This is a genomic window from Massilia niabensis, from assembly GCF_042655085.1.
GTDB lineage: Bacteria > Pseudomonadota > Gammaproteobacteria > Burkholderiales > Burkholderiaceae_D > Telluria > Telluria niabensis.
Window position 1 is genome coordinate 284,616 of record NZ_JBHSMU010000016.1, and the last position, 56,763, is coordinate 341,378.

Below are 56,763 nucleotides of genomic sequence, written 5' to 3' on the forward strand. Positions count from 1 at the left end.
CCTTCAGGGAACCCGCGCGCAGCACGCCGTGGTGGCCGAATACCTCGGCCTGGATCTTGAGCGTGTCTTCGACTTCGAATTCGCCCGAATTTGCACCACCTGCCGAGCGGATGCTGCCGTGGTCGCCGACCTGGCCGCCCGACTCGGCGTAGAACGGGGTCGTGTCGAGCACGACGATGCCTTCCTGGCCCGCTTTCAGTTCCTGCACCGAGACGCCTTCCGAGTACAGCGCCAGCACGTGGGTGTTGTGCACCAGGGATTCATAACCGACGAACTTGGTCTTTTCCCCGGCGTACTCCACCTTGGCGGCCATCTTGAACTTGCCGGCGGCGCGCGCGGTTTTCTTCTGCTGTTCCATCGCGGCGGTGAAGCCCGCTTCGTCGAGCGTCACGTTACGTTCACGGCAGATGTCGGCGGTCAGGTCGAGCGGGAAGCCGTAGGTGTCGTACAGGGTGAACGCGGTGGCGCCGTCGAGGTTCTTCGCATCCCGGGCCAGCTGCGCTTCCAGGATCTTCATGCCGTTTTCCAGCGTCTCGCCGAAACGCTCTTCCTCGGCCTTGAGTACCTGGGCGACACGGTCTTTCGCGTCCAGCAGTTCCGGGTAAGCGGTGCCCATCTCGCCGTTCAGGTCTTCCACCAGCTTGTAGAAGAATGGACGGGTCTGGCCCAGCTTGTGGCCGTGGCGCAGCGCGCGGCGGATGATGCGGCGCAGGACGTAGCCGTGGCCTTCGCTGCTCGGGATGATGCCGTCGACGATCATGAAGGAGGCGGCGCGGATGTGGTCCGCGATCACCTTCAGCGAGTTGTTGTTCAGGTCGGTGGCGCCGGTTTCGCGCGCGGCAGCCTTGATCAGTGCCTGGAACAGGTCGATCTCGTAGTTGCTGTGCACGTGCTGCAGCACCGCGGCCAGGCGCTCCATGCCCATGCCGGTGTCGATCGACGGCTTCGGCAGCGGGGTCAGGACGCCCGACTCGTCGCGGTTGAACTGCATGAACACGAGGTTCCAGATCTCGATGAAGCGGTCGCCGTCTTCGTCGGGCGAACCCGGAGGGCCGCCCCAGATATCGGCGCCGTGGTCGTAGAACACCTCGGTGCACGGGCCGCAGGGGCCGGTGTCGGCCATCTGCCAGAAATTGTCCGACGCGTAGCGCGCGCCCTTGTTGTCGCCGATGCGGATGATGCGCTCTTTCGGCACGCCGATTTCATTGGCCCAGATGTCGTAGGCTTCGTCGTCCTCGAAGTAGACGGTGACGGTCAGCTTCTCGGCCGGCAGCATGTAGACCTTGGTCAGCAGCTCCCAGCAGTAGTTGATCGCATCACGCTTGAAATAGTCGCCGAAGCTGAAGTTACCCAGCATCTCGAAGAAGGTGTGGTGGCGCGCGGTATAGCCGACGTTTTCCAGGTCGTTGTGCTTGCCGCCGGCGCGCACGCAGCGCTGCACGCTAGTCGCGCGCGAATACGGGCGCGAATCGAGGCCCAGGAACACGTCCTTGAACTGCACCATTCCGCTGTTGGTCAACAACATGGTCGGATCGTTGCCCGGTACGAGGGGGCTGGACCGTACGATCGTATGGTCCTTGGACTCAAAAAACTTGAGGAACTTTTCGCGGATTTCGGAAGATTTCATGTTGGCGGGTGCGGAATGAGCGCAGTACGGTAGCGCAGTTCGTAGATTGGGCAACGATTATATCAGTCACCTGTAACTTATTTACATGGTGTCGAGGTGCCGGCAATTTAGCTGAAATACGGCCCGATCAGGTCGATACGGTCGGTACAGAACGCCTCGACACCCCAGGACAGCAGTTCGCGCGCGCGGCGCGGGTCGTTGACGGTGTAGCAGAACAGGCCGAAGCCGGCCGCGCGCACGCTGGCCGCCAATTCTCGCGTCAGGTGCTTGTGGTTGGTGTGGATCGCGACCGCCTCGACCGAATGCGCGCGGCGCTCCCAGTCGGGCGGCAATTCGCTCATCAGGCAGGCGCGCGGCACCTGCGGCGCCACCTGGTGCGCCGCTTCGAGGGCGAGGTGGCTGAACGAGGACAAGAGCGGCACCGCGGCCATGTCCCCCGCCGCGATCTCGTCGGCGTACATGGCCGCTGCAATGCGCGCGACGGTGCCGCCGGTTTCGATGTCGAAGCCAGGCGCGGGTTTCAGTTCCATGTTCATCCAGATGCCGTGCGCCTTGCAAAATCCCGCGAACTCGACGAACAGCGGCACCGGTTCGCCCGCGTATTCACCGGCGAACCAGCCGCCCGCATCCATGCTGGCGAGTTCCGCAGCATCGTAATCGAACACATTGCCGGAACCAGGCACGGTGCGGCCGAGAAAAGGGTCGTGCATCACCACCGGCACGCCGTCGCGCGCCAGCATGATGTCGAATTCAATGGCGGCAAAGCCGCGCCGCATGCCCTCGCGCAGGCCGGCCAGCGTGTTTTCGGGCGCCAGCGTGCCACCACCACGGTGGGCCAGCACGCGCGGATAGCGCCAGGAGCCTGGTTGGGCGTTCATATCAACGTGGCGCCAGCTGCGAGGACAGGTAAAGGAAGCCGGCGACGTTCGCCACCACCGTGCACCAGAACAGCTGCTGGAACGGGCGCTTGGCCGTCTTATGGCGCAACCATTGCTGGGCCAGCAGGGCGCCGGGCCAGCCGCAGGCCAGGCCAAGCAGCAGCAAGGTGCGCTCCGGCGTGCGCCAGCCCTTATTGCGGGCGGCCGACTTGTCGATCGCATAGGCCACGAAACAGGTCAGGCTGATGATCAGATAGGCGCCCGCCACCAGCAGCGGCAGTTGCCAGGCAAAGCTGGCTGCGGCGTAGACCAGGGCGAAGGCGACAATCGGCAGGTAGATCATGGCGCCAGCTTAGCGCGACCGGCTGGCAATTGCTAGTCGGCACCGATGTGGCTGTTTACTTCCTTCTGCGTTCGATACCGTACCGAATCGGGCAATCGAACGCCCTACCCTCGTCGTTCACCTTGTCATCTTTGCAGGAGAACGTCATGGCTTTTGATTTAGGAAATCTGTTGCAGCAATACATGGGCGGCGCACAAGGCGCCAACCATACCCGTGCCGAAGCGGACTTCGACCGTGTCGCGCAGGAAGCGCCGCGCGAGCAGCTCGCGCAGGGCGTGACCCAGGCCTTGCGCTCGGACCAGACGCCGCCTTTCCCGCAGATGGTCGGGCAGATGTTTGGTCAAAGTAACCCGAACCAGCAAGCCGGGATGCTGAACCAGCTGATCGCCGCTGCAGGTCCTTCCCTGATCGGCATGCTTGCCGGGCGCGGCGGTGCAGGCGGACTCGGCGGTTTGGGCGGCGGGGGCGGGGGCGGGCTCGGTGGACTGGGCGGCATGGCCGGCGGCCTGGGCGGACTGGGCGGCATTCTCGGCGGCCTCCTGAACGGCGGCGGCAACAGCCAGCAGCCGCAGATCACGCCGGAGCAGGCTTCCCAGCTCTCGCCTGAGCAAGTGCAAGAGATCGCTGCAAAGGCGGAACAGGAAAACCCGGGCATCGTCGACCGCATGGGCGACTTCTATGCCGAGAATCCGAACCTCGTCAAGGGACTCGGCGGCGCGGCACTCGCCATCGCCCTCGCCCACATGGCCTCGAACATCCAGCGTCGTTAATTCGTTTCACTCACCCACCAACAACAAAGGAGCACTACATGGGCATTCTGAACAATATCTTCAACAAGATCTTCCCGAACTCGAACTCGGCCAAGGAAGCGCAGGCAAAAGCCCAAGCACAAGCACAAGCACAAGCGCAAGCCCAGGCACAAAGCGCGCCGCGTCCGACAACGACTGCAGCGCCGACCGCTCCGGCAGCGCCAACGGCGGCGCCCGCCCCGGCAGCGATGGACCAGGTCGACGTCGAAGCCATCCTCAACAGCAAGCTGCAAGCGTCGGGCCAGCAGCTTAACTGGCGCACCTCGATCGTCGACCTGCTGAAACTGCTCGACCTCGACAGCAGCCTGGCATCGCGCAAGGAACTGGCGGCCGAGCTCAACTACTCGGGCGACACCAGCGATTCGGCCACGATGAACATCTGGCTGCATCGCCAAGTCATGAACAAGCTGGCTGCCAACGGCGGTAAAGTGCCGGCCGACCTCAAGGACTGATCCAGGTCGTCCGTGCCTGAACCGGCCCCCAGCGGCGGGTTCAGGCTAATCCGCCAGGCTCGTGTTGGCGGCGGTGCCGCACGCGAAGCAAAAACGTCCAAAGGCATTCTTGCGGGTGCTGCAGCCGCCGCAGCGGTTGAACAGGCCGATGCCGCAATGCGGGCAAAAATCGGTGCTCGCGTCTTTCAGGTCGACGTGGCGCTCGCATCCCGGGCAGACACCCTTGCTCAGCCGTGTCAGGACCATGTCATAGCGCAGGGTCTGGCGACGCTGGACGTCCGGCAGCGCTTCGGCTTCCTTCTGGCGCGCGAGGTAGCGCTGCAGCGAAGCAATCGCATAGCGCCCCACCACCACCGTCACGACAATCCCCACCAGATAACGCACATAGCCGCCATAGCTGGGCAGGTAAGGCACGAGCTCGAAGAAGAACACGAACAGCGCGAAGATGATGAAGCCCCAGGCGAAGGGCCAGGAATTGCCCTTGCGCTTGTGCTTGAACAGCCAGCCGGCCGCCGCCAATAGCGGCAGGGTCAGCGCCAGCCGGTAGGCGAATATGCGCAGGGTCAATGCCTCGATGGCGGCGTCGCGCTTGCCCAGTGCGGGCAGCTCGAGGCCGGCCCGGCGCCGCGTTGCGCGCCCGGCCTGCTGGGTCGCATCAAGCAAGGCCTGGCGTTGCGCTTCCACTCTAGCTAAGGCGCGCCGTTCTTCCGCTTCGAGCGCCTCGATCGATTTGGTCCGGCTGATCAGTTCGTGGTCCTGGTCGGGCCGCGCCGTGACGCTGCGCGTCGCCAGCCAGTCATCGAAGGTGGCACGCGCGGACCGCGTGTTCGACTGCGCGACCCCGTGCTTCTCGACGGCCTGGTCATGGCGCTCGCGGGCCAGCGTCTGCAACTTCTCCGCCTCGCCCTCCTCCGCGTGAACGGCAGCGAGCTGTGCAGGTTCGATGAACTTTTCGACGGTGGGAGGCTCTTCCACGTCGGCCAGGTTCTCGACGAGTTTCCCGCCCAGGCCAATCAGGAAACTGGCAAACACCAGCGCCACCAGCCACAGCCCCCGGTGCAACCACTTCTCGGTCAGCCGCAATCCTTTGCTCATGATTTCCTCCCGTTAAGATCAACGGCGATCGTCAAGCAATGCCGCGGGACGGAGCTTGTCATGGCTCAAGGCGGGAAGCGAGCGTGGGATGGGGACGGAGCGTGGAGCGATACCGGGGGTAGCGCAAGGCGGTCCTGCGCAATGTGCAGCAGGACCCGAGAACTGCGCAACCGTCACGAAACGTGCACGTGACGGTTGCGCGAATAAAAATCAGAAGTAAGACAGCCCTAGTGCGCGGCGCACCTCGTCGACCGTGCCGGCCGCCACTTCGCGCGCCTTCATCGTGCCTTCCTTGAGCATCTGCATCACCTGCCCCTTGTCCTTGGCGAACTCCTCGCGCCGGGTGCGGATCGGTTCCAGCATCTCTTGCAGCACCAGGTCGAGGCGCTTCTTGACGATACTGTCGCCCAGGCCGCCGCGCGTGTAGTGCGCCTTCATCTCTTCCAGCGCCGCCTTGTCGGTATCGAAGGCATCCAGGTAGAGGAAGGCGACGTTGCCTTCCACGTGGCCCGGGTCCGACACCTTCAGGTGCAGCGGATCGGTATACACCTGCTTGACGGCGGCGCGGATCTGGTCGGCGCTGTCGCCCAGGTTGATCGTATTGCCGAGCGACTTGCTCATCTTGGCCTTGCCGTCGATGCCCGGCAGGCGGCCGATTTCCGGCACCAGGGCCTTGCACTCGACCAGGATGTCGCGCTTGGCGATGCGGTTGAAGCGGCGCACGATCTCGTTGCACTGCTCGATCATCGGGATCTGGTCTTCACCCACCGGCACCAGGGTTGCCTTGAAAGCGCTGATGTCGGAAGCCTGGCTGGCCGGATACGTCAGGAAGCCGGCCGGGATGTCGCGCTCGAAGCCGCGCAGCGCGATTTCCGTCTTGACGGTCGGGTTGCGCTCCAACCGGGCGACAGTAACGAGATTTAAATAATAGAATGTCAACTCCGCCAGCTCCGGCACCTGGGACTGGATGAAGATCGTCGAGCGCGTCGGATCGATGCCGACCGCGAGGTAATCGAGCGCCACTTCGACAACGTTCCGATGTACCTTTTCGGTGTCATCCATATTGTCGGTGAGCGCCTGGGCGTCGGCGAGCATGACGAACTGGCGGTACTCGTCCTGGTAGGCCACGCGGTTGCGCAGGCTGCCCACGAAGTGGCCGAGGTGCAGCGGGCCGGTCGGGCGGTCGCCGGTCAGGATGACGGGTGCGGGGGCGGGTGCAGATGCGGTGGTCGCGTTTTGGCTCATCGGGTTTCCTCGGGGTTTCTTTCATCTTGCCCCGATCCCGCCGCGCCAAACAAAACGCCGCCTGAATCGAGGCGGCGTTCATTGAGTCACATCTTCTCGTCAAGGCCGCGCGCTGTCAGCGGCGCCACCAGGTGCAGAACGAGGATTGTGGGTTGATAAATTTCATGGATGGCATGGTTGCAGGTTGATGGCCCGCTGTCAACCGGAAGTGCTAGTAGAAGTCCTTGGTACAAGGCGGACCGCGGGGAGCGGCACGCCACGCCAGAGGGCGACGCCCGGCGATCCAGGATGCCGGCGCAGTTGCCCGAGCGATATCCCAACGGTCATCCATCCGAACTTAATCTTTTCGGCGGCCGTCTAAAGCTTTTTGTTGCAAAAATTTTAATAAGTGGTGAAATTATGAATAACACGAGCCCGAACAGCCAACCCCGCCTACTCGAACTCTGGGGCGGCCTCGAATGCACCGTCAACCGCGTGCAGGACGAATACTTCAGCCAGCTCGACCGCAACGGCCATGCACTGCGCAACTGCGACATCGGCCGCTTTGCCTCGCTCGGCATCCGCGCCATCCGCTACCCCATCCTGTGGGAACGCACCGCCCCGGACGGCATCGACAAGGCTGACTGGACCTGGCCCGACGAGCGCCTCCCTGCCCTGCGCGATGCCGGCGTCACGCCGATCGCCGGCCTGATCCACCATGGCAGCGGCCCGCGCGACACCAGCCTGCTCGACCCGGCCTTTCCCGAGCGCCTGGCCGAATACGCCGGCGCCGTCGCCGCCCGTTATCCGTGGCTCGAGTACTACACCCCCGTCAACGAACCCTGCACCACTGCGCGCTTTGCCGGCCTGTACGGGGTCTGGTACCCGCACGCGCGCGACGACAAGAGCTTCATCCAGGCCTTGCTGATCCAGTCCCGCGCCACCGTGCTGTGCATGCGCGAAATCCGCAAGGTCAATCCGAATGCGAAGCTGGTCCAGACCGACGACCTCGGCAAGACCTACAGCACTCCGGAAATGGCCGTCGTCGCCGACTTCTACAACGAGCGTCGCTGGCTGGCCTGGGACCTGCTGTGCGGAATGGTCGGCCCCGAACACAAGCTGTGGAAGTACCTGGTGGGCACCGGCGTCGATATCGCCGACCTGCTCTGGTTCCGCGACAATACCTGCCCGCCGGACATCATCGGTGTCAATTATTATGTGACCAGCGAGCGCTGGCTCGACCATCGTCCGGAGCGCTACCCGCAGCACCACCGCGGCCTGGCCGACGGCATTCCCTGCGCCGACATCGAAGCCTCGCGCGTGCTCGCCACCCCGACGGCCGGCATCGGGCCGCTGCTGGCGGAAATCTGGGACCGCTACCGCCTGCCGCTGGCCATCACCGAAGCGCATATCGACGCCAACCGCGAAGACCAGCTGCGCTGGCTGCTCGAGATCTGGGAAGCGGCAAAGACGGCGCACGCCAACGGCATCGACGTGCGCGCGGTCACCGTCTGGTCGCTGCTCGGTTCCTTCGACTGGAACAGCCTGGTGACGCAGAACCGCGGCTATTACGAACCGGGCCCGTTCGACGTGCGCTCGCCAATGCCGCGCCCGACCGCGCTGGCGAAGATGATGAGAGAGCTGGCCGGCGGCCAGCCGCTGTCGCACCCGGTGCTGCGGGGCCAGGGCTGGTGGCGCCGCCCGGGCCGCTTCCTGTGCACCCCGGTCGCGACGCCCGCTGCCCTGACCTCGATCTCGGCCGATGGCCACCGCCTGGTTGGCACGACGGCCGCGCCGATCCTGATCACGGGCGCCACTGGCACCCTGGGCCGCGCCTTTGCGCGCGTCTGCCAGAAGCGCAACCTCCACTACAAGCTGCTGTCGCGCCGCGACATGGACATCGCCGACCCGGCCTCGGTCGAGCGTACCCTTGCCCAGTACAAGCCCTGGGCGCTGATCAACACCAGCGGCTACGTGCGCGTGGACGATGCGGAAGCCGACATCGAGCGCTGCATGCGCGACAACGCGCACGGCACAGCCATCCTGGCCGAAACCTGCGCCCGCCATGGCGTGCACCTGACCACCTTCTCGAGCGACCTCGTGTTCGACGGCAGCAAGGGAAGCCCGTATGTCGAGAGCGATCCGGTCACGCCGCTCAACGTCTACGGCCGCAGCAAGGCCGAGTCGGAAACGGCGGTGCTCGCCCACCACCCGGGCGCACTGGTCGTGCGCACCAGCGCCTTCTTCGGCCCGTGGGACAGGCACAACTTCGTCAAGCTGGCGCTCGACGCCCTCGAGCGCGGCGAACGCTTCGTGGCCTCCACCGACATGACCGTCTCGCCGACCTACGTGCCCGACCTCGTGCACGCCTGCCTCGACCTGGCGGTGGACCGCGAAAGCGGCGTCTGGCACCTGAACAATGGCGGCGAGGTCACCTGGTTCGAGCTGGCACGCATGGCGGCCGACAAAGCCGGCATCGATGCGGGCGGCCTGGTCGGGCAGCTCTCCAGCGAGATGGGCATGGCGGCGGCGCGCCCAAGCTACAGCGTGCTGCACAGCGAACGCGCGATTCTGCTGCCGAGGCTCGAGAACGCGCTGGAGCGTTTCATTGAACTGCGCAACGTGATCGATCCGGAGTACGAAGAACTGGTACGCACCGCCGAATCGCGCCAGCAGGTGGCCAGCGGCCATCGCCAGCAGGAGGAAACGGCGCCGGAGGCGCTGGCCGGGCATTTCTGACCGGCGTCGCAGGGTGGACGGCTCGTAATTCAGGCCCCTGGCCTGAATTACTCTACGCGTTCACGCGCAAGCCGCACCCCGGCGGCTTCGCAATCCTGTCCCCAACGCTCAGCCCCAGACCGGCAACAATGCCGCCACGTACAGGCCCAGTGCCAGCAGGATGCCGCGAAACGGCGTACTGAACCAGTAACGCTGCGCCAGCACCGCATAGCCGCACAACAGCAGCAATCCCAGCACCAGCAGGAACCGCGATCCGAACAGGAAGGCCTCGTGCAGCAGCGCCAGGTAACCATACACGGCGCCGAACAGGATGGCGCCGAAACTGTGGCTGGCGTTGAAGCCGACCCACGCCTTCCACATCGTCGTCTCGCGGCTGATGACCGGTGCAGCCTCCTCCATGCGCGCCCTCAGCGCCCGGTCGCGCGGCATGAAGGCCGGGCCGCGGAAGGTGAACAGCAGATGGGCCAGTCCCAGCACCAGGATCATCCCGGCGCCAGCGCCCATCAGGATCGCAGGCAAGGTCGGCAATGCAGCTTCCTTTCAATCGAGGCGCGGTTCACGGACGCGCAGCGGCAGCCTGCGCCGGATAGGTATTCTTGTACGCCTGCGGCACCTCGTACGGGTACAACTTGCCCATCAGCGCCGCCAGCACCAGGCCCGAGAATACCACGCCCGCGGACAGCGGCAAGCCCGCGGCCAGCGCGCGCATCCGCGGCGCCGGTCCCGCACGGCGTGCCAGCGCACAGCCGAGATGGGCGAACACGGCCACCACCGCCAGGAAATAATACGGAACGAAGAACAGTTGATACGGCCAGACCTGCAGCCCGGCGGCGGCGAAGTGGACATTGGTGTCCAGATCGAGCACCGTGCGCCCGGCCAGCACCGCCGCCACATGGATCAGCAGGAACAGCGCGAGATACATACCGGACACCGCCTGCAGCCAGGCGAGCCATCCCGAACGCCGCTTCCAGCCGGACCGGACCAGCCACAGGCCGCTGCCGGCCTGTCCGGCCGCGCACAGCAGCAGCACGGCCTCCGCAAGCGGCTGCCGGTACACCAGGCGCGCCACGTCCATGAAGCGCAGGTGCGCCGCAATGCCGCCAAGGGCGGCCAGGTGGTTGACCACATGCGCCAGTACGAACAAAGCCACGACCGCCGCGCAGGTCCGGTGCAGCTTGCGCACGGTCCTCATGCAGCGCGGCGCACCAGCAACAGGTGCAGCGCTCCGCGCGGGCGCAGCGAGATGTTGAAGACAGGTTCCGGCGGCGCCATCCCTTCCGGCGCGCTGACCGAAAAACGCTGCAGGAACATCGCCGCGATGGTCGTCATCTCGGCCAGCGCCAGGTGCTGGCCGACGCACACGCGCGGACCGGTACCGAAAGGGATGAAGGCGCCGCGCTCGATGTCGGGCGCATCGGCGGCAAAGCGCTCCGGGCGAAACGCCTGCGGATCCGGAAACCAGCACGCGTCGCGGTGTATCACGCCGGGCGGTACCATGAACATGGTCCGCGCCGGGAATTGCCAGCCGCCGAGCACGACCGGACGGTGCGAACGACGCGACAGGAGCACCGGCGCGGCAGGGTACAGACGCAGGGTTTCCTGCAGCGTGCAGGCCAGGCTAGAGAGCGCCGGCAGGTCGTGTGCTTGCGGGGCCCGGCCCTGCAGGACGGCATCGACTTCGCGGCGCACGGCGTCCTGCGCAGCGGGATGGGCGGCCATGCACCAGGCCCACCAGGTCAGGGTGGCTGCCGCCGTTTCATGGCCGGCCAGGAAGGCCGTCATGCACTCGTCGCGCACGGCCTGCAACGGCCAGGCTGCGGGGTTAATAAGGTGCAGGGTCAACAGCCGGGTCAGCAGGTCCTGAGGCCAGGCGCCCTGCTCGATTGCCAGGCGCGCCTGCAGATGGCGTTCGATCAGCGCGCGCAGCACCGCCATGGCCTTGCGCTTGGTGCGCTTCCAGGGCATCGCATCGGGCCAGCTCGCCGGCCAGAACATCTCCCTGTTGCCGGCGACCGAGACCGTGTGCACGGCGCCTTCCGCCTCGCGCGCATTGGCGTCGACTTCGCTCGAAAACATCATGCGCAGGATGACGTCCATCCCGAGCGAGGTGAAGGCGCTCTCGATCGGCCAGGGCGCCGCATCCGGCCGCCATTGCGTAAAAGCCCTGTCCGCCGCGGCGCTGATCGCCGGCACGAAGGCATGCACCGTTTTTGGCGCGAAGCCAGGCTGCAGGGCCTGGCGCTTCGATCGCCAGGCTTCCCCTTCGGCCGTCAGCACGCTGTGGCCGTGCAGCTGCGCCAGCACCTGGACGCCGCGCTCCCAGCGTCTAATGGCGTCATGCTGCGTGACCAGCAGCTCGCGCACCAGGCGCGGTTCGGTGACCACGACCTGGTGCTCGGGCCAGATCCGCAAGTGCACGATGCCGCCGTAGCGCTGGCGCCATTCCTCGAGCGTGCCGAGCAGGTCGCGCGACATGCGGCGCAGGAGACCCCACCCGCTCAGGCCGGACGACGGGCCGGGGGGCCAGCTGCCGGGCGGCTGCAGAGGGAGCGGCGCGACCGGGTCGGGGGCGCCGGCGTGGGGGCAAGTAGCTGTCGTGGTCGGGTTCATGCTGCCCAGTCTGCGCCGCTCCGTGATGCGGGTATTGTACGAAAACGACATGACAATTTGGCAGCATTTCCTTGCTATACTCGGCATCCATGGATTCCGGACTTCCCACATCCCTGGCCGCGCCCTCGCCGCTGGCGCGTGCACCCTGTGCCGTCCGCAGGCCGGGCGCTTCGCATGAATGGCTGCGCCTGCCGCCGGCGTCCTTGCAGGGCGCCCTCGTGGCCCTGGTCGGACGCGACAACCGCGACCTGGACCTGGATAGTGCGCAGCGCCTCTCGCACTTCCCCGCTTCGCCCCTGGTGACAATTTCCTGGTTCCGCGACGCCGACGTCGGCTTGGTGACCCAGGGCCCGGACGGTCCGTGCTGGCAACCGTTCAGCGCGCGCGTGGTCGTCTCCGGCACCTGGTCCCACCCGTCCGTCAGCTGGGCGCCATCGGCCGGATGCGGTTATACGGCCTGCTTCAACGCCGATGCGGCGCAGGCGTTGTTCGGCCTGGACCTCGCCGCGCTCCAGGAGCGCTTCGTTCCCGCCGACGTGGCGGCGGGCGCGCAATTCCGGGCCCTGTGGGATGCGCTGCCTGACGCCGGCGACGCCGACATCCTGCCGCTCCTGGAGAGCCACCTCGCACCGCGCTGGCAAGCCCGGCAAGGCCGTGCTTCCGGGCACGCATCGCTGCAACAGATGGGCCGGCACATGGTCGAGCGCCTGGCCTGGCAAGCCGGCCAGTGGGCGCGCGTGCACAGTCCGCGCCATGTGGAGCGCCGCATCAAATCCTTCAGCGGCCGCTCGCTGCGCGAATGGAACAGCCTGGTGCGCACCGAAGGCCTGTTCTTTGCGGCGCGCGAGCGCCACGAGGCCGGGCTGCCCTTCGACTGGGCCACGCTGGCCCTGGACGAAGGCTTCACCGACCAGGCCCACATGATCCGCAGCGTGAAGCGGATCACCGGTTTTTCGCCCACCGAGTTCGCGGCGCGCTTCCTCGAAGACGAATCGTTCTGGATGTACCGGCTCTGGGTCTGACGGCTGTCATTGCGCGGCGTTATAGAATGCCCACGTCTCATCACAACCGCAAAGGCGCTCACACGTGCAAGAGCAACACGCCTTCCCGTTTCTCCGGGAAATCATCCTGTTCCTGATCCTCGCCGGTATCCTCATTCCCACGCTGCAGCGGCTGCGCATCAACCAGGTGCTGGGTTTCCTGGTCGCCGGCACCCTGCTCGGCCCCTTCGGCCTGGGCCTGCTCGCGGCGCGCTTCCCCGAGGTGACCTGGCTCACCTTCCCCAGCGGCCAGGGCGTGTCGATGCTGGCCGAAGTCGGCGTGCTGTTCCTGATGTTCATGATCGGCCTGGAACTGTCCGCGGCGCGCCTGTGGGCGATGCGGGCCTGGGTGTTTGGCGCCGGCTCGATCCAGGTGGCGGCCTGCACGCTCCTGATCGGCGGCGCGGCCTACCTGGCGGGCCAGCCGCTCGCCACCGCGGCCATCCTCGGCGTCGTGCTGTCGCTCTCGTCCACCGCCGTCGTCATGCAACTCATGACCGAGCAGAACACCACCAGCACCCGCCTCGGCCAGGCGGCATTTGCCGTGCTGATGCTGCAGGACCTTGCCGTGGTGCCGATCCTGGTGCTGATCGGCGTGCTGGCGCGCGGCGGCGGCGACGATGCGGCCACGCTGGCGCTGGTCGCCCTGGCGAAAGCCGGCGGTGCGATTGCGCTCATTTACCTGGTCGGCCGGCGCGTTATCCACCCGCTGTTCAAGGCCTTTGCGCGGCACCGCCAGCCGGACGTCTTCATGGCGCTAATCCTGCTCAGCACCTTCGGCATCGCCGGCTTGTCCGCCGCGGCCGGGCTGTCGATGGCGCTCGGCGCCCTGATCGCCGGCTTGCTGCTGGCCGAAACGGAATTCAAGCACGAAGTCGAACTGATGGTCGAGCCGTTCAAGGGCCTGCTCATGGGCCTGTTCTTCATGTCGGTCGGCATGAGCATGGACATGCGCCATGTCGTCGAGGCGCCGCTGTGGCTGGCCGGCGCGGTGCTGGGCCTCGTGCTGATCAAGGCAAGCGTGGTGACGCTGCTGTTTCGCGCCGGGCGCCTGCCCTGGTGCCGCGCGGTCGAGGGCGGCCTGCTGCTGTCGCAAGGCGGCGAGTTCGCCTTCATCGTGCTCGGCTACGCCATGACATCGAAACTGCTCGACCCGACGCTCGGCGCCCGCGTCATGCTGGCGGTCGGCCTGTCGATGTTCATCACACCGATGCTGGCGCGCCTGGGGCGGGCGATCGGCGAGCGCGGCGAGCGTGCGGCCAGCGAACGCGCGGCGCACAAGGACGAGGAGGCGCTGGCGGCGGCGCGCGGGCAGATCATCATCGCCGGCTTCGGGCGCGTCGGCCAGCAGCTGGCCAAGCTCCTCACCGCCCAGGGCATCCCGTTCATCGCTTTCGAAAACGACGCGCGGCTGGTCTCGAAACTGCATGCGCAAGGCGTTCCGGTCTTCTTCGGCAACGCCTCGCGCCCCGAGCTGCTGCGCCTCGTGCATGCCGAGAAGGCGCCGGCAATCGTCCTGACGATGGACAATCCGGCGTTGGCGTTGCAGACCGTGCACGCGATCCGGCGCGACTTCCCGGATGCGCCCCTGTTCGTGCGCTCGCGCGACGAAAGGCATGCGCGGGCCCTGACACGCGCGGGGGCCACGGTGGTCGTGCCCGAAACGCTCGAAGCGAGCCTGCAGCTGTCGGCCTTCGTCCTCGAATCGATGGGGCTCGACGAGCGCACCGTGGACGACATCGTCGACAACGAGCGCGACCTGTTCGCCGCCCAGCTCAACGACGCCGGCCTGCGCGAGGCAGGGTCGCACCGGACCTGACGCCGCGCGCCCGGCCCGGGAATCGAACGCGGCGCTATAATCGCCTTCGTTCGAACTTGTCAAAGAGACCAGCAATGACACAATCCGGTTCCACCCCGAAGGCGCTCGGGCATATCCGCGTGCTCGACCTGTCGCGCGTCCTCGCCGGGCCGTGGTGCTCGCAAAACCTGGCCGACCTCGGCGCCGACGTGATCAAGATCGAGCGCCCCGGCAGCGGCGACGACACCCGTGCCTGGGGTCCGCCCTACGCAAAGGACGCCGCAGGCCAGGACACGGGCGAAGCGGCCTATTACTTGTCCGCCAACCGCGGCAAGCGCTCGGTCACGGTCGATATCGCCAGCCCCGAGGGCCAGGCCCTGGTCCGCGAACTGGCGCGCCACTCGGACGTCGTGCTCGAGAACTTCAAGGTCGGGCACCTGAAGCGCTACGGGCTCGATTACGACTCGCTGCAGGCGATCAAGCCGGACCTCGTCTACTGCTCGATCACAGGCTTCGGCCAGGACGGACCGTACGCACACCGCGCCGGCTATGACTTCCTGATCCAGGGCATGGGCGGCCTGATGTCCGTGACCGGCGAACGCGACGACCTGCCGGGCGGCGGCCCGCAAAAGGCCGGTGTCGCACTGACTGACCTGATGACCGGCATGTACGCCACAATCGCCGTGCTGGCCGCGCTCACGCACCGCGACCGCACCGGCGTTGGCCAGTACATCGACATGGCGCTGCTCGACACGCAGGTGGCGATGCTGGCCAACGTCGGCAGCAATTACCTCAACAGCGGCAAGGCGCCCAAGCGCTGGGGCAACGCCCACGCCAACATCGTGCCCTACCAGACTTTCGCCTGCCTCGACGGCCACATCATCGTCGCTGCCGGCAACGACGGGCAGTACCAGAAATTTGTGGAAGCCGGCGGCCGGCCGGACTTGGCGAGCGACCCGCGCTTCGCCACCAATCCGCTGCGCGTACAAAACCGCGACGTGCTGGTGCCGCTGCTGGCCGAGATGGTGGCCACGCGCAGACGCGACGAATGGATCGCCATGCTGGAAGCGGTCGGCGTGCCCTGCGGACCGATCAACGATGTCGGCGAAGTCTTCGCCAACGAACAGGTGCAGGCGCGCGCCATGGCGGTGGAACTGCCGCACCCGGCAGCCGGCAAGGTCACGCTGGTGCGCAATCCGATGAAGATGTCGGCGACACCCGCGACGAGCGGGATTGCGCCGCCGCTCCTCGGCCAGCACACCGAGGAAGTGCTGCGCGATGTGCTGGGCAAGAGCGGGGACGAGGTAAAGGCACTGCGCGAGCGCGGGGTGGTATGAACGGTACTTCTGCCGTGTGGTACGTCGGGTAGCACGGCCGCCCGACGCACGTGTTCAGAATTGAATACGCCGGCCCAGCGTCCTGCCGGGCCGGCGTCGGTACAAGTACAGCGCTTAATGCAGCTTGTGCTTGAAGTCGGACAGCTCGGCATGCACGCGGGTGACGACCGCCTCCAGATGCGCCGGCATCTGCGGCATCGACCGGCTGATGCGCTTGGCTTCGTCGCCCATGTCTTCCAGGCTGTCCACGCATTGCACGATGCGCGCCTCGTCGTTCGACTGCATCACATCCTGCGCCTGTTGCACCTCACGCGAAATGCGCTCAATGCAAGCGCGCATCTCAGGCGGCGTATCCTGTGACGCCTTGCAGGCCTGCTCGGCTTCGCCGATGGTCTGCTGCAGGTGGCTGTAGCGTTGCTGAATTTCGTTTGCTTGCAGCATGATGACCTCCTCAAAGAGAGAGCGAACAATTTTAGCGCTGACGGGAAATGCGTGCGCTGTGCACACTGTAGCTTTCTAGAAATAGCGTCCCTTAAGTCTGACTACGATCCCACCGTCCGATTTCGATACCGCAGGAGGTCTCGACATTAAGCATCACTGCGCGTTCCTGAAAAATTCGGCGAAAGTCTGTACAAGTAGGCGTAAAGTGGCAACCAGTCTTTCGGCACCCATCCCCTGCAATGGTGCGGCTCATCGTCCTATTGCGTTCCTGCGCCCGGCTAATCTACGTGCTCCACCAGATACCAAACGCAGGGCCGCTCCTCGAAGATAGGCTGCTCATCGTATTTCTCTCCAGTTGTCGGTTCCAGCAAATCCTGATGGCCGACGAGCGCCCTTGCAACCGGTGCTACGGCATAATTGGTGCTGAGAAACTGAGCACAACTCTGCGGTACGTTAGAGACATAGATCCCGCTCGTTTCCGTTTTCTTGCCTGACTCCACCTTGACACTTTGACTGATCCGATAGGCAGGCCATTGCGGTGGCTTAGTGATAGGCACAACGCCGCCCATGTAGGGCGACAATGGCAACTCGTCCCAATACGCTCCCTCAGTCAAGACAATATTGTGCGCAATTTCGACACATTTGTTCAAATATCCGCCGTAGCGATTTTCGTCCGCCCTCGACATCCACCCTGACCAGTAATCCATCTGGCTGAGCGCAAAGCGGAAAACTGTTCCCCATACTGGAAATAGCGGCATGAATTCGTGCTCGCGGGTGAAAAGTAAAATCCCTCTTTCAATAAAATTTCACCTACCTCGAAGCACAATGCTTCCGGTCCTGCCAACGCTGACTTTCCTGTGCTGTCCAAGGTGGAAGCGCTAATAGTTGTCCGTTGACCAGGACTTGCCGCTGCCGATAATGCAATCAGCTACTGCTCTTGGTTTGCATCCCATTGCCAATAAGTCTTCCCGTAAGATGAGCTCAGATTCGGCGCAGTCTCAGCAATAGCGAAATAGCGTCGCGTTCCAGGCATTGATGGCGTGAAATAATATCCCTCTTTCGTGCATAGCTCTCCACCTGCAATGCGATTGTGCACTTCAGACTGTACAACTTCCGGCTCATGGAATAAATCCGGGCCCTCGAATTCGCCTGGAACAATATCGACCAACGCCCATTGGCATGGCCGTGATTTGAACGCGGAACGTGCCACCGCCGCTGGCGCGAGCGACGGGTAGGGTTCTCCGTAGAGAAAGACTGAATCACGGAAACGCTCCGCGTACGGTTTTGCAGTCGCGAACTCGAACATTTTCGCTTCATCGAACCACAGCGACTGACGCCCCACAAAGGAAAGTGCAGCAAGGCCAATTTCATTAAATGTGTTAGACGTCCGAATTTTCGGGCCAGCAGGTTCGCTCCAAACGAACTGCAATGACGCATGCGGATCGTCAACGGACATATAAACGCCGGTCTGCGGTGGCACCTCACCGGAGAAGCCACTAACCTCTGCGCGCACTTGGAACTTAGGAACTTTCAACATGAGTCGGGCAAACGCTCGATAAACGTAGGCGAAACGGTAGTCGTTCCACTTGTTTTGGTATATTTCCACCGATTTATCGTGAGGCGCAGCATATTCGCTGATAGTGGCAAGTGCCAGGTTCAAGAGCCGCTCTTCACCTGGCGTTGTCCAATCAGTAGAGTACTCTGCTACTCCCCTCAGCGATTCGTTAACAGCCGTCACACTGAACTGTTTTGCCTGGCGCCGTGCGATGCTTGTAGCAATTGATATCTGGAGGTCTCTCAGAAACGGCCAAGCATTATTCTCCCAATTACTCGAAAAATTTCTTTCGCCCCAAGTCTCGCTAAACAATACGTTATCTCGCCCCTGAGCTTTCGCTGCTTCCAGCAGAGGATCCACGAAGCCGTTAAGCAGGTCTCCTACCATTTTGTGTAGACCAATCAGGTACTCGGCCGACGTAAAATGATACAGCATTGCGGCCTGAGCTTTCTGCCATGAGGTCAGGTGAGTCGGCATATCATTCTTCGTGATAAAAGTCATCGTCTATCGTCCCGTTGATGTTATTTGTCCAGGCAAATCGGGAAGACCAATTTTTGATGCCATCCCGGCTCCATCAAATTCAGTGTACCCCCATCCCGTTTCAAAGGGACCACTGATGTTGGGGTGAGCTATTTTTTCTCGAACAGACAGGTGTGAATCAAAGAAAGCCTTCCGCTGAGATGCATTCATTGTTGCGGTTATTGAAGAGACTTCGCTCTGCGTCATCGGCTTCCCCAATCTTGGATTGTTCCCGCCACCCACCTTGTAGTACAGCATGCGATCATTGCGTGGATCGGTTCGCTCTACCTTAAAAACAATTTGCTCGTACCCGCCTTCCAGCTGGTAGCCGGGCAAACTGCTTTTCGTCTGGCTTGATGCTGTACCCCGCCAAACGTTAAGAGACTCTCCTGCCTTGATGTCGTAGATCACAAATTGGCCGTCAACATTCCAGTCCGGCCAGACAGCAAGGAACTGACGCCAGGCTGACTTCGGATCGGCGGCACTCTGAAGCTTTTTAAAAACTTCCTCGCTTACCCAGCAATCGCTCATTCCCCGACTATTCGGTGCGAGAATTCGGTATAGACGAGCTGGCCCTTTGATTGCCGCAGCCGTTAACGTGTGAAACGAGCGGATATTCTCGTCTGTTAAAGCGGGAAATATATCCTTACGATCTTTAGGTTTTCCACTGGCGGTTTTGCTCGAAGCTTTAGCATCGACGTCAAAGCGTACGTCATCGGGTTCAATCTCAGGATGAACAGCACCAGCTTTTTTTGTGAGCCATTTTGGTTTCCGCTTACGCATCAATGCTACTGCTGCCGCCTCCGGTAGCGCCCCCCTGTAATGGATGTTCTTCACGTCGACGATTCCGTTCCGACTCTGCAGCGCTTCCCGTTCCAGTCGTAATATCGCGGTGTCGACTATGTCTTGCACGGGCTTCAATGCCCGGGCGAAGTGCTTGTCTGCCGCTAACCGAATCTTCTTAATCTCCACCAAAGCTTGCTTTGCTTTGCCGCCGAGTACGGGAACAAGCTGAACTTTGCCGCTCATTACCTCTACGACTTTAATCGTTCTGTCAAACGCTGCTGTCAACTCGCTTACCTTGATCTTTGCCCGAACACCCTTGATTTCAGTGGCCAACCATTTCAATATCTCGTCGACTTTGTGAGCCTTCAAATACTCCTGTACCCGACGACGACGGAGAAATGAGATGGTCCAGCTCATTGCGGCATCGACCGCATCCGATATTTTGTCCGCGCCATACTTCCAGACAAATCCGAAGAATATTTTGAGGACGCCTTTTACTAGCGACCCCAAAGCGGGAAAAAGTCCAATAAGCGTCAACACTAGTGCGACCCAGTTCCAGAGGTCCGTCTGGTCTTTCGAGAGCTTTCTGCAGTTTGCGATAAGGTCGCGTAGATCGCATACCTGATCAACAAGGGGGATCATTGAGATGCCCGCATCGATGAGAATCTGCGAGGTCGACCTGTTCTCATTGAAGTCTCCTTCGATCGCTTCCCAAAACCATACGAACGGGTTCGTACTCAGCGCGTGTGCTTCTTCTTCGTCTGTCGCCCAGGCTAGCGCGTCGCGCAATTGTGTCGCATTTACCTCTGCCATCAAGTACTCCCTGGGGTGAAGCAGGATTTGAAAGAAGCGGTGTGATTAGCCAATCAACTTTTCTAGCGGATCATGTGATGGCTCTTTAGTCGGCTTGCGTGGCACATACACGACCTTCTTGACCGGCTTATTCAGAACGTTCTCGTGCATTGCCTGGCCATCCTTGTCGAGTGTTCCGGACAATACTGATCCTTCTTCAAAATGGATCTGGTAGTCGACGTCGGGTATCCCTTCTGCCAGTTCAGGGTCGAGATAGTGCAAGGCAATCCAGTGCTTGGCTTCCTCGCTCAGTTCACCAGGCAGATTGGGTGAATTAGCGGCTTTGCGTGCGCCGCCATCGAACAAATGCTTCCCCCCCTTCACCGAAAACTTCCCCGGGCAAGCAAACGTAATATCTCCCCCCTCCAGCGTGATCGCCGACTGCCCCGCCTGCAGCACGATCTTTTCCTTGGCCTTGATCTCGATGCAGTCGTTCACCGACATCACCGTGATCTCCTTGTCCGCCAAAATTTCCAGCCCATCGGTATGCGCCTGCAGCGATACCGGGCCATTCCCCGCAATCGCCTGGATGCCGCCCGCGTGGGTGAACAGGCTGGCGGCTCTCCCGGCCACGGACGAGACCGTATGCGCCGCAGTCATGTGCAGGTCCGATTGGGTCGTCCATTGCAGCTGCTGCCCGGCGTAGATCACGGTCGATCCCAGCGTGGCCCAGTTGATGCTGGCCGCCGAGTCCATCAGCACGATCGCTGCGCCGAATTTTTCTACCGGTTGCGAAGCGTCGAGATCGCGCGCGCCGGGCTGTGCCCTCAATGCGGTGTGCCCGTTGACGGCGCCGGCGTGCTTTCCTTTGGCCTTGGGATCGATTTGCGCGATCAAGGCGGCCTGCGCCTTCGCCCCATCCTTGCTGAACAGCGCCTGCTGCTGCGCGGCCGCGTCGCCCAGCGTCTGGCCGAGCGCGGCAGCGCCCTTCAGCAGCGACAGCGCCTCCATCGCATCCATCTGCGTCGAGCTCACGCCGCTACCCTGGCGCGAGCGCGCGCTGGTCGACAGCAGCACGCCCTCGCCTCCGCGCAGCACGGCCCACGCATCGGTGCGCAGCTCGAAGCCGCTGCCGCGCCAGGCGCCGCGCTGTGCGGAGCCCGGCACTTGATGGATCAGGTAGCCGAGGTTGAGTTGGGTCGCGCCGGTGCTGGTGGCCAGCCGGGTGCGCAGCTGGCCGGTGGCATCGTCGAGCTGCCACTGGTTGAATCCGCCGCCGTCGAAGTTGTGGGTGTGGATGCCGGACAGGACGCCGGCATGGTTCGCGCCCGAGTCGACGCCGGCGGCAAAGGGCGGCGCATCCGCGCCGTTGTAGAGCTGGGCGACTATCACGGGACGGTCGATGTCGCCTTCAATAAAATCGACCAGCACTTCGGTGCCGATTCTCGGCACAAACTGGGTTCCCCAATTGGGGCCGGCCAGGGCTTCGGCCACGCGCACCCAGGCGCCCGAGGTGTCGTTACCGGGTGCGCAGCCCTTGTCGTCGGTGTCGTGCGCCATGCCGCCGGGGTTGGCGGCGCGTCCGCGCTGCCATGCGAACTGCACCCGGACCTGATGGTCGCGGTTCGTGGTGGCGACCGAATCGCTCAGCCCAACCACCAGTGCGCACTGCGGCCCGGGCGCGGTGGCGTTGTGCGGCGCGCTTGTCAGCGCCGGGACGATCGCCACGGCGTCGCGCACGCAGCCAAAAGTGTTGCGATAGGTGCCGTTTTCCACCCCGTCCGCCCTGCCCGCGATCCCGGTGTGAAAGTTGTTGCGCGCGTCGTGCCGCACCCACAGCACCGTAAAGGCGTTCTCACCGATTGGATAGCGCTCATGCTGGGTCAGGGTGAACGTGTGGCCGGCCGCAAGCCGCCGGACCGCGCCGGCGCCCTCGAATACCTTGTTGTCCATCTCGAGCGCCTGCAGCATGCCGCTGCTGTGCGTGTCCGCCGTGCGGCGGTCGCTGGCGATGCGTTCGCCGCTGCCGTCGTAGACCGCCAGCTGCGGCAGGTCGCCCGCGTCGAGGTTCGATTGCTGCTCGGCGCCCGGGGCGAGCAATTGCGCGGGATCCCAGCTGCTGATGCTCACGCTATTGGCCGCTGCCGCGCGGCGCGCCCGGAAATCGTCGATCGCGTCGTCCCGTTCGGTGGCGCGCACGCCGTGGAAGCGGATGGCGTCGATGCCGGGTATCGCGGGCAGGCGCGCCCTGCTGTCGAAGATGACAAGGCGGTGCCGGGCCTGGCCGTCGTTCCCGGCCGGCTCGTGTTCGAAGCGCCAGCTCAGGCCCTCGGACGCGAGCAATCGGACAAAGAAGTCGAGATCGCTCTCGCGGTACTGGGTGCAGATGGCGCGCGCGGGCAGTTCCCGGGTGATGTCGAAGTCAAAAGCGACGGGCGGATAATCGGCCAGCAGTTCGATCACGATATCGCGCGCGTTCTTGTCCTGGAAGATGTAGCTGTCGCGCCGCAGCGCCAGCAGCGCCAGGGCCGGCTCCAGGCGCAGCCGGTAGCGCGCGACGCCGCCGTCGGCACCCAGCCACATCGCGCCGGTGCAGATGCCGTGCCACTGCCGGCGCGCGCCATCCGGCTGCAAGAGCCCGACCGTGAGCTCTTCGCCGAGAAACAGCGACAGGTCCAGGCTTGTAGCCGTGCTGAGCGCATCGATATCGAAGGAGAACAGTTCGTTGACGGCTTCGCGGCCGGTGAAGCGCTCGGCCGCCAGCGCTTCGGGCAGGCCGCTATCCTGGGCGGTGGTGAGGGTGATCAGGCGGGCATGCTGGCTGAGACCAGTGCCGAACAGTCCGAGGGAGGAGAAATCGGGTGCGTTCATGCGCACACCGGGACCGACATCGCTGCCATCTGCGCACTCCTTTGCATTTCCGGATGGATACCAACCGTCGATGTTACCGGAGCGTCAGTATGCAAAGATGAATGTGAGCATGACCCGCATCAATCCTTGAGCGGGTTATGAATTGCGGCTAGCCGGGCGGCGTGGGCGACGTCGAGTCGAGCGGCGCCAGGCCCCGCAGCCGCAGCGCGATGAGCATTGCCGCCACCAGGATCGCGCCGAGCAGGGCGACAACGCCGCTCCAGCCGCCGTGCTCCCACACGTAACCCGCCACCCAGCCGACCACGCTCGATCCAAGGTAGTAGAAGAACAGGTAGAGCGCCGAGGCGAGCGCCTGCGGTGGCCGTGCGCGCCGTCCGACCCAGCTGCTCGCCACCGAATGCGAGGCGAAAAAGCCGAAAGTGTAGATGCCGACGCCGACCACGACCGCGGCCAGGTTGCCGAGCAGGGTCAGCAGCAAGCCGACGGACATCAACGACATCACCAGCCACAGCACGTTGCGGCGCCCCAGGCGGTCGGCCAGCTTGCCGGCCCAGACCGAACTGAAGATACCCAGCAGGTAGAGCACCGACAGCGCCCCGACTGCGCTCTGGCGCAGCGAAAATTCAGGTCCGAGCAGCCGGTAGCCGATGTAGTTATACAGGCTGACGAAAGAACCCATCAGCAGGAAGGACAGCACGAACAGCCAGGGCAGCCCGGCGTCGCGTGCGTGCTTGCGCATGCCGTCGACCAGGCCTGCAAAGCCGCCCTTCCCTGGCCGGAAGCGTTTTGAGCTTGGTAAGCTGCGCCAGAATTCCCAGGCCGCGTACAGGCCCGCCGCGCCCAGCAGGCCCAGGGCCATGCGCCATGAATAAAAATCGCTGATGACCGAGGCCAGCACGCGCCCCGTCATCCCGCCAAAGGCGCTACCGCTGATGTACATGCCCATCGACAGGCCGAGCGAGCCCCCTTCGATCTCTTCGCTCAGGTAGGCCATTGCCACGGCGGGCAGCCCGCCCAGCATGAAGCCGAGCAGCGCACGCAGCACCAGGAGCTGGGTGTAATCGCGGGTAAAGGCGGCGAGCAGGGTCAGGAGGCCTCCGCTGAGCATGGACGCGGCCATCAGGGGCTTGCGACCGAAGCGCTCCGACAGCACGCTCGACAGCAGCAGCGAGATCGCCAGTGCGGCGGTGGAGATCGACAGGGCCAGGCTGCTCTGGGCAGGCGTCAGGGCAAAGTCGCGCGCCAGCAAGGGCATCAAGGGTTGCACGCTGTAGAGCAATGCGAAGGTGGAAAAGCCACCGAAGGCCATGGCGCGGTTGATGCGTTTGAAGTCGGTGCTGCCGGCGGTGATGGCGGGAGGAGACATGGGGGATCGCGCTTGGTTATCGGTGACGCACGTGTGTGTTGAACGCGTGGACGGGAAACCCGTCCACCCTACGCCGGCTTGCGGAACCTTACCTGTTATCGGAAGGGTGTAGGGTGGACGGCTCTGCCGTCCACGCGTTCAACGCACGCCAGCCCATCGCGACGCGACGCGACGCGCTTACGGATACTCGGTATCCAGCTCCGACCCCGCATAGTTCTCCAGCTCGGCCACCAGCTGCTTCATCGGTGCCTTGCTGCGGATACTCTGGAACAGGGTGCAGCTGTGGCGGTAGGCCTGCACGCGCTCGGCGATGATGGCGCGGTGCGGCGCCGGCACCTTGTCCAGCAGGGCCGCCCAGCCGGCTTCGAAGTCCGGATTGTTCTTGCGGACCGACCTGACGAAGCCCTCGAACTCCTTCTGGCCGGTGCGGGCGACGATGGTGCCGCCGCCGTCGATGGCGAAAATGATCGCCAGCGCGATCACGCCTTCCGCGTTCAGGTCCGGGTCGGTGACCGGGCCCTTGTAGTGGTTCTTGCGCAGCCACTGGGCGGCGCGCACGATCGCCTGCACGCCTTCGCGCTGGCGCAACTGGCCGAGGTAGCGCTCGTAGCCGGTCCAGGTTTCGCCCGGGTCGGCCGTGCAGATGTCGACGAACAGCTCCTTCAGGCGCCGGTTCGAGTAGATCGGATCGAGGTCATATTCGCCGACCAGGCTGTCCTCGGGTAGCGCGGATAGTTCGCGGATCATGCGGAAACCCGCCTGGAACACGTACTCGGCGCCATCGGTGATGAGGATGTCGAGCGCAGTCTCGTCGCTGTCGTCATCGACCAGGTGCTCGAGGCCGAGCGACATGCCGCCGACGGTGAGCATCAGCGCGCGCTGGATGCCTTCGGCGGTGCGGTCGTTGGTGAACTTTTCAGCCACCATCGCGGTGATCGAGGACAGCTCGTCGGCCAGCGCGATCGCCTCGTCGGCGTTGGCCTGGCTCGGAAGCAGCTTGATTGCCCGCACCAGGCGGGGCAGCTTTTCGATGACGATTGCGGGCAGCATCGTTGCTTGTGCTCCGCTCACGAGAAGATGTCCGAACCGATGCTCTTGCGCGTACTGCGGCGCGGCATGGTGCGGACCGACGGCACCTGCTTGCGCAGGCGGTACAGCAGGTCGCGCGTAGTGCGCTGCTGAAAGCTGGGGTCTTCGTCCGGGTCGTCCGGGAACTCGGCCTCGGCCATTTCGTTGCTATGGCGGAATTCCGGGAAGAGTTCGATCAGGGAACGCTCCCAGCCGTCTTCGCTGGCCCGCGCCAGGTCGATCGCCAGCGGAATGATGTCGCTGTCGGACGAGGTCTGACCCGTGACGTAGCGGCCCTTCAAGTTGATTTCGCCGGCCACTTCCATGATCTCTTTCGGGGCCAGCGACCACAGGATGGCGAACACGGTCGCGCCGTGGTCGGTGGCGGAGGCTTCAGCCAGCAGGTCGTGGCGGCGCTCTTCGTCCTCGGTGGCGTAGACAACGCCATGCACGTGGTTGAACAGGCCCTCGGCGATGCGCTCGGGGTCGTCCTCGATCATGTTGTCGGGCCAGGTCGCGGCCAGGTAGGCCAGGCTGTCGGCCCAGGCCTTGGGCGGCACGAGCATGGTCGCCAGCGAGGTCTTGCTGCCGTCGAAGCCGGCCAGGTGCAGGGCTGTGACCTGCGGCGGCAAGGTCGACAGCACTTCGGCCACGGCATAGTCGCCGTGCTCGTCGGCCGCCTTCGAGAACGCCTCTTCGGCGTGCTGCAGGGAGCCGGCCAGTACCAGTTCGCTGACCTGCTCCCTCAGCGCCGGCAGGTTGGCGTTGTTGCTCGCTTTGTCGCTCATTCGCGTTCTCCTTCGCCGTCGAAGATCTGGGTGAAGTCGTCGGTCGCCGCCACGTCGTCCATCTCGTCGTCGTCGCCCTCGTCGTTCTTGCCGAGCTGCTCGAGCGACTGGTCGTCGTCTTCCCAGCGCTGCTGGTGCTTGAACAGGAAGGCGGTGATGATCGCCTGGCGCGCCAGCTCCGGATAGTTTTCCGTCATCGCCGCGTACATCGCGGCGCCGACCTCGCCCGTGCACTCGGCCATTGCGAACACGCTTGCCGGATCGCTGCCGGCATAGTCGGCCGCTTCGCGCATCAAGCCCTTCGGGTCGAGGAACTTGATCTTGTCAACGAGGGCGAAGGCCATCAGGTTGACGTCGTCGATGCCGGAACCGCCGGCGTATTCGGACACCAGTGCGTCGACCATCATGTTGTAGTTCTTGCGGTTGGGCGGATCGCCCAGCGTGCCGTCGATCTGGCCTTCGAGTTCGCGCGACTGGTAGGCGAATTCCGGATGTACTTTTTTCATGTTGTGTCCTGTAAATGCGTGTCTCGTAAATGCGATGCGCAATCGCTGCGCCGGCCCGGTCAGGGCTGCAGGGTGACGCCGTTCAGCGCGAACAGCGAGCGCCACAGCTCGAAGGCCTCGGCTTCGGCGTCGAGCACGATGCGGTGGTTCACGCTCTGGTTGTATTCCTCGCGCCTGGCGCGGTCCGACAGGATTTCGTAGGCTTTGGTGACGGCCTTGAAGCGCGCCTCCGCGCCCGGGGCGTCGTTTCGGTCGGGGTGGTAGCGCATCGCCAGCGAGCGGTAGACCTTCTTGATCTCTTCGTCGCTGGCATTCGGCGCGACGCCGAGGATCGCGTATAAATTTTCCACGTTTGGAACTCTCTGGCTGGTGCCGAGGGACGGCAAAAAAGGATTATCCTATAGAAAGGGCTAACTTGACAGGCTGCCACGACGCAGAAACGTCCCCTGCTGCCCGCCTGTCGCCCGCAATCAGCCCTGCCTGCCCCAGGATTTGCGTACAGTATGACCTGTGCATAAACAGCGAACCGTGCGCTTTACCACATAGCCAGAACGCGTGCTCGTGTCTACGGTAAAATGCCAGTTACTTTACCCTCCGAACCCCGATTTCATGAGCATTGAGAAGAACAAAGCGGCGACGGCGAACGCGCCCTCGTCAAATTTCCTGCGCGCCATCATCGACAACGACTTGGCGGCCGGCACCCACACGCGCGAGGGTATGCCTTCGGTCATTACCCGCTTCCCGCCGGAGCCGAACGGCTACCTGCATGTGGGCCACGCGAAATCGATCTGCCTGAACTTCGGCCTGGCGCGCGACTACGCCGGCCGCTGCCACCTGCGTTTCGACGACACCAATCCCGAGAAGGAAGACCAGGAATACGTCGACACGATCATGGACAGCGTCAAGTGGCTGGGCTTTTCGTGGGAGCAGGGCGGCGAGGAATACCTGCACTACGCCAGCGACTACTTCGACCAGCTCTACGCGATGGCCGAATACCTGATCGAACAGGGCTACGCCTATGTCGACAGCCAGAGCGCCGAAGACATGGCGAAAAACCGCGGCAGCTTCGGCACGCCGGGCACGAATTCGCCCTTCCGGAATCGTCCGGTGGCAGAGTCGCTGCAGCTGTTCCGCGACATGAAGGCCGGCAAGTACAAGGACGGCGAGCACATCCTGCGCGCAAAGATGAGCGAGGACGCCATGGCGTCCCCGAACATGACCAACCGCGACCCGGCCCTGTACCGCATCCGCCATGCGCACCACCACCGCACGGGCGACGACTGGTGCATCTACCCGATGTACGACTTCACCCATCCGCTGTCGGATGCGCTCGAATCGATCACCCATTCGATCTGCACGCTGGAATTCCAGGACCACCGCCCGTTCTACGACTGGCTGGTCGCCACCGTGGCCGAGGGCGGCTTCTTCCAGCCGCCGGTGCCGCGCCAGTACGAGATGTCGCGCCTGAACCTGACCTATGTCGTCATGTCCAAGCGCAAGCTGCGCCAGCTGGTGGATGAAAACATCGTCACCGGCTGGGACGACCCGCGCATGCCGACCATCGTCGGCCTGCGCCGCCGTGGCTACACGCCGGAATCGATCCAGCTGTTCTGCGAGCGCATCGGCGTCTCGAAAGCCGACGGCTGGATCGACATGAGCACGCTGGAGGGTTCCCTGCGCGACGACCTCGACCCGAAGGCGCCACGCGCCATCGCCGTGCTCCGCCCGCTGAAACTGATCGTGGATAACTTCCCCGAAGGCGAAGCGCACGAATGCACCTCGCCGGTCCACCCGCACCACCCCGAGATGGGCGTGCGCACCTTCCCGTTCACGCGCGAACTGTGGATCGAGCAGGAAGACTTCATGGAAACCCCGACCAAGGGTTATTTCCGCTTCACGCCGCCGGTCGGTGACCAGCCCGGCAGCCGCGTGCGCCTGAAGTATGGCTACGTGGTCGAGTGCACCGGTTACGACAAGGACGAGAACGGCAAGGTTACGGCTGTGCACGTGAACTATTTCCCGGATTCGAAATCGGGCACGCCGGGCGCGGACAATTACAAGGTCAAGGGCAACATCACCTGGGTCAGCGCCGCCACCGCGCTGGAAACCGAAGTGCGCCTGTACGACCGCCTGTTCCTCGATCCGCATCCGGACGCGGGCGGCAAGGACTTCAAGTCCCTGCTCAACCCGAACGCGCTGGAAACCGTCACCGCCTACCTGGAACCGGGCATGGCGGCGGCAGTTGCCGAGCAGCGTTTCCAGTTCGAGCGCCACGGTTATTTCGTGGCTGACCAGGTCGATTCGCAGCCGGGCAAGCCGGTGTTCAATCGGGTGACGACGCTGAAGGATAGCTCGGGCAAGTAATTGCCTCGAACCTGCTCTGACCGGTCCCGCCCAGGGTTTCCTGCGGCGGGATTTTTTTCGCCAGTCGCCCGTGCGACACAACTAGCAGAACTGACAGGTTTCATGCAGGGGCGGTCTGGTGGATTCTGATTCATATCAAACAAGCACATCAATTGGATAGGAAATGGAAACCAGGGCCGACCCGGTCACGCGGATTAAAGCGATCAAGCTGGGTTCCTGGTTAGGCGCCCTGCTGTCGCTGGGCGTAGGTGTCGGCTTGTACGTCAGCACCAGCCAGGCGATCGAAAACGACGCGCGAGCACGTTTTACCCATATGGCCCGCAACGTCCAGTCGGTTCTCGACGGGCGCATCAAGACCTACGCGGACCTGCTGCGCGGAACAGCCAGCCTGTTCCGCGCAGCCGACGAGATTACACGCGAGGAGTTCCATCGCTATGTATCCGGTCTCGACCTTCCCCGCCACTTCCCCGCGGTCGAGTCGATTAACTTCGCCCAGCATTTCTCTGATGCTGAACGCGACCGGTTCGAAACAAAAATGTTGCAAAACGTCGACGGTCGCGGGCGCAATGCGAGTATCAGGCCCGAGGGTCGGCGCGCTGAATACACGGTGCTGACCTTCATGGAACCAGGCGCAGCCTGGGTCAATCGGATCGGTGTTGACATCCAGAACAGGGAAGGCGCTGCAGCGCTCCTGGCGCATGCGCGCGACACAGGCGAAGTATTGACTACAGGCGGCCCGGTGCTGATCGGATCGAAAGTGGTCGGCCTGGCAATGCGCTTTCCGGTGTACCGCACCGCCACGCCCTTGCAGGATGTGGCCCAGCGCCGCGCCGCCTACATCGGTTCGGTCGGGATCGGATTCAGCGTCAGCAGCCTCGCCCAGGGCGTGCTCGACAACATGCCGAAAAACGCGACACGTCTCGTGATTGCCGGAACGAGTCCGGTCGCCGAACCCGACACGCCGGGTATCTACCTTCGCACCGTGTTGTTTGACAACCTGCCTGGTGCAATCCCCGACGAACAGGCCGAGTTTCATGCACGATTGCCGTTGGGCCCCGGCGGACGCGGATGGGACATTGATTTCACCGTGAAGAAGAGCAGTATGTATTCCGACATCGACAGCGTCCTGCCTTGGGTAGCGATGTTGGCCGGAATGATTGGCACTGCCCTGCTGTATGCGCTGTTCCAGACACTCAGTTCGTCGCGCCGGCGTGCCATCAGGCTAGCCGAAGAAATGACCGGGGAATTGCGGGCGAGCGAAGCGAAACTGCAGAAAACCAACGACAACCTGCGCCGCCTGGCGGCGCATGCGGAGAGCATCAAGGAGAGCGAGCGCAAGCGCATTGCGCGCGAGATCCACGACGACCTCGGGCAGAACCTGCTGGCGCTGCGCATCGAGGTCGACCTGCTCGCCTCGCGCACCAACGGGCGCCACCCCCGCCTGCATACGCGGGCGCGCTGGATGCTCGAGCAGATCGACGCGACGATCAAGAGCGTGCGCCAGATCATCAACGACCTGCGACCGAACGTGCTCGACCTGGGCCTGACGGCGGCGGTTGACTGGCAGATCGCCGAATTCCAGCGGCGCACGGGCATCGCCTGCGAACTGGTCTCGCACAACAACGACCTGCATGTGAGCGACCGCTGCGCGACGACGCTGTTCCGCATTCTCCAGGAGTCGCTCACCAATGTCTCGCGCCATGCGCGCGCTACCGCAGTGCGGGTGGAACTGGCGGTCGATCCGGATTCGATCTGGATGACAGTCAGCGACAACGGCATCGGCCTGACCCAGACCGGCGGCCAGAAGCCCGGTTCCTTCGGCCTGGTTGGGATCGAAGAACGGGTCCGCATTCTCGGCGGCAAGTGCCTCATCACCAGTGGACCGGATCGCGGCACGACCGTCCATGTGTCGATTCCCTCCGCCGACAATCTCCTTTCCGTGGCCTATGTGCCCCCTGCTTCCTATCCCGCGTTCGATGGAATGTAAGCGCAGCGATTCCAGCCTTGTAGTCCTACTTCCCGTCCTGTTGTAGGCGTATTTGCCACAAGAAAATTGTTGACGCGACTCAACTTGCGGAAAATCAACGAATTTCGGGCGCTTGCGGTAGACAATCCATATCAATGCTTCGCGTCAACATTGACGACAACAACAACCCCTGAGGAGGGCTGACCATTTGCCAGCATCACTACATCGATAGCCAGAACACCAACTCAAAATAACGATGCAGTAGCCAAAACAAAAGGATAGATCATGATCTCGAATAACAACTTCGCCCGCATTGCCGCCCTCGATTTGAACCCGATCAAAGTCAAACTGATGCACAAGGAATCTGGTGAAGGCTGGTCGCCAGAACACGCCAACGCCATCGAAAACGAGTACCGCCGCTTCCTGTACCTGATGACCACCTTTCCGAATGTGCAAATGGCGCCGCGCGTGGATGTCGACACGTTCTGGCATTACCACATCCTCGACACGATGAAATACGCTCGCGATTGCGAGCAGGCCTTCGGTTACTTCGTGCACCATTACCCTTACCTCGGCTTGATGGGCGAAGACGACAAGGAGATGCAGCAGCAGGCTGGCGAGCGCATGCGCGAGCTGTATGAGTCCACCTTCGGCCTGTCGTATGTGCGTCCGCTGAGGACCGACGGCGCCATGGAAGCTGCTGATGTGCAAACGGCATGCGCTCCCACCATGAGCCAAGCAGCAAACTCGGCCTACTGCATCGGCGTCGGCACCGGCCCCGGCATACTGAAGGCAGCCGATGTACAGGCCGCCTACTGCATCGGCGTCGGCACCGGCCCCGCCATGCCCAAGGCAGCCGACGTCCAGACCGCCTATTGCATCGGCGTCGGCACCGGCCCCGGCATGTTCAAGGCAGCCGACGTCCAGACCGCCTATTGCATCGGCGTCGGCACCGGCCCCGGCATGTTCAAGGCAGCCGACGTCCAGACCGCCTACTGCATCGGCGTCGGCACCGGCCCTGGCATGCTCAAGGCAGCCGATGTCCAGACTGCCTACTGCATCGGCGTCGGCACCGGCCCTGGCATGCTCAAGGCAGCCGATGTCCAGACTGCCTACTGCATCGGCGTCGGCACCGGCCCCGGAAAGGCCGTCCCGCAAGCAGCCTGATTTCACATGTTCCGGTGGCCGCGCAAAGGATGCGTAGGCCACCGGTAATATACATCCTGCGTCGACTCTCTACTACGGCCCCCATGCGGTACCCACCCGTCCTGGAACATCGCGCAACTATCAACGCCGCTAGGTTTCAGCCGGCCACTATCTGGAGGATTCTGATCCACATCAAATAAATCGCGGCTAAATGGATGACATGGGTACGGCAGCTTGGATCACACGGATCAAATCGATCAAGCATGGCGCCTGGTTGGGCGCGCTGCTGTCGCTGGGCGTCGGAGCGGGCCTGCATGCCAGCACCAGCCAGTCGATCGAAAACGACGCGCACAAGCGTTTCGACCAGACGGCGCGTACCGTCCAGTCAATCCTCGATGGGCGCATCAAGACCTTTGCTGATTTGCTGCGAGGAACCTCCAGCCTGTTCCTCGCGGGCGAGGAAGTCTCGCGCGACGAATTCCGCCGATACGTGGCCGGCCGTGACCTTCCCCACCAGTTCCCCGCTATCGAGACGATCAACTTCGCGCGTAGCATCACCGATGCCGAACGTTCCGGCTCCGAAGCCCGGATGTTACAAAACATCGATGGACGGGGGCGCAGCGCCAGGATTGTGCCCGAGGGCCGCCGCCCGGAATACACCGTGCTGACTTTCGTCGAACCAGTCACGGCCCAGGCGGAACAAATCGGCATCGACCTACAGGCGAGGCCAGGGGTTGCGTCGACCTTGGCGAACTCACGTGACACCGGCGAAGTGTCGACTTCGAGTGTGCGGGTGAAGGTTGCGTCGAAACCAAGCGGCCTGGGAATGCGCATGCCAGTCTACCGCCCGTTCATGCCCCTGCAGGATGTATCCCAGCGTCGCGCTGCCTACCTCGGTTCGGTCGGGATCGAGTTCAGCGCCGACCGCCTCGCCCAAGCCGCGCTCGACAACATGCCGAAAAACGCCACCAGGCTCGTCATTTCCGACATGAGTCCGCTGGAGGATTCTGGGGCAGATCCAAGCGCCTCCCGACGTACCGTGTATTTCGACAACCGTCCGGGCGCTGCGCCGGACGAGCGAGTCGAGTTCCGTGCGCTGCTGCCGGTCGGGGTCGGCGGACGCGGCTGGGACATCGATTTCAGCGTGGACAAGCGCAGCATGTATTCCAGCATCGACAGCGCCCTGCCTTGGGTAGCGATGTTGGCCGGAATGATTGGCACTGCCCTGCTGTACGCGCTGTTCCAGACGCTCAGTTCGTCGCGCCGGCGTGCCATAGGCTTGGCCGAAGAAATGGCAGGGGAACTGCGGGCGAGCGAAGTAAAACTACAAAAAACCAATGACAACCTGCGCCGCCTGGCGGCGCATGCGGAAAGCATCAAGGAAAGCGAGCGCAAGCGCATCGCGCGCGAGATCCACGACGACCTCGGGCAGAACCTGCTGGCGCTGCGCATCGAGGTCGACCTGCTGGCCTCGCGCACCAATGGGCTCCACCCGCGCCTGCGCACGCGCGCACGCTGGATGCTCGATCAGATCGATGCCACCATCAAGAGCGTACGCCAGATCATCAACGACCTGCGACCGAACGTGCTCGACCTGGGCCTGACGGCGGCGGTTGACTGGCAGATCGCCGAATTCCAGCGGCGTACCGGCCTGGCCTGCGAACTGGTGTCGCACAACCTCGACCTGCATGTGAGCGACCGCTGCGCGACGACGCTGTTCCGCATTCTCCAGGAGTCGCTCACCAACGTATCGCGCCATGCGCGCGCTACCGCAGTGCGGGTGGAACTGGCGGTCGATCCGGATTCGATCTGGATGACGGTCAGCGACAACGGCATCGGCCTGATCCAGACGGGCGGCCAGAAGCCCGGTTCCTTTGGCTTGGTTGGCATCGAAGAGCGGGTGCGTATCCTGGGAGGCAGGTGCCTCATCACCAGTGGACCAGATCGCGGCACGACCGTCTATGTCTCGATCCCGGCGGCCTCGAACCTGCTCTCCGTGGCCCCGGTGCTGGTGCCCGAATACCTGGCGGAAGCGGGGCCTGATCGTATGTGGCGTCTGCCACAGGAAATCAGTTGACCTTGCTCATGTCACGGAAATCAATGGGCTGAGCTTGCGATAGAGAATCTCAACCGATGGTTTCCCAGTATTCACTAAGAGCAGCCACCGGATGAGAATGACCTACTTGCCAGCATCGCTCATCGATGCCGCAGCGCCAATTAAAACAACGATGCAATACCAAGACAAAAGGATAGATCATGATCTCGAATAACGACTTCGCTCTCATCTCCGCCCTGGACCTCAACCCGATCAGGAAGAAGCTGATGCATGTGGAATCCGGCGAAGGCTGGTCGCTGGAACAGGCCACCACCGTGGAAACCGAGTACCGCCGCTTCCTGTACCTGTGCAAAACTTTCCCGAATGAACCGGTCGCTCCGCTCGACGACGTTGACACCTTCTGGCACTACCACATCCTCGACACGATGAAGTACGCCCGCGATTGCGAGGAGGTCTTCGGCTATTTCCTGCACCACTATCCCTACGTAGGAATGGACGAAGAAAACGGCAGCGGGGAGCGGCATAACGCAGGCGAGCGCATGCGCGAACTGTATGAGTCGAGCTTCGGCGTGTCATATGTGCGTGCCGCCGGTGTCATTGGCGAGCGTGCGCCGACTAGCGCCGTCCAGACGGCATGGTGTACCGGCACGACGGACATGAAAGCTGACGCCGCCCAGACAGCATGCTGCTTCGGCACGGGCGGCCCGGGCATTGCGAAGCTAGCCGGCGCCCGAACCGCCTACTGCATCGGCGTGGGCAATGGCCCGGGCATGGCCAAGTCAGCGTGATACTTCCCACGTCCCGGTGGCTGGCCGCAGCGTGCCCAAGCCACCGGGTGATGTACCTGGTACGCAGCAGGATCGTCGCGCCGATTGGTGAGGTGTTGTGAACGCCTGCTTACGGCTTCTTGCTTTGACGCGCGCGCAGCTGCTGCCTTTCCTGCGTCTGCTGCTTGTTCTGCTTGCTTTCGAATAAAGCCTTTGCCTCTTTTTTTGCCTGATCGACCGTCCGCATTGCCTCGTGATCGTCATGCGCCACGAAATAATCGTCAGCCTGGGCGTCGACGACCAGCTTGATGGCGGCCTCGTCGTCGAGGTCGTAGATCTCGGTGAGCAGGGTCGTTATTTCGTCCAGGAATGCTTCGTAAGTCAGGGTCGTCATGATGGTGGCTCTTGTAAATTGCTTTTCGGGAAGGGCCGCTATTCTACCAGCGGCCACTGTGCCAGCGCGTGCTGGACGCTAGGGTAGCGCAGCCGCACGCCGAGCTCGCGCCGCATGCGCGTGTTGTCGAGGCGGCGCGACTCCGACATATAGGACAGCAGCACCGGCGACACCACCTCGCGCAGGTCGGCGCGCGGCAAACGCGGCGGGCGCGGTAGCCGTGCGGCGTCGGCGACGGCGTCGAAATAGTCGGCCATTTTCAGGCGCGTGTCATCGGATGCATGATAGACCCGCCCGGGGCGCGCGCGAAACAGTGCCAGCGCGACAATCTTTGCCAGGTCGTCGGCCTGGATGTGGTTGGTATAGACATCGTCTTCCGCCCGCAGGGCCGGGGTGCCCTCGCGCAGGCGCTTGAGCGGCAGGCGGTCCGCCGCATAAATGCCGGGCACGCGCAGGATCGCCAATTGGCCGCGCGCGCGCCGCGCCCAGGCGCGCAGGACGCGCTCGGCATCCACGCGCCGTGCCGCCCGGGCGTTTTTCGGCGCAACAGGCCGGGTTTCGTCGATCAAGGCCCCGCCGCAATCGCCGTAAACGCCGCTCGTGCTGACATAAACGACATGCGCCCCCTCGGGTAGAATGGCGGTCAAGTTACGTGTGCGGACGTCGCGGGCGCCCGCGGGCGGAGGCGGCGCCAGGTGCACGACGGAGTGCGCGAGCCCGCGCAGGCGCGCCAGCGTTGCCGGCTGGTCGAGGTCGGCAATCACCGGCATCGCCCCTGCCGCGCGCAGCGCAGCTGCATGCTCTGGGTCCCTCGTCACGGCAAACACGCGAAAGCGCGGTACCACCAGCGGCAGCAGGCGCATGCCGACATCGCCGCAGCCGACCAGGAGCAGGCGCGGGCGCCCAATAGGCACATTCGGCGAATTCAGAAATTTTTTGTTGTAGTTCATTTTGAGGATTGTATGACGTTCCAGATCACTGTCCAGCCAAGCGGCCACCAATTCGCCTGCGAAGCCGACGAAACCGTCCTGTCGGCCGCGATCCGCGCCGGCGTGGGCCTGCCGTACGGCTGCAAGAACGGCGCCTGCGGCTCGTGCAAGGGCAAGGTCGTCGACGGCGTGGTAGCGCACAAGCCGCACCAGGCGCGCGCCCTCACCGAGCAGGAAAAGCTGCAGGGCATGTCGCTGTTCTGCTGCGCGGTGCCGGACGGAGACGTCGTGATCGAGGCGCGTGAAATCGCCGGCAGCAGCGAATACCCGATCCGCAAGATGCCGACCCGGGTACAGTCGATCACGCGCGCGGCGCCGGACGTGGCGATCGTCACGCTGCAGCTGCCGGCCAACGAGGCGCTCGCGTACCGCGCCGGCCAGTACGTCGAATTCCTGCTCAAAGACGGCAAGCGCCGCGCCTACAGCATCGCCAGCGCGCCTTCGCTGGAGCGCCCGCTCGAGCTGCACATCCGGCACCTGGCCGGCGGCCTGTTCACCGACCACGTGTTCGGCGCCATGAAGGAGCGCGACATCCTGCGCTTTGAGGGACCGCTCGGCACCTTCTTCCTGCGCGAGGAATCCGATAAACCGATCGTGCTGCTCGCCTCGGGCACCGGCTTCGCTCCCGTCAAGGCCCTGGTCGAACACCTGATGCACCTGAAGTCGACGCGCCCGGTCCGCCTGTACTGGGGCGGGCGCCGTCCGCAAGACCTGTACATGCACGAACTGTGCGAAGCCTGGGCCGCCACCCTGCCCGACTTCCAGTACGTGCCGGTGATCTCGGACGCGCTGCCGGAAGATGCCTGGACGGGCCGCACCGGCTATGTGCACGCGGCGGTGATGCAGGACATCCCGGACCTCTCCGGCTGGCAGGTGTACGCCTGCGGCGCGCCGGTGATGGTCGATGCGGCGCGCAGCGAGTACGTGGCGCAATGCGGACTGCCGGCGGAGGAGTTTTATGCGGATGCGTTTACGACCGAGGCGGACCTGGCGCGGGAATAAGGCGTAGGGTGGACGGCTCTGCCGTCCACGCGTTCAATCAGACCAAATCATCCGAGCAGGCGTTTCAAACGTAATTTGAACGCGTGGACGGGAAAACCCGTCCACCCTACAGCAGCGGTCTCATGATTCAGGCACAATTGGCATCCCCGCCAGCAATGTGCCTCCTTCATGTCCCAGCTTTCCCCCTCCAGCGGCCTTGCCGTCCTGCGCAACCCGAATCTCTCCTTCTACCTCTCCGCCCGCTTCCTCGGCACCCTCGCCGTCCAGATGCAGAGCGTGGCCGTCGGCTGGCAGGTGTACCAGATCACCGGCAGCCTGTTCGACCTCGGCCTGATCGGCCTGGCGCAGTTCGCGCCCTTCCTGGTATTGATCCTGTGGGCCGGCCACGTTGCCGACCGCTACGACCGGCGCAAGATCATCGTGCTGTGCATGCTCACCCAGCTGCTGGTGAGCGGCCTGCTGCTCGCCTTTACCGCCAGCGGCAGCCGGGTGGTCTGGCCCGTGTTCGCCGTGCTGGTGCTGTTCGGCAGCGCGCGCGCCTTCATGATGCCCGCCTCGCAGGCGGTGCTGCGCAACCTGGTGCCGGACAAGGACTTCGGCCAGGCGGTGGCGCTGGCCTCGTCGACCTTCCACGTCGCCGTGATTGCCGGCCCGGTGCTCGGCGGGCTGCTGTATGCGTTCGGCCCGACGACCGTCTACATGATCTCGGCCGCGCTGCTGGCGCTGGCGACCCTGCTCATGGCCTCGACCAGGAGCGCGCCGCAGGTACGCAGCATGGAGCCCGCCAGCTGGCACACCCTGCTGGAGGGCCTGCGTTTCGTGCGCTCGCGCCCGATCGTGCTGGGCGCCATTTCGCTCGACCTGTTCGCGGTGCTGTTCGGCGGCGCCACTGCCCTGCTGCCCGCGTATGCGCACGACGTGCTGCACGCCGGTCCGACTGCGCTCGGCTGGCTGCGCACGGCGCCGGGCGCGGGCGCGGCGATCTGTTCGATCATGCTGGCCTTCTTCCCGCTGCGGCGCCGGGTCAGGGCCTGGATGTTCGGCGGTGTTGCCGTATTCGGCGTGGCCACGCTCGTGCTCGGCTCGACCAGCAATTTCACCGTCGCCCTGGTCGCCCTGTTCGTGCTCGGGGCCGGCGACATGGTCAGCGTCTACGTGCGCCACCTGCTGGTGCAGTATGAAACACCGGACGACATCCGCGGCCGGGTCAGCGCCGTCAATGCCGTCTTCATTGGCGCCTCGAACGAGCTCGGGGAATTCGAGTCAGGCGTGACCGCCGGCTGGTTCGGCCTGGTGCGCGCCATCCTGCTCGGTGGCGCGGCGACGCTGGCGGTGACCGGGCTCTGGGCCGTGCTGTTCCCGGTGCTGTCGAAAATGGACCGCTTCCCGCATCACAACAAGGTGAACTAGCTCCAAGCGTGCGGGACGCGGCAAAAATGGCAAAAAGTGTAAGATCGGCACCAGATCGCTGACAAATGGAGCCACTTATGCAAATCAATGTTAATACCGACCGCACTATCGAGAAGCACCAGGGCCTGGACGACCATGTGGAATCAGTGGTGAAAGACAACATCGGCCGCTTCGACCAGGTCCACCGTGTGGAAGTACACCTGAGCAACGAGAACAGCCAGAAGCAGCTCGACGGCGGCAACCGCTGCATGATGGAAGCACACGTCACCGGCTACGCGCCGGTCGTCGTCAACGAACATGCAGTGAACCTGCACCAGGCCATCACCCAGGCCGGCGGCAAACTCAAGCGCGCGCTCGACAGCGCCATCGGCCGCCTCAACGACAAAGGCCGCCGCGAACCGCTACCGCTCGACGATATCGAGCCTGAACAGGACAAGAATCTGACCAGCGGCATGTAAAACCGCCCGCACTGGCAGGTGAGGCACAGGGCCGCCGAGCTTACTCCGCGGCCCTTCCTTCGACCGTTGCACGCAGCGCCTGCAGGTAACGCAAGCCAGCCAGCGCCCGGCTGCCATACCACGACATCATTTCCCCATCGACGAGGAACACCGGAATGCCGAGCTGCTTTTCGAGTGCGTCGGCATGCGCCTCGGTGAAACGGTAGGGTTCGGTCGACAACAGCACCGCATCGAGTTCCTGCACCAGCGCGTCCGACCACGCGAAACGCGGGTAGCGCGCAGCATCCGGCAGTGCCGGCACCTGCCAGCCGAGTTCGGCCAGCATGCGTGCGATATAGGTATCGGCGGACACGCTCATCCACGGGTCTTGCCAGATACAGTAGAGCACCGTGCGCGGCGGTCCCGGCGGCGTCGCCTTTAGCCGCGCATGCTCGGCCTCGAAGGCGGCGCACCAGGCTTCGGCCGCGTCTTCGGCCTTGAAGATGCCGCCCATCAGGCGTGCCAGCGCCAGGTTGTCGAGCGGCGCGACCGGGTGCGTGACCACGATGTTCGGCACGAATTCGCCCAAGGCTTCGACCGTCGGCTTTTCGTTCTCGTCGATGTTGACGACGAGGTGGGTCGGCGCGAGCTTGCGGATCTTCTCGATGTTGACGTCTTTCGTGCCGCCCACTTTCGGGATCGCGGCCACGGCGGTTGCCGGGTGAATGCAGAAACCGGTGCGGCCGACGAGCTGGGGCGCCAGGCCCAGGTCGCACAGCAGTTCGGTAATCGAAGGCACCAGCGAAACGATGCGCGCATCGGGCGCCGGGAGGTGCGCGACGCCCAGGGCGTCGACAAGAGGGTAGGAGGCGTTCATGGGCGCTATTGGAACATCCCTGCCCCGGGAACGCCAGCCCGGCCAGACGGCACGATGGTTTTTTTCGTATTACACTGGCCCAGGCACTATGCGGAGGAATTCTTCTTGAGACTTATCGGTATTTTTCGTGATTCCGGCTACACGGTCGAGAACCTCGAGCTGTTCCGCGGCGCAGATACGCTTGCGGCCGCCCTCGCACTCGCCGATTGCGAGGTGGTGCAACTGACACCCGGCGAACGGATCGAGGACGCGGTGCGCGCCCGGCTCTACATCGTGCTGTCGGGCGTGCTCGAAGTCGAGACCGATGGCCACGCCGGCACCTCGGACGGCAGCGTCACCCGCATCCTGCCGGGCGAAAGCGTGGGCGAGCAGTCGGTGCTCGACGATGCCGCCAACCTCGACGCCGTGCGCGCGGTGGAAGACACGCGCCTCCTGGTGATCGAATCCGAACTGGCCTGGGAGCTGATCGACCAGTCGAACGCGGTGGCGCGCAACCTGCTGCGCCTGCTGTCGTTCCGTATCCGGGCGGCCAATGCACTGCTGCGGCGGCGCCAGAAGCTGGGCGAGTTCTACCGCCAGTTGTCGCTGAACGATACGCTGACAGGCCTGTACAACCGCACCTGGCTGGCCGACATGCTGCCAAAGATCGTGGGCAGGGCACGGGCCCAGGGCAGCCCCCTGGCCCTCCTCATGGTCGACCTCGACAATTTCAAGAAGTTCAACGACACCCACGGCCACCTGATCGGCGACGCCGCCCTGTGCGCCGCCGCCAACGTCATCCGCGACGGCCTGCGCCCTTCAGATTTTGCGGTGCGCTATGGCGGCGAGGAATTGATGGCGGTGCTGCCGGAAACGACCGCCGAACTGGCCTGCATGGTGGCGGACCGCCTGTGCCAGCAGGTGCGCGAAGCGGTGCTGTTTTCCGACATGCGCGTGCCGATGCCGCACCTGACCGCCTGCTTCGGCGTCGCGGTGCTGGGGCCGGATGGCGACGAAATGAGCCTGATCGAAGCGGCCGACGCCGCCCTGTACCGGGCCAAGGAAGCCGGACGCAACTGCGTCAGTGTGTGAGCCATCGCGTCGAGCCACGAGGGCGACCACAAGTGGGAATCATTGACGGATCCCGGCCCTGCCCCGACAATCGCCGCAAGCGTCACCAACCGAACAAGCGATGAGCACCCACACCTTCCTCTGGCACGACTATGAAACCTTCGGCGCGCAACCGCGCCGCGACCGTCCGGCGCAGTTCGCCGCCATCCGCACCGATGCCGAGCTCAACGAGATCGGCGAGCCGCTCATGCTGTTCTGCCAGCCGGCGAACGACTACCTGCCCGATCCGCAATCCTGCCTGATCACCGGCATCACGCCCCAGCAGTGCCTGGACCAGGGCGTGCCCGAGCACGAGTTCGCGCGCCAGGTCGAGGCCGTTTTCGCGGAGCCAGGCACGATCGGCGTCGGCTACAACACGATCCGCTTCGACGACGAGGTGACGCGCTTCCTGTTCTGGCGCAACCTGCTGGACCCGTATGCGCGCGAGTGGCAAAACAATTGCGGCCGCTGGGACTTGCTCGACGTGGTGCGCATGACCTATGCGCTGCGCCCGGAAGGCATCGAATGGCCGCGCCATCCGGACGGCCGCCCGAGCTTCCGCCTGGAAGACCTGACCACCGCGAATGGCCTGGCGCACGCCAGTGCCCACGATGCGCTGTCGGACGTGCGCGCGACGATCGCGCTGGCACGCCTGATCCGCAGCAAGCAGCCGCGCCTGTTCGACTTCTGCCTCGAGCTGCGCCGCAAGGACAAGGTTGCCAGTGAAATGGGCTTGCACCTCGATCCCGGTCAGCGCCAGCCCTTCCTGCACGTGTCGGGCATGTTCCCGGCCGAACAGGGTTGCCTGGCCCTGGTGTGGCCGCTTGCCCAGCATCCGACCAACAAGAATGAAATCATCGTCTGGGATTGCCGCCACGATCCGTCGGAACTGTTCGCGATGGACGTCGAGACGATTCGCCTGCGCATGTTCACGCGCAGCAGCGAGCTGCCCGAAGGCGTGACGCGCCTGCCGATCAAGAGTGTGCACCTGAACAAGTCGCCGATGCTGGTCGGGAACCTCAAGACCCTGAGCACCCCGATGGCCCAGCGCTGGGGCATCGACCTCGACCAGGGCCGCGTGCATGCCGGATTGGCCGCGCGCGGGCCGGACATGGCCGCCATCTGGGCGCAGGTATTCCAGAAGCCGGCAGCACCAAACGATACCGATGTCGACGAAGACCTGTACGGCGGCTTCGTCAGCAAGGACGACCGCCGCAAGCTGGACTCGCTGCGGATGCAGACGCCGGTGCAACTGGCAGCGGCACGCCCATCCTTCGAGGATGGGCGCCTCACGGAATTGCTGTTCCGCTACCGCGCACGCAATTTCCCGCAGACTTTAACTAGCGAAGAAATGGCGACGTGGGAAGAGCACCGCGCGGCGCGCCTGTTCGACGGCGCCGGCGGTGCGCGCACGGTGGATCAGTTGTTTGGCGAGATCGATGCGCTGTCTGAGACGGCGGACGAGCGGGCCGAGGATATCCTGGGGGCGCTGTATGACTATGTGGAAGGGATTGCGCCGAGCAGGTATTGAGGTGCTGGTGGGGCAACAGCCCCATTAACCCACGCATACCGGTTGAGCTTACGCCCCCCGATACCGGTTAATCTCATCCCGCGTCTCGCGCGCCACCCTCCTCGCCGCCGCCGCAAAATCCTCCCCCGCCTGCGGCGCCGCATACAAGATCGCGCGCGAGGAATTGATCATCATCCCGGTGCCGTCCGCGGTACGCCCGGCACGCACGGTCGCTTCCACATCCCCGCCCTGCGCGCCGACGCCCGGCACCAGCAGCGGCATGTCGCCGATGAGCTTGCGCACCTGCGCCAGTTCGTCCGGGAAGGTAGCTCCCACCACCAGCGCGCACTGCCCGTTGCGGTTCCATTTCTCGGCCACGAGGCGCGCCACGTGCTGGTACAGCGGCTGCCCGCCCACATCCAGGAACTGCAGGTCCGAGCCGCCCGCGTTCGAGGTGCGGCACAGCACGATCACGCCGCGGTCCGGCCACGCCATGTAGGGCTCGACCGAATCGAAACCCATGTACGGATTAACCGTCACCGCGTCCGCGCCGTAGCGGTCGAAAGCTTCGCGCGCGTACTGGTGCGCGGTGGCGCCGATGTCGCCGCGCTTGGCGTCGAGGATCAGCGGGATGTGCGGGTAGGTCTCGCGCAGGTAGCGGCAGATGTCCTCGAGCTGGGCTTCGGCGCCGAGCGCGGCGAAATAGGCGATCTGCGGCTTGAAGGCGCAGGCGAGGTCCGCGGTGGCGTCGATGATGGCCTTGCAGAAGCGGACGATGCCGTCCGGCTCATCGGCCAGGCCTGCCGGGAAACGCGCCAGGTCCGGGTCGAGCCCGACACACAGCAGCGAATCGTTGCGGGCCCAGGCCGCGGAGAGTTTAGTCATGAAATTCACGTCGCGCCCCTTGTAACATTGTCATTGCAAACCCCATATTGTACCCGTCGCCCGCGGGCCGCCGCCGTTGCCCATGCGGCTGCGGGCACGACCGTGCGACCCGCGATGTTATCCTGAGGTATATTTTGACTATTCGACAACTCGCACTGGACAAGGACATCATGACGTCTTCCCTCTTCTCTCGCTGGGCCCGCCTGCTGGCGGCTGCAATGCTGGCAAGCTCGCTGCTCTCGGGCTGCGGCTACAACGATTTCCAGGTCAAGGACGAAGCAACCAAGGCCGCCTGGGGTGAAGTGGTCAACCAGTACCAGCGCCGCGCCGACCTGATCCCGAACCTGGTCAACACCGTCAAGGGCTATGCGTCGCACGAACGCGAGACGCTGGAAGCCGTGACCCGTGCGCGCGCCGCCGCCACCAGCTTCCAGATCACCCCGGAAGTGCTGAACAATCCGGAAGCTTTCGCCAAGTTCCAGCAGGTGCAGGGCGAACTGTCGAGCGCCCTGTCGCGCCTGATGGCCGTGTCCGAGGCGTATCCGAACCTCAAGGCCGACACCAGCTTCCGCGACCTGCAATCCCAGCTCGAAGGCACCGAGAACCGCATCACGGTCGCGCGCCAGCGCTACATCGCTTCGGTGCAGGACTACAACGTCACCGTACGCAAATTCCCGACCAACCTGACCGCGATGATGTTCGGCTACGAAGCACGGCCGTCGTTCACGGTCGAGAACGAAAAAGCGATCTCGACCGCCCCGACGGTCAACTTCGGCAAGTAAGGTGATGAGCCTGTTGCGTACCCTATGGGCGCTCGTAGTGTCGTGCACCTTGGTCAGCCTGTTCGCCGGCCCGGCGCAGGCCCAGCTGAAAGCGGTGCCGCCACTCACGGCCCGCGTCACCGACACCGCCGGCATGCTCGACGCCACCCAGCGCGCGCGCCTGGAAGCGGTGCTGGCCGAGCACGAGGCCAAGAGCGGCAACCAGATCGCGGTGCTGCTGGTCAAGTCGACGGAACCGGAAGCGATCGAGCAATACGGCATCCGCGTGGTCGATGCCTGGAAGCTCGGCCGCAAGGGCGTCGACGACGGCGTGCTGCTGCTGGTCGCGCGTGACAACCCGAGCTCGCTGCGGCGCTTGCGCATCGAGGCTGGCCGTGGCGTCCAGGGCGTGCTGACGGATGCGCAGTCGAAGCGCATCCTGCAAGACGTCATCGCACCACATTTTCGCCAAAACCATTACTACGAGGGCCTGGTCGCAGGTGTGGGTGCCATTTCCACGCTGCTGAACCGGGAACGATTTCCCGAAGTGGCGCAACAACAGGTAGCGCCTGCGCAACAAAACGGACAAGGAGGCGGGATCGGTATGTTTGGTATCTTGGCATTGATATTTGGGTTCATGCTGTTGCGGTCGATGTTCAAGCCGCGTCGTCCGCGCCTGTCGCGCGGCGGCTGGGGCAGCGGCGCGTCGGGCTTCATCCTCGGTAGCGTCCTCTCCAACGTGGGACGCGGCGGCGGCGGCTTCGGCGGCTTTTCGGGTGGTGGCGGGTTCGGCGGCGGCGGTGGTTTCGGCGGCGGCGGCGGCAGCTTTGACGGTGGCGGCGCCTCGGGAGACTGGTAATGGAACACGCATCGTTTGGACAACGCCTCAGTCGCGTGATCCGTCACTGGCGCAGCACCAAGGCCGAGGCGCTGCGCGCCTTCCCCGAAGCGACGCTGGCCGCGGCCGCGCAGGCGATCACCGCCGGTGAGCAGACCCATCGCGGCGAAGTGCGCTTCATCGTCGAAGCGGCCCTGCCCACCGACGAGGCCTGGGACGGCATCACCAACCGCCAGCGCGCCCTCGCCCTGTTCGCCGACTACGGCGTGTGGGACACCGAAGACAATTGCGGCGTGCTCATCTACGTGAACCTGGCCGAGCACAAGGTCGACATCGTGGCCGACCGCGGCATCGACCGCAAGATCGACAGTGCAACCTGGCAGGCGGTCTGCCGCACCATGACCGACGGCTTCAGGCAGGGCAAGTATCACGAGGCCACGCTGGCGGCCATCGAGCAGGTCAATGGGCTGCTGCGCGAACATTTCCCGGCCAACGGGTCGCGCCCGAACGAGCTGCCGGACCGGCCGATCATGCTCTAGGCTCCGCGGGCTGCGCGGGAGTCGGGGGTGCCGCTACAATGCGACATTCCCTGAAAACCGTGAAAGCCCCGCCATGAAACTTGCCAACAAGATCGCCCTCATCACGGGCGCCAGCCAGGGTATCGGCCTGGCCTGCGCCCAGCGCCTGGTGCGCGAAGGCGCCCGCGTGATGCTGGCCGACGTACGTCCGGAAGGCGCGGCCGCCGCCGAAGCACTGGGTGACAGCGCCCGCTTCTTTTGCGCAGACGTCAGCCAGAAGTCCGACGTCGACGCCCTCATCGACGCCACGCTGGCCGCCTTCGGCCGCATCGATATCCTCATCAATAACGCGGGCGTCACGCATGCCGCCGACTTCCTCGACCTGACCGAGGAAGATTTCGACCGCGTGCTGCGCATCAACCTGAAATCGATGTTCCTGTGCAGCCAGGCGGCGGCGCGCGACATGGTCAAACGCCAGAGCGGCTGCATCATCAATATGTCGAGCGTGAACGCCGAACTGGTCATCCCGAACCAGGTGCCGTACGTGGTGTCGAAGGGCGGCGTCAACCAGTTGACGCGGGTGGCGGCGATCGGCCTCGCCCAGAAAGGCATCCGCGTGAATGCGATCGGCCCGGGCACGATTCTGACGGAACTGGCGAAGCAAGCTGTGCTGTCGAGTCCGGAGGCACGCCACACTATCCTGTCGCGCACGCCGCTCGGACGCTGCGGCGAACCGGAGGAAGTGGCCGCCATCGCCGCTTTCCTGGCCAGCGACGACGCTTCCTACATTACCGGCCAGACCCTGTACGCCGATGGCGGACGCATGCCGCTGAACTACACGGTTCCGGTACGCGAATAAGAAGGCTCAACAGCTATTCACGGAACGCATGTCTGGTATCTAATCTAACAATTAGACAAATATATGGCGGTGCAACATAATGAACCTGTCTCCACTATTCTCCTCCAAGAAAATAGTTTTAAGCCCGCTCCTGAAGCGGGCTTTTTTTTGTCCGGACGCGCCGGGCACTTTCCCTAATATCCGACCATACACCCTGGGCATCGTTCACCAATCCCTGTACAGGCTTGCGCTACGTCATACCCGAGTAATAATCGGACCCTATACTGAGTTTCATCTGCGGTACACGCAACCGATATGCGTGATGGCAGACAGGTGTGCAGCGCCCCGCGCGGCACACCCACCGAACAGCGTCTCTTGGCCCGGTCTTGGGTTGTGCCCACCTTTTTCTTGGTGGGCACTTTTTTTCAATGGTCTATGTAATTAGCATAAATACATCCATCGGCCTTGCAGGCTGACGGGTTTTGACTATGATGAAGTTCGTGCGCCGCAAGCTGGAGCCAGGCAGGAGCGACAGGCAGGACTGAGAATTACCGCAGCGGACGCAGTCATACCAACCATAAACAGGGAGTCGGACCGATGAATTTTCAAGTTTCTGAAAAACACACCCCGCAACCTGGGTCCAGCCGCCGCCAGCACCACGATATCGACCAGCTGGTTCTCTGCGAGCTCAACCCGCTGGTCGTGGTCGACCGCCTCGACGGCGAAGACGTACCCCTCACCCTGCTGACCTTCGGCAGCGTACGGGAGGTCTGTCCGAAGTGCCAGCACACGCACCTCAAGCTCGTGTTGCGCCAGACCTCGGTACGCATGGCCCATCTGTTCTGCGCCGAATGCGAAAGCTGTTTCGACGCACGCTATCCGAATGGCGCCCCGGCGCTGACGATCTGATTTTCCGCTGCAGGCCCGACCGTGCATGCGTACGGTCACCCGGCATGGTATGGTTGCCGTTTTTGCCTGTTCGTCAGCCATGCCTCCACTGCTTCATCTTGCCCTGATCGACCCGCGCCTGAACAAGCTGCGCTACGCCGCCGCGATCGCTATGTTTTTGTCGATTATCATCACCGGGTCGATCCCTGGCGCGCGCGCCGGCGTCGGCCATTACGCACCCGGCGTGGTGCTGCATTCGCTTGCCTATGCGACCCTGGCCCTGCTCTGGTTCACCGCCAGCCGCGGCAGCGCCGCCAGCCGCAGCCTGGCCGCCGTGCTGGCCGTTGCCGTCATGGGCGCCATCGACGAACTGGTGCAGAGCATGTTCCCCTTCCGCGGCGCCGATGTCGGCGACTGGCTGGTCGACTGCAGCGCGGCCGTCGTCACCTGCGCGATCCTGTGGCTGGTGTTGCCGAAGGCGGCGCTGCAACGCAGCTGAGCCGCCCGACGAGGGGTACGCAGCCAGGTTCGCGCAACCGGGTTCGCGCAGTTCAGCTCGATTATTGACGAGTTTCCCCTACCTTTCCTCCGCTTGATCTGGCTCATGCCATACCCGAGTCAGCTGGAACGTCACGCCCGTTCGCGCCTCTTACTGGAGTGGCAGACGACACGTCACGCATACCCACTGACAAAATCCAACCAAGGAGTCGATCATGAAACAACCACACCAGAGCGCAATCTTGGCGGGCTTGCTGGCCATGGCGCTCGGCCTGTCGGGCTGCGCCAGCATGCGCGGCGGCAGCGATAGCGGCGCGGGCACCAGCGGCAGTTCGGCGAGCGGCGATACTGGCAGCGGTAGCGGGGGCATGTCGGGTACCAGCGGCGGCGGCACCAGCACGAGCGGCTCGGGCGGCTGGGGCGGCGGCAGCTCGACCGAGTCGGGCACGTCGGGCTCGGGAACGTCCGGCAGCTCGGGGACGTCGGGCACCTCGGGCACCTCGGGCACTTCAGAAGGCTCGGGTACCTCCGGGACTTCGGGGACTTCCGGCATGTCCGGCACGTCCGGCACTTCCGGCACTTCGGGCACGTCCGGCAGCAGCGGCTACGACCAGTCCGGCACAAGCAGCTCGGGTACCTCGGGCAGCTCCGGCACCTCGGGTAGCACCAGCAGCATGGGCGAAGGCAGCTCCGCGGGGACCATGGCCGACACCGCCAGCGGCAGCGGACAGGCCGGCGGCTCGGCCACGGGCAGCGCCACCGGGGCCAGCTCCAGCCCGAACAGCACGGTGGTATCGGTCGAACTGGTCGCGCGCCCCAGCAGCGTGAGCGGCGGCGGCACGGTTGCCGGGGCTGCTGTCGGCGGCAGCTCGACCGGCACGACCGGCAGCTCGATGACCGCGGACCGCGTCTACCGCATCACGCTGCGCATGGACGATGGCAGCACCCAGGTCGTCACCCAGGAAACCACGCCAGACTTTCGCAGCGGAGACCGCGTCAACCTGAGCGGCGGGGCAATCCGGCGCTAACGCTGGGGCTTCGTGCAAAACCGGGCCGGCGCCATGTGCGCCGGCAATTCAGTACACGCGTTCGATCAGATACCCGCGTTGCGCGAGCAGTTGCGGCAGTCCGTTGTCGCCCAGCAGGTGCAGCAATCCGACACCGACGAAAAACACGCCGCCCTTCACCACCAGGGTGTCGATCTGCGCCGCCATGTCGGCATTGCGCCGTCCCAGCAACTTGCGCCGCGTGAACTCTGCCGTCTCCGACCTGCCCGCGGTGGCCTCGCGCAGTACCGCATCGAGCGCGGCCGCATTGCCCGAGCGCCATGCGTCGATCGTGCGCCGTGCCCGTTCCAGGGCGCTGCCATCGGCCAGGCCGGCCAGGGTATCGCGCAGGTAGCGCTCGGCCTCGACCTCGTTCATGCTGTCGAACAGCCCCAGCTGCAGTTCCGCGCTTTCCAGCGGCACCACCCGCGCGCCACGGCGCTCTGCCTGCGCGAGCAGCCTGCGTTCGACGCCCTCGCTGCGGCGCCATCCCTGGCGGTCCAGTTTCATGCTTACGAGCAGGTTGGCGATCAGCCAGGGTTTGAATTGCAGCATGCTGCCCAGGCTGACGCCCTCGGCGTGCAGGGCCGAGCGCAACTGCGCCAGGGTGTCGGCAGACACATGCTGCCTGATGTCGTCGCCGTCTGCATAGCGGCCGTGCCTGGCCAGCGCTTGCCGGAAAGCCTCCTCGCCGCGTGGGTCGAGTTCGACCACGACATGGTCGGCCCCGGCCAGCGCCCGCTCGGCCTCGGGGGCGAGCGGATAGAACGAGGGGTCGCCGACATGGACAGTGCCGAATAGATAGGCCACGCCGCCGCGCCCGCTGATGCGGTAGAGGCCGCCGTGATGGCGCGCCGCGACCGGCCCCGGGCCGACGATGCCGCGCCCGGCCGCCATGTGCTGCGCATTTTCCTCATCTGACGCCAGCGGCCCGGCGGCAGCCATGCCGGCCGCCACTACCAACAGCATGCCCGGCCCGAGCGTGCGCCACAGCGCCCGCCGCAAAGCGAGCGCCAGGACCGCAGCGGCTGCGACGATGCTGTCCATCTTCCCTCCCGCCGCCCACAGGCGGAGCGGCCGGTGACATCAACCTCCCCAGGCTTGCCGCCCAGCGGTCCCTGCCTGGCGGCCGGTCAGGTCGACATCGGGACGCCCCCTCCCTGGTTCGGCGGCGGCGATGACGAGTTGCGCGTGGCCGCCCAGATGACATCGAAGGGCAGCTTCGGCGTACGGTCAGCGTTCAGCAGGCCATTCGCTTCCTGGAAGGTATCGGCGAACTGCGTGTAGCAGAATCCCGCGAACATGAAGGTTTCGTTGACCACCTTCAGCAGCCCGCCGTAGAGGTTATGGAAGCCCTCGGCCGTGGTCGAGCGCGAATAGCCCCAGGTGCCCTCGTCCGGCGTGCCCTTGGTGTCGAACGCAATGCCGCCGAATTCGGTCAGCACGATCGGCTGGCCGCGGTGCGGGAAACCGTCGAGCGTCAAAATACGCCCGCCCGGACGCCGTTGATCGAAGAGTGTCCTCACCGGGTCGCTCACCTCGTAGCGCGCCTTGACCTTTTCCGGATCGCAGTCGTAATCGTGGATGCCGAGGATGTCGGTGGCCGAGGCTTCCCAGCCGTCGTTGCCGATCACCGGGCGTGTCGCATCGAGCGTGCGCGTCAGGTGGTACAAGGCTTCCACGGCATTGCGGTGCGCCTGCGTCAGCGTCAGGTTCGGCACGCCCCACGACTCGTTGAACGCCACCCAGACGATGATGCAGGGGTGGCTGTAGTCGCGCTCGATCGCTTCGGTCCATTCGCGCACCATGCGCGAGATCGCTTTCGGGCTGAAGCGGTAGGCCGAGGGCATCTCTTCCCATACCAGCAGGCCCAGCTTGTCGGCCCAGTACAGGTAGCGCGGGTCTTCGATCTTCTGGTGCTTGCGCACCCCGTTAAAGCCCATCAGCTTGGCCAGTTCGACGTCGCGTTTCAGGTGCTCGTCCGATGGCGCGGTAAGGAAGGACTCCGGCCAGTAACCCTGATCGAGCACGAGGCGCAGCTGGTAGGGCCTTCCATTCAACATCAGGCGGTCGCGGTTGATGGCGAATGCGCGCAGCGCCGTGTATGAGCGGATCCGGTCGACCACCTGGTCGCCGCAACGCAGCGTCACCTCGGCGTCGAGCAGGGTCGGTCGCTCCGGGCTCCACAGCAATTCGTTACGCGAATCGTCGATGCCCGGGTCCGACAGCGCGATCTTGCGGTTCGCCTCGCCGGCGAGCAGTTTGTAATGGTCGTCGGCCAACAGGTGCTCGCCGTGCCAGATCTTCACCTCGACAAACATGTCTTCGCGAATCGCGCCGCCGGCGAACACTTCGCAGCCGATCTCGAAGGTTTCGAAGATCGGGGTCCACTTCAGCTTCGCAATGAAGGTCTCTTCGACCTGCTCGACCCAGACGGTCTGCCAGATGCCGGTGGTGCGCGGATACCAGATCGAGTGCGGCTCGAGCAGCCAGTCCTGCTTGCCGCGCGGCTTGGCGAGATCGAACGGGTCGTCCTCGACGAACACGGTCACTGTCTGCCTGCCGTCGGCCTCCATTGCCGAGGTGATGTCGGCCGAAAACGGCGTATGCCCGCCCTCGTGGTCAGCCACCAGCTGGCCGTTCACCCATACCCGCGCGTGGTAATCGACGGCGCCGAAGTGCAGGATGGTGCGTCCCTCGTTGGGCTGGACTATAAATTCGCGTTCGTACCAGCAGAAGCGGTGAAAGCCAGTGTCGCCGATGCCGGACATGGCTGTCTCGGGCGCGAACGGCACTTCGATCTCGTGGGTCCATTCGGTCACGTCGCCGGGCAGCTTGAAGCGCATCGCGTCGTCGAAACAGAAGCGCCACTTGCCATTCAGGCTGATCCAGTTGTCGCGCACCAGTTGGGGACGGGGATATTCAAACTGACTCATTATTTTCCTTTCGTTCAGTCGGTACCGGAATCAGGATGCGGCCTTCGCGGCCGTTCCGGTTGTATTCGTCGAGTGCCGCAGCGGCAGCACGTTCGGCAAGGCCGGTCTTGCACAGCGCCACGCAGGCGCCGCCAAATCCGGCACCCGTCAAGCGCGCGCCAACCACACCTTCCTGTGCGCGCAGCAGCTCGCACAGCTCGTCGAGCTCGGGGATCGATACTTCGTAATCGTCGCGCAGGCTGAAGTGCGACGCGTTCATCAGTTCGCCGAAGCGTTCGGCCGGCACGCCGGCGGCAGCTTCCAGCACGCGCAGGTTTTCCTGCACCACGTGGCGGGCGCGCCGGCGCAGCGGCTCCGGCAGCGCTTCGACCGATTCGGGGTCCTTCACGTCGCGCAAGGCTTTCACGCCAAGCTTGCGCGACGCTTCCTCGCACTCGGCGCGGCGTTCGTTGTACTTGCTGCCGGCCAGCTTGCGCGCGATGCCCGAGTCGATCACGATGATCTCGACTCCTTCCGGCAGCGGCGCCAGGCGGTGCTCGAGCGAGCGCGCATCGATGAACAGCATGTTCGATTCGTCGGCCAGGCTCGAGGCCATCTGGTCCATGATGCCGCAGTTCACCCGTGCGTATTCGATTTCGGCGCGCTGGGCCAGGCGCGCCAGCTTGACGTCGTCGAGCTCGAAACCGAGCAATTCGCGCAGCGCGCGCAGGGTCGCCACTTCCAGCGCCGCGCTCGAGGACAGGCCCGAGCCGACCGGCACGTCGGTCGACACCCACACGCGCAGCGGCGGCACTTGCACGCCCTCGGCTTCGACCAGGCGGATGCAGCCCTCGATGTAGCTGCCGAAGCCGGACGGCGCACTGCCTTCCGGCGCGAAGGTCACGTTGGCGTCGAGCGTGCTCGAATAGAAGATGAAGTTGCCGTCGCCGCTGCGCGACATGGCCACCGTCGTGCGCTGGGGCGTGGCGACGGGCAGCATGAAGCCGTCGTTGTAGTCGGTATGCTCGCCCAGCAAATTCACGCGTCCCGGCGCCGAAGCGTGGACTTCGGGCGCACCGCCGAAAAAGGAATCGGTCGTCACCATCAGTTGATCTCCAGCCAGAGCGGCCGCTGGCGGCCCTGCACGTTCACGGCAGGCCACTGCGGGTCCAGGGTCAGGTTGTCCAGTCCCTGCGGGCCGAGGAGGAAGGTGTCTTCCATCTTCAGTCCCGCAAAGCTGGGGTTGAATGCGAATGCCATGCCGGTTTCCAGTTCGGTCGCGGTGCTGGGGGTGGCGACGATCTCGCGCGCCAGGTAGCCGGTGATCCCGCCCTGGTGGTGCTCGTCCAGCGCGCTTTGCCGGTCGGCGTGGTTGTAGGCGGCCGCAAACGCGTGGTACACCGCCGACAGCGATTTGCCCGGCACGACGGCGGCAAGGCCGGTGGCCTCGACGTCCATCAGCGCGGCCTGGTCCTGCGGCGCCGCACTGGCTCCCCCGAAACTCACGAAGCGGGTCAGGTTGGCATACAGGCCATGGCGGCGCGCGCAAAACACGAGCATGGCGCGCGCCCCGATACGTTCATGTGTGGGCGTCGCGTGGCGATACAAGGGCAAACGCCGTTCGCCGGCGGCCAGCACCAGCGCCGGGTGGATGCCGCGCCGCCAGAGTTCCGCGGCGCCGCTTGCCGCCAGCTCATATTCGGTCCACTCGGGACGCGCGCGGCGCAATGCCGCGGTCATTGCCTCGGCCGCGTCGCGCCCGAGCTGGCGGTAGCGCTCCTGCTCGCTATCGACGAGCACCAGGCGGCGCTGGCGCATGCCGTTCGCCAGCGGCTGCTCGTCGCCGTACGGACGGTCTGACAACACCAGGCCGTCGCCGGACAGGCCCAGCACATAACGCTCGCGCAACTCGACCTGGGCCCAGGGCGTGACGTGGAAGGAAAAGCCGTCGGGGACCTCTTCCTCGCGCAGGCGGGCCGCTTCGATCTCGTCGGTGAGGATCGCCGCTTCGTCCCGGGTCACCAGCACTTCGGCGACACCGGTGTCGGTCGTCTGCAGCACCGCGTTCGAGCCGCCGGCGGTCGCCCAGGCAAACCAGTCGCTGCCGCGCAGGCGGATCGCCGCGGCGCCGTGCTGGGCCAGGTAGTCGCGCAGCAGCGCCAGCTTGGCTGCCACTTCGGCAGCGCGCTCGGGACCATTCATGCGACCTCCTCCGGCGAGACGTGCACGGCCTGCAGCTCGGCGGCCGTATTCTCGGGCAGCACGTCCATCGCGAACATGCCGGCGCCCAGCTCGGTGCCGGCCAGGTATTTCAGGCGGTCGCGCGAGCGGTACGGCGGGTAGAACTGGGCGTGCAGCTGGGTTTCCGGATGCGCGGCGCCGTCGGTCGGCGCCTGGTACCAGGCCATCAGGTAGGGGAAAGGACGGTCCCACATCTTCTCGTACTTGAGCAGCACGGTTTTCAGGGCCCGCGCCAGGCCGGCACGTGCCTCGGGCGTGAGGCTTGCAAAATCCTGGCAGGGCGCGGTCGGCATCACCCACACCTCGTAGGGATAGCGCGCGCAGGCCGGCACGAAGGCGATCGCGTGCTCGTCCTGGTACAGCACCCGCTTGCCGTCGGCCGCTTCGTTTTTCGCCATGTCGCACAGCAGGCTGGTGCCGTGCTGCAGGTAGTAGTCGCGCTCCTGCGCCAGCATGCGCTCGGGCACCTGGGGCACGAACGGGTAGGCATAGATCTGGCCGTGCGGATGGTGCAGCGTCACGCCGACCTCGCTGCCGCGGTTTTCGAAGGGCAGCACGTACTGGATGTGATTGGTGTCGCCGATGCGGCGGGTACGGTCGCCCCAGACCTGGAACAGCAGTTCGATGCGCGACAGCGGCAGGTGCACCAGGGCGGTATTTGGGTCCTGCGTGAAGACGACGACTTCGCAGTGGCCGTTGGCCGGCGCGGTCGGCACCGTCAGGTGCGGCGGATCGTGCGAGGCCAGCGCGAGCGACGGGAAGCGGTTGTCGAACACCGCGACCTCGTAGTCGCCCTGCGGCATCTCGGTCGGGAAGGCGGGATCTTTTGTGACGGCCAGCGGGTTGTACTCCGGCGGCGGCAGGAAGGTGCGGTTCTGGCGGAACCCGGCGTAGGTCACCCACTCGCCGCGCAGCGGGTGCCAGCGCAGGTGCGGGTTCGCCTGCAGTGGATCGGCAAAGGGGCTGGGCGCCTCGATCCCGTCCGGAATCGGCTGGTTGCTGTAGAGGGTAAGGTGTCGTCCGTCCGGCTTTGTCAGTTCTTTGCTGTGCATGTCATCTTTGAAATGGCGGCAGGTCACATACGCTCGCGGAATGGCAGGCCCGGCGAACGTGGCTATGAAATGATCCTAACATGACGTTACCGTGACATTTTCCCCACAGAATGTCGGCTTTTTCCAACAGTTAATGACTTGGCGATGTGTCAAGTGAGCGGTATGGCGGCGGACACGCTGCTCTCCTATGAAAAACCCGCTAAAGCAGCATTCACCGGCTCGACAATTTCGATTAACGTAAGACTTATCCTACAATACTAATCGAAGTATTTACACATTTCCGCGAGTGATCCACCGACAAACCCATCAACGGGATTTCACCCCTGCTCCGCCCTACTTTGCCAGTTCCGCCAGCACCGCCGTGTACATCTGGAGGTTCAGCAGCAGCTGCTTGAGCGTGATGAATTCGCGCTCGGAGTGGCCGGTGTACACCTTGCCGGGCATAGCCGGGCCGAAGCTGACCGCGTTCGGGAACAGGCGCGAGTTGGTGCCGCCGCCGATGGCGATCGGCTTCGGGTCCTTCACGCCGGTAAAGTAGGAAAATACATTCATTAGCACGGGAAGTTGCGGCGCGTCCTTGCGGACCCAGGGCTCGCCGGTCTTCACCGTGATGTTTGCCAGCGGCAGATTGCGGCCCTGCCACTGGGCCAGCGCCGCGTTGATCTCGTTGGTGATCTGCTCGACGCTCTTGCCTTGCGGGCGGCGCAGGTTGAGCGACACTTCGATGCCCTCGGGCTTCTGGCGGATCACCGTCGGCGCCACCGTCATCGGCCCCATGAAACTGTCGCGGTAGGCGACGTTGCCGAACTTCTCGCCATACAGCCCGGTGCCGACCAGCTGGTTCAAATAATTGACGACGCCGCCCGCCGTCGTGTTCGCCCAGGGGCGCACGGCCAGCGCATCGGCCAGCATGGCCACCGCGTTGACGCCCTCTTCGGGCTTGGACGAATGCGCCGACAGGCCGCGCGCGCGGACCAGCAGGTCGGCCCCTTTCCACTCGAATTCGTAGCGCATGCCGTCCTGCTTGTCGCCGCGCGCGCGGATCTGCGCCTCGATGGCCGGGGTGGCGTTAGCGACCGTGGCGCTGGCGTCTTCCGGAATCTGGCTGCCGAAGAAGCCGCCGGCAAAGGCGGCGATGTGGGGCTCGCCCGCTGGAGCAGTCTCGGCGCCGGCGTTCGGCAGCGTCACCGCGATCGTACCCGAGGCCTTTTCGGCCACCACGGCCGGATACTCGGCGTCGAGCGTGATGTTCATCTGCGGCGGCTCGTGGGTCTTGAGGAAGTCCACCAACGGCTGCCAGTTCGATTCCTCGCCCATGTACACGTACAGCTCGATGCGCTTCGAGAGCGGCAGCTGCTGGTCCTTCAGCGCCTTCATCGCATACAGCGCGGTGGCGATCGGGCCCTTGTCGTCCTCGGCGCCGCGCGCCATCAGCTTGCCCGGCTCGCTCGTCTGGTCGAGCACGAAGGGCGATTTCTTCCACTTGGCCGGGTCCACCGGCTGCACATCGCCATGGGTGACGATGCCTACCCGGTCAGTCCCTTGCCCCATCCCGATGATCACCACCCAGCCATGGTCGGCGAAATCGAAACCGAGCTTTCCTGCCTCGGCTTTCAAGGCATTCTTGAAAGC

The 56,763-nt window shown here is 64.4% G+C and carries 51 protein-coding genes (2 of these 51 running past the window's edge); 23 read left to right on the forward strand and 28 right to left on the reverse strand.

The annotated features are described in order from the left end of the window. The 3 genes from alaS to ACFPN5_RS22185 all read right to left on the reverse strand — a co-directional run. On the reverse strand, nucleotides 1-1,627 hold the 5' portion of the coding sequence (gene alaS / locus ACFPN5_RS22175) for an alanine--tRNA ligase (protein ID WP_379786004.1). It extends 995 nt beyond the left edge of the window; 1,627 of the gene's 2,622 nt are visible here — the first part of the coding sequence; the start codon lies at nucleotides 1,625-1,627; the stop codon falls past the left edge of the window. 107 nt (nucleotides 1,628-1,734) lie between these two features. Continuing rightward, nucleotides 1,735-2,505 carry a glycerophosphodiester phosphodiesterase gene (ugpQ, locus tag ACFPN5_RS22180; RefSeq protein ID WP_379786005.1) on the reverse strand — a complete coding sequence of 257 codons (771 nt, stop codon included), beginning with the start codon at nucleotides 2,503-2,505 and terminating at the stop codon, nucleotides 1,735-1,737. Nucleotide 2,506: 1 nt separating this feature from the next. Further along, a complete protein-coding gene (locus tag ACFPN5_RS22185; protein WP_379786006.1) occupies nucleotides 2,507-2,848 on the reverse strand; it encodes a DUF1294 domain-containing protein in 342 nt (113 codons plus the stop codon). 146 nt (nucleotides 2,849-2,994) lie between these two features. Here ACFPN5_RS22185 and ACFPN5_RS22190 point away from each other — a divergent pair, with 146 nt between their 5' ends. Then, the gene (locus ACFPN5_RS22190; RefSeq protein WP_379786007.1) at nucleotides 2,995-3,618 is read left to right on the forward strand and encodes a hypothetical protein; all 624 of its coding nucleotides are present in this window, start codon (nucleotides 2,995-2,997) and stop codon (nucleotides 3,616-3,618) included. 38 nt (nucleotides 3,619-3,656) lie between these two features. Next, on the forward strand, nucleotides 3,657-4,109 hold the full coding sequence (locus tag ACFPN5_RS22195) for a DUF3597 domain-containing protein (RefSeq protein WP_379786008.1): 453 nt from the start codon (nucleotides 3,657-3,659) through the stop codon (nucleotides 4,107-4,109). Between the two features lie 45 nt (nucleotides 4,110-4,154). On the opposite strand, the gene ACFPN5_RS22200 is transcribed toward ACFPN5_RS22195, so the two are convergent. Continuing rightward, nucleotides 4,155-5,204: a serine endopeptidase gene (locus ACFPN5_RS22200; protein ID WP_379786009.1), complete on the reverse strand. Its 1,050-nt coding sequence runs from the start codon at nucleotides 5,202-5,204 to the stop codon at nucleotides 4,155-4,157. Between the two features lie 210 nt (nucleotides 5,205-5,414). Further along, a complete protein-coding gene (gene trpS, locus ACFPN5_RS22205) occupies nucleotides 5,415-6,449 on the reverse strand; it encodes a tryptophan--tRNA ligase (protein ID WP_379786010.1) in 1,035 nt (344 codons plus the stop codon). Between the two features lie 399 nt (nucleotides 6,450-6,848). Between trpS and ACFPN5_RS22210 the strand changes: the two genes are divergently transcribed. Further along, nucleotides 6,849-9,167 (forward strand): family 1 glycosylhydrolase, encoded by a 2,319-nt coding sequence (locus ACFPN5_RS22210; protein WP_379786011.1) that lies wholly within the window; start codon nucleotides 6,849-6,851, stop codon nucleotides 9,165-9,167. A gap of 108 nt (nucleotides 9,168-9,275) precedes the next feature. Here ACFPN5_RS22210 and ACFPN5_RS22215 read toward each other — a convergent pair whose 3' ends face one another. From ACFPN5_RS22215 to ACFPN5_RS22225, 3 genes are read right to left on the reverse strand one after another with little or no spacing between them, the layout of a single operon-like run. Then, nucleotides 9,276-9,695 carry an LIC_13387 family protein gene (locus ACFPN5_RS22215; protein WP_379786012.1) on the reverse strand — a complete coding sequence of 140 codons (420 nt, stop codon included), beginning with the start codon at nucleotides 9,693-9,695 and terminating at the stop codon, nucleotides 9,276-9,278. A gap of 28 nt (nucleotides 9,696-9,723) precedes the next feature. Beyond that, entirely contained in the window at nucleotides 9,724-10,359 is a 636-nt protein-coding gene (locus ACFPN5_RS22220) for a hypothetical protein (protein WP_379786013.1), read from the reverse strand. Continuing rightward, nucleotides 10,356-11,642, reverse strand: a complete 1,287-nt coding sequence (locus ACFPN5_RS22225; protein WP_379786103.1) for a cytochrome P450 — start codon at nucleotides 11,640-11,642, stop codon at nucleotides 10,356-10,358. Before ACFPN5_RS22225 ends, ACFPN5_RS22220 begins: the two co-directional genes overlap by 4 nt. A 224-nt stretch (nucleotides 11,643-11,866) precedes the next feature. Here ACFPN5_RS22225 and ACFPN5_RS22230 point away from each other — a divergent pair, with 224 nt between their 5' ends. From ACFPN5_RS22230 to ACFPN5_RS22240, 3 genes are all read left to right on the forward strand, one after another. After that, a complete protein-coding gene (locus ACFPN5_RS22230; protein ID WP_379786014.1) occupies nucleotides 11,867-12,799 on the forward strand; it encodes an AraC family transcriptional regulator in 933 nt (310 codons plus the stop codon). Nucleotides 12,800-12,863: 64 nt separating this feature from the next. Further along, nucleotides 12,864-14,636: a cation:proton antiporter domain-containing protein gene (locus ACFPN5_RS22235; RefSeq protein WP_379786015.1), complete on the forward strand. Its 1,773-nt coding sequence runs from the start codon at nucleotides 12,864-12,866 to the stop codon at nucleotides 14,634-14,636. A 74-nt stretch (nucleotides 14,637-14,710) separates the two neighbouring features. Further along, a complete protein-coding gene (locus tag ACFPN5_RS22240) occupies nucleotides 14,711-15,952 on the forward strand; it encodes a CaiB/BaiF CoA transferase family protein (protein ID WP_379786016.1) in 1,242 nt (413 codons plus the stop codon). Between the two features lie 114 nt (nucleotides 15,953-16,066). Here ACFPN5_RS22240 and ACFPN5_RS22245 read toward each other — a convergent pair whose 3' ends face one another. From ACFPN5_RS22245 to ACFPN5_RS22290, 10 genes are all read right to left on the reverse strand, one after another. Then, on the reverse strand, nucleotides 16,067-16,393 hold the full coding sequence (locus ACFPN5_RS22245; RefSeq protein WP_379786017.1) for a hypothetical protein: 327 nt from the start codon (nucleotides 16,391-16,393) through the stop codon (nucleotides 16,067-16,069). Between the two features lie 278 nt (nucleotides 16,394-16,671). Next, entirely contained in the window at nucleotides 16,672-17,151 is a 480-nt protein-coding gene (locus tag ACFPN5_RS22250) for a hypothetical protein (protein WP_379786018.1), read from the reverse strand. 170 nt (nucleotides 17,152-17,321) lie between these two features. Further along, complete coding sequence (locus ACFPN5_RS22255) at nucleotides 17,322-18,449, reverse strand: hypothetical protein (protein WP_379786019.1); 1,128 nt, start codon at nucleotides 18,447-18,449, stop codon at nucleotides 17,322-17,324. 3 nt (nucleotides 18,450-18,452) lie between these two features. Beyond that, on the reverse strand, nucleotides 18,453-20,066 hold the full coding sequence (locus tag ACFPN5_RS22260; protein WP_379786020.1) for a hypothetical protein: 1,614 nt from the start codon (nucleotides 20,064-20,066) through the stop codon (nucleotides 18,453-18,455). 45 nt (nucleotides 20,067-20,111) lie between these two features. Further along, nucleotides 20,112-22,916, reverse strand: a complete 2,805-nt coding sequence (locus ACFPN5_RS22265) for a type VI secretion system Vgr family protein (protein ID WP_379786021.1) — start codon at nucleotides 22,914-22,916, stop codon at nucleotides 20,112-20,114. 148 nt (nucleotides 22,917-23,064) lie between these two features. Next, entirely contained in the window at nucleotides 23,065-24,282 is a 1,218-nt protein-coding gene (locus ACFPN5_RS22270; protein ID WP_379786022.1) for an MFS transporter, read from the reverse strand. Between the two features lie 177 nt (nucleotides 24,283-24,459). Then, nucleotides 24,460-25,332 (reverse strand): hypothetical protein, encoded by an 873-nt coding sequence (locus tag ACFPN5_RS22275; protein WP_379786104.1) that lies wholly within the window; start codon nucleotides 25,330-25,332, stop codon nucleotides 24,460-24,462. Nucleotides 25,333-25,349: 17 nt separating this feature from the next. Beyond that, nucleotides 25,350-26,138 (reverse strand): hypothetical protein, encoded by a 789-nt coding sequence (locus ACFPN5_RS22280; protein WP_379786023.1) that lies wholly within the window; start codon nucleotides 26,136-26,138, stop codon nucleotides 25,350-25,352. Next, a complete protein-coding gene (locus ACFPN5_RS22285) occupies nucleotides 26,135-26,644 on the reverse strand; it encodes a hypothetical protein (RefSeq protein ID WP_379786024.1) in 510 nt (169 codons plus the stop codon). Before ACFPN5_RS22285 ends, ACFPN5_RS22280 begins: the two co-directional genes overlap by 4 nt. Before the next feature lie 59 nt (nucleotides 26,645-26,703). Further along, complete coding sequence (locus tag ACFPN5_RS22290; RefSeq protein WP_379786025.1) at nucleotides 26,704-26,994, reverse strand: DnaJ domain-containing protein; 291 nt, start codon at nucleotides 26,992-26,994, stop codon at nucleotides 26,704-26,706. Between the two features lie 259 nt (nucleotides 26,995-27,253). On the opposite strand from ACFPN5_RS22290, the gene ACFPN5_RS22295 reads away from it, so the two are divergent. The 5 genes from ACFPN5_RS22295 to ACFPN5_RS22315 all read left to right on the forward strand — a co-directional run bounded on the left by ACFPN5_RS22295 (nucleotide 27,254) and on the right by ACFPN5_RS22315 (nucleotide 34,964). Then, on the forward strand, nucleotides 27,254-29,008 hold the full coding sequence (locus tag ACFPN5_RS22295) for a glutamine--tRNA ligase/YqeY domain fusion protein (protein ID WP_379786026.1): 1,755 nt from the start codon (nucleotides 27,254-27,256) through the stop codon (nucleotides 29,006-29,008). 256 nt (nucleotides 29,009-29,264) lie between these two features. Next, on the forward strand, nucleotides 29,265-30,995 hold the full coding sequence (locus ACFPN5_RS22300) for a sensor histidine kinase (RefSeq protein WP_379786027.1): 1,731 nt from the start codon (nucleotides 29,265-29,267) through the stop codon (nucleotides 30,993-30,995). A gap of 264 nt (nucleotides 30,996-31,259) precedes the next feature. Beyond that, on the forward strand, nucleotides 31,260-32,141 hold the full coding sequence (locus tag ACFPN5_RS22305; protein WP_379786028.1) for a glycine-rich domain-containing protein: 882 nt from the start codon (nucleotides 31,260-31,262) through the stop codon (nucleotides 32,139-32,141). 199 nt (nucleotides 32,142-32,340) lie between these two features. Beyond that, nucleotides 32,341-34,197 (forward strand): sensor histidine kinase, encoded by a 1,857-nt coding sequence (locus ACFPN5_RS22310; protein ID WP_379786029.1) that lies wholly within the window; start codon nucleotides 32,341-32,343, stop codon nucleotides 34,195-34,197. 179 nt (nucleotides 34,198-34,376) lie between these two features. Further along, the gene (locus ACFPN5_RS22315; protein WP_379786030.1) at nucleotides 34,377-34,964 is read left to right on the forward strand and encodes a glycine-rich domain-containing protein; all 588 of its coding nucleotides are present in this window, start codon (nucleotides 34,377-34,379) and stop codon (nucleotides 34,962-34,964) included. 109 nt (nucleotides 34,965-35,073) lie between these two features. Here the strand turns inward: ACFPN5_RS22315 and ACFPN5_RS22320 are convergent, their stop codons facing one another. Both ACFPN5_RS22320 and ACFPN5_RS22325 read right to left on the reverse strand, forming a co-directional pair. Beyond that, nucleotides 35,074-35,337 (reverse strand): hypothetical protein, encoded by a 264-nt coding sequence (locus tag ACFPN5_RS22320; protein WP_379786031.1) that lies wholly within the window; start codon nucleotides 35,335-35,337, stop codon nucleotides 35,074-35,076. Between the two features lie 38 nt (nucleotides 35,338-35,375). After that, complete coding sequence (locus ACFPN5_RS22325) at nucleotides 35,376-36,287, reverse strand: sugar nucleotide-binding protein (RefSeq protein ID WP_379786032.1); 912 nt, start codon at nucleotides 36,285-36,287, stop codon at nucleotides 35,376-35,378. 12 nt (nucleotides 36,288-36,299) lie between these two features. Between ACFPN5_RS22325 and ACFPN5_RS22330 the strand changes: the two genes are divergently transcribed. From ACFPN5_RS22330 to ACFPN5_RS22340, 3 genes are all read left to right on the forward strand, one after another. Beyond that, nucleotides 36,300-37,328: a CDP-6-deoxy-delta-3,4-glucoseen reductase gene (locus ACFPN5_RS22330; protein WP_379786033.1), complete on the forward strand. Its 1,029-nt coding sequence runs from the start codon at nucleotides 36,300-36,302 to the stop codon at nucleotides 37,326-37,328. 168 nt (nucleotides 37,329-37,496) lie between these two features. Then, on the forward strand, nucleotides 37,497-38,738 hold the full coding sequence (locus tag ACFPN5_RS22335) for an MFS transporter (RefSeq protein WP_379786034.1): 1,242 nt from the start codon (nucleotides 37,497-37,499) through the stop codon (nucleotides 38,736-38,738). 77 nt (nucleotides 38,739-38,815) lie between these two features. After that, nucleotides 38,816-39,196, forward strand: a complete 381-nt coding sequence (locus tag ACFPN5_RS22340) for an HPF/RaiA family ribosome-associated protein (protein ID WP_379786035.1) — start codon at nucleotides 38,816-38,818, stop codon at nucleotides 39,194-39,196. A gap of 40 nt (nucleotides 39,197-39,236) precedes the next feature. Here ACFPN5_RS22340 and ACFPN5_RS22345 read toward each other — a convergent pair whose 3' ends face one another. Next, nucleotides 39,237-40,052, reverse strand: coding sequence for a helical backbone metal receptor (locus ACFPN5_RS22345; protein WP_379786036.1), 816 nt, complete (start codon nucleotides 40,050-40,052; stop codon nucleotides 39,237-39,239). A gap of 105 nt (nucleotides 40,053-40,157) precedes the next feature. Between ACFPN5_RS22345 and ACFPN5_RS22350 the strand changes: the two genes are divergently transcribed. After that, nucleotides 40,158-41,123: a GGDEF domain-containing protein gene (locus tag ACFPN5_RS22350; protein WP_379786037.1), complete on the forward strand. Its 966-nt coding sequence runs from the start codon at nucleotides 40,158-40,160 to the stop codon at nucleotides 41,121-41,123. Between the two features lie 100 nt (nucleotides 41,124-41,223). Beyond that, nucleotides 41,224-42,672 carry an exodeoxyribonuclease I gene (gene sbcB / locus ACFPN5_RS22355; RefSeq protein ID WP_379786038.1) on the forward strand — a complete coding sequence of 483 codons (1,449 nt, stop codon included), beginning with the start codon at nucleotides 41,224-41,226 and terminating at the stop codon, nucleotides 42,670-42,672. 48 nt (nucleotides 42,673-42,720) lie between these two features. Here the strand turns inward: sbcB and pyrF are convergent, their stop codons facing one another. Next, the gene (pyrF, locus tag ACFPN5_RS22360) at nucleotides 42,721-43,545 is read right to left on the reverse strand and encodes an orotidine-5'-phosphate decarboxylase (protein ID WP_379786039.1); all 825 of its coding nucleotides are present in this window, start codon (nucleotides 43,543-43,545) and stop codon (nucleotides 42,721-42,723) included. Between the two features lie 161 nt (nucleotides 43,546-43,706). Between pyrF and ACFPN5_RS22365 the strand changes: the two genes are divergently transcribed. The 7 genes from ACFPN5_RS22365 (at nucleotide 43,707) to ACFPN5_RS22395 (ending at nucleotide 48,905) form a co-directional block, all read left to right on the forward strand. Then, nucleotides 43,707-44,318, forward strand: a complete 612-nt coding sequence (locus ACFPN5_RS22365) for a LemA family protein (protein WP_379786040.1) — start codon at nucleotides 43,707-43,709, stop codon at nucleotides 44,316-44,318. Nucleotides 44,319-44,322: 4 nt separating this feature from the next. Then, on the forward strand, nucleotides 44,323-45,156 hold the full coding sequence (locus ACFPN5_RS22370; RefSeq protein WP_379786041.1) for a TPM domain-containing protein: 834 nt from the start codon (nucleotides 44,323-44,325) through the stop codon (nucleotides 45,154-45,156). Next, complete coding sequence (locus ACFPN5_RS22375; RefSeq protein WP_379786042.1) at nucleotides 45,156-45,674, forward strand: TPM domain-containing protein; 519 nt, start codon at nucleotides 45,156-45,158, stop codon at nucleotides 45,672-45,674. Before ACFPN5_RS22370 ends, ACFPN5_RS22375 begins: the two co-directional genes overlap by 1 nt. Nucleotides 45,675-45,747: 73 nt before the next feature. After that, the gene (locus ACFPN5_RS22380; RefSeq protein ID WP_379786043.1) at nucleotides 45,748-46,512 is read left to right on the forward strand and encodes an SDR family NAD(P)-dependent oxidoreductase; all 765 of its coding nucleotides are present in this window, start codon (nucleotides 45,748-45,750) and stop codon (nucleotides 46,510-46,512) included. 576 nt (nucleotides 46,513-47,088) lie between these two features. Then, nucleotides 47,089-47,400, forward strand: a complete 312-nt coding sequence (locus ACFPN5_RS22385) for a hypothetical protein (RefSeq protein WP_379786044.1) — start codon at nucleotides 47,089-47,091, stop codon at nucleotides 47,398-47,400. Nucleotides 47,401-47,479: 79 nt separating this feature from the next. Continuing rightward, the gene (locus tag ACFPN5_RS22390; protein WP_379786045.1) at nucleotides 47,480-47,878 is read left to right on the forward strand and encodes a VanZ family protein; all 399 of its coding nucleotides are present in this window, start codon (nucleotides 47,480-47,482) and stop codon (nucleotides 47,876-47,878) included. Between the two features lie 214 nt (nucleotides 47,879-48,092). Next, entirely contained in the window at nucleotides 48,093-48,905 is an 813-nt protein-coding gene (locus ACFPN5_RS22395; protein WP_379786046.1) for a hypothetical protein, read from the forward strand. Nucleotides 48,906-48,953: 48 nt separating this feature from the next. On the opposite strand, the gene ACFPN5_RS22400 is transcribed toward ACFPN5_RS22395, so the two are convergent. The 6 genes from ACFPN5_RS22400 to ACFPN5_RS22425 form a co-directional block, all read right to left on the reverse strand. Next, complete coding sequence (locus ACFPN5_RS22400) at nucleotides 48,954-49,970, reverse strand: TraB/GumN family protein (protein ID WP_379786047.1); 1,017 nt, start codon at nucleotides 49,968-49,970, stop codon at nucleotides 48,954-48,956. A gap of 86 nt (nucleotides 49,971-50,056) precedes the next feature. Beyond that, nucleotides 50,057-51,859, reverse strand: a complete 1,803-nt coding sequence (locus ACFPN5_RS22405; protein WP_379786048.1) for a glycoside hydrolase family 2 protein — start codon at nucleotides 51,857-51,859, stop codon at nucleotides 50,057-50,059. Then, entirely contained in the window at nucleotides 51,846-52,943 is a 1,098-nt protein-coding gene (gene galK / locus ACFPN5_RS22410; RefSeq protein ID WP_379786049.1) for a galactokinase, read from the reverse strand. Before galK ends, ACFPN5_RS22405 begins: the two co-directional genes overlap by 14 nt. After that, nucleotides 52,943-54,040, reverse strand: coding sequence for a M24 family metallopeptidase (locus ACFPN5_RS22415; RefSeq protein ID WP_379786050.1), 1,098 nt, complete (start codon nucleotides 54,038-54,040; stop codon nucleotides 52,943-52,945). The genes galK and ACFPN5_RS22415 overlap by 1 nt, the downstream gene beginning before the upstream one ends. Next, nucleotides 54,037-55,131 (reverse strand): galactose-1-phosphate uridylyltransferase, encoded by a 1,095-nt coding sequence (gene galT / locus ACFPN5_RS22420; protein ID WP_379786051.1) that lies wholly within the window; start codon nucleotides 55,129-55,131, stop codon nucleotides 54,037-54,039. The genes ACFPN5_RS22415 and galT overlap by 4 nt, the downstream gene beginning before the upstream one ends. A gap of 333 nt (nucleotides 55,132-55,464) precedes the next feature. After that, nucleotides 55,465-56,763, reverse strand: partial view of a dipeptidase gene (locus ACFPN5_RS22425; protein WP_379786052.1) — the 3' portion only. 219 nt of this gene lie beyond the right edge of the window; the window shows 1,299 of its 1,518 coding nt (coding positions 220-1,518); its start codon lies off the right edge, out of view; it ends in the stop codon at nucleotides 55,465-55,467.

Coding starts and splice junctions, on each gene's coding strand:
- ACFPN5_RS22265 (WP_379786021.1), bottom strand. CDS start 22,916: ATGAACGCACCCGATTTCTCCTCCCTCGGACTGTTCGGCACTGGTCTC.
- ACFPN5_RS22400 (WP_379786047.1), bottom strand. CDS start 49,970: ATGGACAGCATCGTCGCAGCCGCTGCGGTCCTGGCGCTCGCTTTGCGG.
- ACFPN5_RS22335 (WP_379786034.1), top strand. CDS start 37,497: ATGTCCCAGCTTTCCCCCTCCAGCGGCCTTGCCGTCCTGCGCAACCCG.
- ACFPN5_RS22325 (WP_379786032.1), bottom strand. CDS start 36,287: ATGAACTACAACAAAAAATTTCTGAATTCGCCGAATGTGCCTATTGGG.
- ACFPN5_RS22240 (WP_379786016.1), top strand. CDS start 14,711: ATGACACAATCCGGTTCCACCCCGAAGGCGCTCGGGCATATCCGCGTG.
- ACFPN5_RS22305 (WP_379786028.1), top strand. CDS start 31,260: ATGATCTCGAATAACAACTTCGCCCGCATTGCCGCCCTCGATTTGAAC.
- ACFPN5_RS22285 (WP_379786024.1), bottom strand. CDS start 26,644: ATGAAAAAAGTACATCCGGAATTCGCCTACCAGTCGCGCGAACTCGAA.
- ACFPN5_RS22255 (WP_379786019.1), bottom strand. CDS start 18,449: ATGACTTTTATCACGAAGAATGATATGCCGACTCACCTGACCTCATGG.
- trpS (WP_379786010.1), bottom strand. CDS start 6,449: ATGAGCCAAAACGCGACCACCGCATCTGCACCCGCCCCCGCACCCGTC.
- ACFPN5_RS22380 (WP_379786043.1), top strand. CDS start 45,748: ATGAAACTTGCCAACAAGATCGCCCTCATCACGGGCGCCAGCCAGGGT.
- ACFPN5_RS22345 (WP_379786036.1), bottom strand. CDS start 40,052: ATGAACGCCTCCTACCCTCTTGTCGACGCCCTGGGCGTCGCGCACCTC.
- ACFPN5_RS22315 (WP_379786030.1), top strand. CDS start 34,377: ATGATCTCGAATAACGACTTCGCTCTCATCTCCGCCCTGGACCTCAAC.
- ACFPN5_RS22280 (WP_379786023.1), bottom strand. CDS start 26,138: ATGAGCGACAAAGCGAGCAACAACGCCAACCTGCCGGCGCTGAGGGAG.
- ACFPN5_RS22210 (WP_379786011.1), top strand. CDS start 6,849: ATGAATAACACGAGCCCGAACAGCCAACCCCGCCTACTCGAACTCTGG.
- ACFPN5_RS22230 (WP_379786014.1), top strand. CDS start 11,867: ATGGATTCCGGACTTCCCACATCCCTGGCCGCGCCCTCGCCGCTGGCG.
- ACFPN5_RS22385 (WP_379786044.1), top strand. CDS start 47,089: ATGAATTTTCAAGTTTCTGAAAAACACACCCCGCAACCTGGGTCCAGC.
- ACFPN5_RS22390 (WP_379786045.1), top strand. CDS start 47,480: ATGCCTCCACTGCTTCATCTTGCCCTGATCGACCCGCGCCTGAACAAG.
- ACFPN5_RS22415 (WP_379786050.1), bottom strand. CDS start 54,040: ATGAATGGTCCCGAGCGCGCTGCCGAAGTGGCAGCCAAGCTGGCGCTG.
- ACFPN5_RS22200 (WP_379786009.1), bottom strand. CDS start 5,204: ATGAGCAAAGGATTGCGGCTGACCGAGAAGTGGTTGCACCGGGGGCTG.
- ACFPN5_RS22330 (WP_379786033.1), top strand. CDS start 36,300: ATGACGTTCCAGATCACTGTCCAGCCAAGCGGCCACCAATTCGCCTGC.
- ACFPN5_RS22365 (WP_379786040.1), top strand. CDS start 43,707: ATGACGTCTTCCCTCTTCTCTCGCTGGGCCCGCCTGCTGGCGGCTGCA.
- ACFPN5_RS22225 (WP_379786103.1), bottom strand. CDS start 11,642: ATGTCGCGCGACCTGCTCGGCACGCTCGAGGAATGGCGCCAGCGCTAC.
- ACFPN5_RS22375 (WP_379786042.1), top strand. CDS start 45,156: ATGGAACACGCATCGTTTGGACAACGCCTCAGTCGCGTGATCCGTCAC.
- ACFPN5_RS22275 (WP_379786104.1), bottom strand. CDS start 25,332: ATGCTGCCCGCAATCGTCATCGAAAAGCTGCCCCGCCTGGTGCGGGCA.
- ACFPN5_RS22185 (WP_379786006.1), bottom strand. CDS start 2,848: ATGATCTACCTGCCGATTGTCGCCTTCGCCCTGGTCTACGCCGCAGCC.
- sbcB (WP_379786038.1), top strand. CDS start 41,224: ATGAGCACCCACACCTTCCTCTGGCACGACTATGAAACCTTCGGCGCG.
- ACFPN5_RS22370 (WP_379786041.1), top strand. CDS start 44,323: ATGAGCCTGTTGCGTACCCTATGGGCGCTCGTAGTGTCGTGCACCTTG.
- ACFPN5_RS22270 (WP_379786022.1), bottom strand. CDS start 24,282: ATGTCTCCTCCCGCCATCACCGCCGGCAGCACCGACTTCAAACGCATC.
- ACFPN5_RS22245 (WP_379786017.1), bottom strand. CDS start 16,393: ATGCTGCAAGCAAACGAAATTCAGCAACGCTACAGCCACCTGCAGCAG.
- ACFPN5_RS22405 (WP_379786048.1), bottom strand. CDS start 51,859: ATGAGTCAGTTTGAATATCCCCGTCCCCAACTGGTGCGCGACAACTGG.
- ugpQ (WP_379786005.1), bottom strand. CDS start 2,505: ATGAACGCCCAACCAGGCTCCTGGCGCTATCCGCGCGTGCTGGCCCAC.
- galT (WP_379786051.1), bottom strand. CDS start 55,131: ATGCACAGCAAAGAACTGACAAAGCCGGACGGACGACACCTTACCCTC.
- ACFPN5_RS22250 (WP_379786018.1), bottom strand. CDS start 17,151: ATGCCGCTATTTCCAGTATGGGGAACAGTTTTCCGCTTTGCGCTCAGC.
- ACFPN5_RS22195 (WP_379786008.1), top strand. CDS start 3,657: ATGGGCATTCTGAACAATATCTTCAACAAGATCTTCCCGAACTCGAAC.
- ACFPN5_RS22260 (WP_379786020.1), bottom strand. CDS start 20,066: ATGGCAGAGGTAAATGCGACACAATTGCGCGACGCGCTAGCCTGGGCG.
- ACFPN5_RS22320 (WP_379786031.1), bottom strand. CDS start 35,337: ATGACGACCCTGACTTACGAAGCATTCCTGGACGAAATAACGACCCTG.
- ACFPN5_RS22340 (WP_379786035.1), top strand. CDS start 38,816: ATGCAAATCAATGTTAATACCGACCGCACTATCGAGAAGCACCAGGGC.
- ACFPN5_RS22310 (WP_379786029.1), top strand. CDS start 32,341: ATGGGTACGGCAGCTTGGATCACACGGATCAAATCGATCAAGCATGGC.
- ACFPN5_RS22295 (WP_379786026.1), top strand. CDS start 27,254: ATGAGCATTGAGAAGAACAAAGCGGCGACGGCGAACGCGCCCTCGTCA.
- ACFPN5_RS22190 (WP_379786007.1), top strand. CDS start 2,995: ATGGCTTTTGATTTAGGAAATCTGTTGCAGCAATACATGGGCGGCGCA.
- ACFPN5_RS22220 (WP_379786013.1), bottom strand. CDS start 10,359: ATGAGGACCGTGCGCAAGCTGCACCGGACCTGCGCGGCGGTCGTGGCT.
- ACFPN5_RS22395 (WP_379786046.1), top strand. CDS start 48,093: ATGAAACAACCACACCAGAGCGCAATCTTGGCGGGCTTGCTGGCCATG.
- galK (WP_379786049.1), bottom strand. CDS start 52,943: ATGGTGACGACCGATTCCTTTTTCGGCGGTGCGCCCGAAGTCCACGCT.